This is a genomic window from Roseateles sp. P5_E4 (assembly GCF_054049255.1).
The window spans coordinates 112,972-166,686 of record NZ_JBFUMS010000009.1; the positions used below are offsets into that span (position 1 = coordinate 112,972).

The 53,715-nt window shown below is 67.6% G+C and carries 58 protein-coding genes and 1 tRNA gene (2 of these 59 cut by a window edge); 33 read left to right on the top strand and 26 right to left on the bottom strand.

The genetic code is table 11. From position 1 onward, the window contains the following. Positions 1 to 239, bottom strand: the start of a protein-coding gene (locus ACXJLH_RS18260) for a PEP-CTERM sorting domain-containing protein (protein WP_457445659.1). It extends 394 nt beyond the left edge of the window; 239 of the gene's 633 nt are visible here — the first part of the coding sequence; it begins with the start codon at positions 237 to 239; its stop codon lies off the left edge, out of view. 275 nt (positions 240 to 514) lie between these two features. Then, positions 515 to 1,897: a patatin-like phospholipase family protein gene (locus ACXJLH_RS18265; RefSeq protein ID WP_457445660.1), complete on the bottom strand. Its 1,383-nt coding sequence runs from the start codon at positions 1,895 to 1,897 to the stop codon at positions 515 to 517. A gap of 79 nt (positions 1,898 to 1,976) precedes the next feature. On the opposite strand from ACXJLH_RS18265, the gene ACXJLH_RS18270 reads away from it, so the two are divergent. From ACXJLH_RS18270 to ACXJLH_RS18285, 4 genes are all read left to right on the top strand, one after another. Continuing rightward, entirely contained in the window at positions 1,977 to 3,182 is a 1,206-nt protein-coding gene (locus ACXJLH_RS18270) for a DNA polymerase Y family protein (RefSeq protein ID WP_457356403.1), read from the top strand. Continuing rightward, on the top strand, positions 3,179 to 5,509 hold the full coding sequence (locus ACXJLH_RS18275; protein WP_457445661.1) for an ATP-dependent DNA helicase: 2,331 nt from the start codon (positions 3,179 to 3,181) through the stop codon (positions 5,507 to 5,509). The genes ACXJLH_RS18270 and ACXJLH_RS18275 overlap by 4 nt, the downstream gene beginning before the upstream one ends. A gap of 38 nt (positions 5,510 to 5,547) precedes the next feature. Then, a complete protein-coding gene (locus ACXJLH_RS18280) occupies positions 5,548 to 5,925 on the top strand; it encodes a VOC family protein (RefSeq protein WP_457394463.1) in 378 nt (125 codons plus the stop codon). A 163-nt stretch (positions 5,926 to 6,088) separates the two neighbouring features. Next, positions 6,089 to 6,673 (top strand): CAP domain-containing protein, encoded by a 585-nt coding sequence (locus ACXJLH_RS18285; protein WP_457445662.1) that lies wholly within the window; start codon positions 6,089 to 6,091, stop codon positions 6,671 to 6,673. Between the two features lie 110 nt (positions 6,674 to 6,783). Here the strand turns inward: ACXJLH_RS18285 and ACXJLH_RS18290 are convergent, their stop codons facing one another. Next, positions 6,784 to 7,428 carry a hypothetical protein gene (locus tag ACXJLH_RS18290; protein ID WP_457445663.1) on the bottom strand — a complete coding sequence of 215 codons (645 nt, stop codon included), beginning with the start codon at positions 7,426 to 7,428 and terminating at the stop codon, positions 6,784 to 6,786. Between the two features lie 252 nt (positions 7,429 to 7,680). On the opposite strand from ACXJLH_RS18290, the gene ACXJLH_RS18295 reads away from it, so the two are divergent. The 4 genes from ACXJLH_RS18295 to ACXJLH_RS18310 all read left to right on the top strand — a co-directional run bounded on the left by ACXJLH_RS18295 (position 7,681) and on the right by ACXJLH_RS18310 (position 9,613). After that, positions 7,681 to 8,091: a DUF6249 domain-containing protein gene (locus ACXJLH_RS18295; RefSeq protein WP_457394472.1), complete on the top strand. Its 411-nt coding sequence runs from the start codon at positions 7,681 to 7,683 to the stop codon at positions 8,089 to 8,091. Then, positions 8,088 to 8,651, top strand: coding sequence for an RNA polymerase sigma factor (locus tag ACXJLH_RS18300; RefSeq protein ID WP_457324890.1), 564 nt, complete (start codon positions 8,088 to 8,090; stop codon positions 8,649 to 8,651). Before ACXJLH_RS18295 ends, ACXJLH_RS18300 begins: the two co-directional genes overlap by 4 nt. Continuing rightward, complete coding sequence (locus ACXJLH_RS18305; protein ID WP_056195565.1) at positions 8,648 to 8,977, top strand: hypothetical protein; 330 nt, start codon at positions 8,648 to 8,650, stop codon at positions 8,975 to 8,977. Before ACXJLH_RS18300 ends, ACXJLH_RS18305 begins: the two co-directional genes overlap by 4 nt. A 267-nt stretch (positions 8,978 to 9,244) precedes the next feature. Next, a complete protein-coding gene (locus tag ACXJLH_RS18310) occupies positions 9,245 to 9,613 on the top strand; it encodes a VOC family protein (protein WP_457356399.1) in 369 nt (122 codons plus the stop codon). Between the two features lie 39 nt (positions 9,614 to 9,652). On the opposite strand, the gene ACXJLH_RS18315 is transcribed toward ACXJLH_RS18310, so the two are convergent. After that, entirely contained in the window at positions 9,653 to 10,030 is a 378-nt protein-coding gene (locus ACXJLH_RS18315) for a hypothetical protein (protein WP_457356398.1), read from the bottom strand. Then, complete coding sequence (locus ACXJLH_RS18320) at positions 10,027 to 10,323, bottom strand: autorepressor SdpR family transcription factor (protein WP_056195558.1); 297 nt, start codon at positions 10,321 to 10,323, stop codon at positions 10,027 to 10,029. Before ACXJLH_RS18320 ends, ACXJLH_RS18315 begins: the two co-directional genes overlap by 4 nt. 240 nt (positions 10,324 to 10,563) lie before the next feature. Between ACXJLH_RS18320 and ACXJLH_RS18325 the strand changes: the two genes are divergently transcribed. From ACXJLH_RS18325 to ACXJLH_RS18350, 6 genes are all read left to right on the top strand, one after another. Then, positions 10,564 to 10,731 (top strand): hypothetical protein, encoded by a 168-nt coding sequence (locus ACXJLH_RS18325; protein WP_457324894.1) that lies wholly within the window; start codon positions 10,564 to 10,566, stop codon positions 10,729 to 10,731. A gap of 49 nt (positions 10,732 to 10,780) precedes the next feature. Continuing rightward, positions 10,781 to 11,767, top strand: a complete 987-nt coding sequence (locus ACXJLH_RS18330) for an ABC transporter substrate-binding protein (protein WP_457324895.1) — start codon at positions 10,781 to 10,783, stop codon at positions 11,765 to 11,767. A gap of 4 nt (positions 11,768 to 11,771) precedes the next feature. Further along, the gene (locus tag ACXJLH_RS18335) at positions 11,772 to 12,596 is read left to right on the top strand and encodes an ABC transporter permease (RefSeq protein WP_457324896.1); all 825 of its coding nucleotides are present in this window, start codon (positions 11,772 to 11,774) and stop codon (positions 12,594 to 12,596) included. 2 nt (positions 12,597 to 12,598) lie between these two features. Continuing rightward, on the top strand, positions 12,599 to 13,420 hold the full coding sequence (locus ACXJLH_RS18340; RefSeq protein WP_457445664.1) for an ABC transporter ATP-binding protein: 822 nt from the start codon (positions 12,599 to 12,601) through the stop codon (positions 13,418 to 13,420). A gap of 57 nt (positions 13,421 to 13,477) precedes the next feature. Then, positions 13,478 to 14,197 (top strand): GntR family transcriptional regulator, encoded by a 720-nt coding sequence (locus tag ACXJLH_RS18345; RefSeq protein ID WP_457326532.1) that lies wholly within the window; start codon positions 13,478 to 13,480, stop codon positions 14,195 to 14,197. Positions 14,198 to 14,392: 195 nt separating this feature from the next. Next, complete coding sequence (locus tag ACXJLH_RS18350) at positions 14,393 to 14,842, top strand: universal stress protein (RefSeq protein ID WP_056195544.1); 450 nt, start codon at positions 14,393 to 14,395, stop codon at positions 14,840 to 14,842. Between the two features lie 55 nt (positions 14,843 to 14,897). On the opposite strand, the gene ACXJLH_RS18355 is transcribed toward ACXJLH_RS18350, so the two are convergent. Continuing rightward, the gene (locus ACXJLH_RS18355) at positions 14,898 to 15,254 is read right to left on the bottom strand and encodes an MmcQ/YjbR family DNA-binding protein (protein ID WP_457445665.1); all 357 of its coding nucleotides are present in this window, start codon (positions 15,252 to 15,254) and stop codon (positions 14,898 to 14,900) included. A gap of 244 nt (positions 15,255 to 15,498) precedes the next feature. On the opposite strand from ACXJLH_RS18355, the gene ACXJLH_RS18360 reads away from it, so the two are divergent. From ACXJLH_RS18360 to ACXJLH_RS18370, 3 genes are all read left to right on the top strand, one after another. After that, positions 15,499 to 16,275 carry a tetratricopeptide repeat protein gene (locus tag ACXJLH_RS18360; protein ID WP_457325409.1) on the top strand — a complete coding sequence of 259 codons (777 nt, stop codon included), beginning with the start codon at positions 15,499 to 15,501 and terminating at the stop codon, positions 16,273 to 16,275. Between the two features lie 50 nt (positions 16,276 to 16,325). Continuing rightward, positions 16,326 to 17,243 carry a LysR substrate-binding domain-containing protein gene (locus ACXJLH_RS18365; RefSeq protein WP_457445666.1) on the top strand — a complete coding sequence of 306 codons (918 nt, stop codon included), beginning with the start codon at positions 16,326 to 16,328 and terminating at the stop codon, positions 17,241 to 17,243. Positions 17,244 to 17,309: 66 nt separating this feature from the next. Beyond that, positions 17,310 to 18,464, top strand: a complete 1,155-nt coding sequence (locus tag ACXJLH_RS18370) for an alpha-hydroxy acid oxidase (RefSeq protein WP_457445667.1) — start codon at positions 17,310 to 17,312, stop codon at positions 18,462 to 18,464. Between the two features lie 3 nt (positions 18,465 to 18,467). Here the strand turns inward: ACXJLH_RS18370 and ACXJLH_RS18375 are convergent, their stop codons facing one another. Beyond that, positions 18,468 to 18,857, bottom strand: coding sequence for a nuclear transport factor 2 family protein (locus ACXJLH_RS18375; RefSeq protein WP_235531916.1), 390 nt, complete (start codon positions 18,855 to 18,857; stop codon positions 18,468 to 18,470). Positions 18,858 to 18,924: 67 nt separating this feature from the next. On the opposite strand from ACXJLH_RS18375, the gene ACXJLH_RS18380 reads away from it, so the two are divergent. Continuing rightward, positions 18,925 to 19,785 (top strand): DUF2785 domain-containing protein, encoded by an 861-nt coding sequence (locus ACXJLH_RS18380; protein ID WP_457445668.1) that lies wholly within the window; start codon positions 18,925 to 18,927, stop codon positions 19,783 to 19,785. Here the strand turns inward: ACXJLH_RS18380 and ACXJLH_RS18385 are convergent. Further along, positions 19,782 to 20,303, bottom strand: a complete 522-nt coding sequence (locus tag ACXJLH_RS18385; protein WP_457445669.1) for a GNAT family N-acetyltransferase — start codon at positions 20,301 to 20,303, stop codon at positions 19,782 to 19,784. The genes ACXJLH_RS18380 and ACXJLH_RS18385 overlap by 4 nt on opposite strands. Positions 20,304 to 20,396: 93 nt before the next feature. On the opposite strand from ACXJLH_RS18385, the gene ACXJLH_RS18390 reads away from it, so the two are divergent. From ACXJLH_RS18390 to ACXJLH_RS18410, 5 genes are all read left to right on the top strand, one after another. Beyond that, positions 20,397 to 21,554: a serine hydrolase domain-containing protein gene (locus ACXJLH_RS18390; protein WP_457445670.1), complete on the top strand. Its 1,158-nt coding sequence runs from the start codon at positions 20,397 to 20,399 to the stop codon at positions 21,552 to 21,554. 130 nt (positions 21,555 to 21,684) lie between these two features. Then, a complete protein-coding gene (locus ACXJLH_RS18395; protein WP_056195517.1) occupies positions 21,685 to 21,882 on the top strand; it encodes a YgaP-like transmembrane domain in 198 nt (65 codons plus the stop codon). Positions 21,883 to 21,900: 18 nt separating this feature from the next. Then, positions 21,901 to 22,437 carry an RNA polymerase sigma factor gene (locus ACXJLH_RS18400; protein ID WP_457445671.1) on the top strand — a complete coding sequence of 179 codons (537 nt, stop codon included), beginning with the start codon at positions 21,901 to 21,903 and terminating at the stop codon, positions 22,435 to 22,437. A 96-nt stretch (positions 22,438 to 22,533) separates the two neighbouring features. Then, positions 22,534 to 23,211, top strand: coding sequence for a hypothetical protein (locus tag ACXJLH_RS18405; RefSeq protein ID WP_457356387.1), 678 nt, complete (start codon positions 22,534 to 22,536; stop codon positions 23,209 to 23,211). Between the two features lie 121 nt (positions 23,212 to 23,332). Further along, the gene (locus tag ACXJLH_RS18410; RefSeq protein WP_457445672.1) at positions 23,333 to 24,298 is read left to right on the top strand and encodes a hypothetical protein; all 966 of its coding nucleotides are present in this window, start codon (positions 23,333 to 23,335) and stop codon (positions 24,296 to 24,298) included. 21 nt (positions 24,299 to 24,319) lie between these two features. Here ACXJLH_RS18410 and ACXJLH_RS18415 read toward each other — a convergent pair whose 3' ends face one another. Further along, entirely contained in the window at positions 24,320 to 24,724 is a 405-nt protein-coding gene (locus ACXJLH_RS18415) for a DUF1761 domain-containing protein (RefSeq protein ID WP_056195506.1), read from the bottom strand. An 84-nt stretch (positions 24,725 to 24,808) separates the two neighbouring features. Between ACXJLH_RS18415 and ACXJLH_RS18420 the strand changes: the two genes are divergently transcribed. The 4 genes from ACXJLH_RS18420 to ACXJLH_RS18435 are packed head-to-tail and all read left to right on the top strand — an operon-like array spanning position 24,809 to position 28,113. Further along, entirely contained in the window at positions 24,809 to 25,885 is a 1,077-nt protein-coding gene (locus tag ACXJLH_RS18420) for a sensor histidine kinase (RefSeq protein ID WP_457445673.1), read from the top strand. Further along, positions 25,882 to 26,655, top strand: a complete 774-nt coding sequence (locus ACXJLH_RS18425; protein ID WP_457445674.1) for a LytR/AlgR family response regulator transcription factor — start codon at positions 25,882 to 25,884, stop codon at positions 26,653 to 26,655. The genes ACXJLH_RS18420 and ACXJLH_RS18425 overlap by 4 nt, the downstream gene beginning before the upstream one ends. 23 nt (positions 26,656 to 26,678) lie before the next feature. Next, a complete protein-coding gene (gene nadA, locus ACXJLH_RS18430) occupies positions 26,679 to 27,779 on the top strand; it encodes a quinolinate synthase NadA (protein WP_457445675.1) in 1,101 nt (366 codons plus the stop codon). Between the two features lie 43 nt (positions 27,780 to 27,822). Next, complete coding sequence (locus ACXJLH_RS18435; protein ID WP_056195496.1) at positions 27,823 to 28,113, top strand: late competence development ComFB family protein; 291 nt, start codon at positions 27,823 to 27,825, stop codon at positions 28,111 to 28,113. An 84-nt stretch (positions 28,114 to 28,197) separates the two neighbouring features. On the opposite strand, the gene ACXJLH_RS18440 is transcribed toward ACXJLH_RS18435, so the two are convergent. The 3 genes from ACXJLH_RS18440 to ACXJLH_RS18450 all read right to left on the bottom strand — a co-directional run bounded on the left by ACXJLH_RS18440 (position 28,198) and on the right by ACXJLH_RS18450 (position 34,063). Beyond that, positions 28,198 to 28,274, bottom strand: a tRNA-Pro gene (locus ACXJLH_RS18440). A 15-nt stretch (positions 28,275 to 28,289) separates the two neighbouring features. Further along, positions 28,290 to 31,502 carry a UvrD-helicase domain-containing protein gene (locus ACXJLH_RS18445; protein ID WP_457445676.1) on the bottom strand — a complete coding sequence of 1,071 codons (3,213 nt, stop codon included), beginning with the start codon at positions 31,500 to 31,502 and terminating at the stop codon, positions 28,290 to 28,292. Further along, on the bottom strand, positions 31,499 to 34,063 hold the full coding sequence (locus ACXJLH_RS18450; RefSeq protein ID WP_457445677.1) for a PD-(D/E)XK nuclease family protein: 2,565 nt from the start codon (positions 34,061 to 34,063) through the stop codon (positions 31,499 to 31,501). The genes ACXJLH_RS18445 and ACXJLH_RS18450 overlap by 4 nt, the downstream gene beginning before the upstream one ends. A 164-nt stretch (positions 34,064 to 34,227) precedes the next feature. Between ACXJLH_RS18450 and trxA the strand changes: the two genes are divergently transcribed. The 4 genes from trxA to ACXJLH_RS18470 all read left to right on the top strand — a co-directional run bounded on the left by trxA (position 34,228) and on the right by ACXJLH_RS18470 (position 38,359). Then, a complete protein-coding gene (trxA, locus tag ACXJLH_RS18455) occupies positions 34,228 to 34,557 on the top strand; it encodes a thioredoxin TrxA (RefSeq protein ID WP_056195487.1) in 330 nt (109 codons plus the stop codon). Between the two features lie 257 nt (positions 34,558 to 34,814). Beyond that, positions 34,815 to 36,080, top strand: coding sequence for a transcription termination factor Rho (gene rho / locus ACXJLH_RS18460; protein WP_056195484.1), 1,266 nt, complete (start codon positions 34,815 to 34,817; stop codon positions 36,078 to 36,080). A gap of 212 nt (positions 36,081 to 36,292) precedes the next feature. Further along, entirely contained in the window at positions 36,293 to 36,544 is a 252-nt protein-coding gene (locus ACXJLH_RS18465) for a type B 50S ribosomal protein L31 (protein ID WP_056195481.1), read from the top strand. Between the two features lie 174 nt (positions 36,545 to 36,718). Next, positions 36,719 to 38,359 (top strand): hypothetical protein, encoded by a 1,641-nt coding sequence (locus ACXJLH_RS18470; RefSeq protein WP_457445678.1) that lies wholly within the window; start codon positions 36,719 to 36,721, stop codon positions 38,357 to 38,359. Here the strand turns inward: ACXJLH_RS18470 and phoR are convergent. The 7 genes from phoR to pstS all read right to left on the bottom strand — a co-directional run bounded on the left by phoR (position 38,353) and on the right by pstS (position 44,972). Further along, positions 38,353 to 39,720, bottom strand: coding sequence for a phosphate regulon sensor histidine kinase PhoR (phoR, locus tag ACXJLH_RS18475; protein ID WP_082532552.1), 1,368 nt, complete (start codon positions 39,718 to 39,720; stop codon positions 38,353 to 38,355). The two genes, ACXJLH_RS18470 and phoR, sit on opposite strands and share 7 nt — an antisense overlap. Before the next feature lie 16 nt (positions 39,721 to 39,736). Further along, positions 39,737 to 40,438: a phosphate regulon transcriptional regulator PhoB gene (gene phoB / locus ACXJLH_RS18480; protein WP_056195477.1), complete on the bottom strand. Its 702-nt coding sequence runs from the start codon at positions 40,436 to 40,438 to the stop codon at positions 39,737 to 39,739. Positions 40,439 to 40,440: 2 nt separating this feature from the next. Further along, positions 40,441 to 41,148 (bottom strand): phosphate signaling complex protein PhoU, encoded by a 708-nt coding sequence (gene phoU, locus ACXJLH_RS18485; protein WP_056195475.1) that lies wholly within the window; start codon positions 41,146 to 41,148, stop codon positions 40,441 to 40,443. Between the two features lie 14 nt (positions 41,149 to 41,162). Further along, on the bottom strand, positions 41,163 to 41,948 hold the full coding sequence (pstB, locus tag ACXJLH_RS18490) for a phosphate ABC transporter ATP-binding protein PstB (RefSeq protein WP_056195472.1): 786 nt from the start codon (positions 41,946 to 41,948) through the stop codon (positions 41,163 to 41,165). Positions 41,949 to 41,960: 12 nt separating this feature from the next. Then, the gene (gene pstA / locus ACXJLH_RS18495) at positions 41,961 to 42,827 is read right to left on the bottom strand and encodes a phosphate ABC transporter permease PstA (RefSeq protein WP_457325194.1); all 867 of its coding nucleotides are present in this window, start codon (positions 42,825 to 42,827) and stop codon (positions 41,961 to 41,963) included. After that, on the bottom strand, positions 42,824 to 43,783 hold the full coding sequence (gene pstC, locus ACXJLH_RS18500; protein ID WP_457445679.1) for a phosphate ABC transporter permease subunit PstC: 960 nt from the start codon (positions 43,781 to 43,783) through the stop codon (positions 42,824 to 42,826). Before pstC ends, pstA begins: the two co-directional genes overlap by 4 nt. Positions 43,784 to 43,934: 151 nt before the next feature. After that, complete coding sequence (pstS, locus tag ACXJLH_RS18505) at positions 43,935 to 44,972, bottom strand: phosphate ABC transporter substrate-binding protein PstS (protein ID WP_056197163.1); 1,038 nt, start codon at positions 44,970 to 44,972, stop codon at positions 43,935 to 43,937. 229 nt (positions 44,973 to 45,201) lie between these two features. On the opposite strand from pstS, the gene ACXJLH_RS18510 reads away from it, so the two are divergent. Further along, on the top strand, positions 45,202 to 45,681 hold the full coding sequence (locus ACXJLH_RS18510; protein ID WP_457325954.1) for a fasciclin domain-containing protein: 480 nt from the start codon (positions 45,202 to 45,204) through the stop codon (positions 45,679 to 45,681). A 189-nt stretch (positions 45,682 to 45,870) separates the two neighbouring features. On the opposite strand, the gene glmM is transcribed toward ACXJLH_RS18510, so the two are convergent. The 4 genes from glmM to ACXJLH_RS18530 form a co-directional block, all read right to left on the bottom strand. Further along, positions 45,871 to 47,202 (bottom strand): phosphoglucosamine mutase, encoded by a 1,332-nt coding sequence (glmM, locus tag ACXJLH_RS18515; protein ID WP_457445680.1) that lies wholly within the window; start codon positions 47,200 to 47,202, stop codon positions 45,871 to 45,873. A 14-nt stretch (positions 47,203 to 47,216) separates the two neighbouring features. Further along, the gene (gene folP / locus ACXJLH_RS18520; RefSeq protein WP_457445681.1) at positions 47,217 to 48,059 is read right to left on the bottom strand and encodes a dihydropteroate synthase; all 843 of its coding nucleotides are present in this window, start codon (positions 48,057 to 48,059) and stop codon (positions 47,217 to 47,219) included. A gap of 59 nt (positions 48,060 to 48,118) precedes the next feature. Further along, the gene (ftsH, locus tag ACXJLH_RS18525; protein WP_056195454.1) at positions 48,119 to 50,017 is read right to left on the bottom strand and encodes an ATP-dependent zinc metalloprotease FtsH; all 1,899 of its coding nucleotides are present in this window, start codon (positions 50,015 to 50,017) and stop codon (positions 48,119 to 48,121) included. 85 nt (positions 50,018 to 50,102) lie between these two features. Then, positions 50,103 to 50,777, bottom strand: coding sequence for an RlmE family RNA methyltransferase (locus ACXJLH_RS18530; protein ID WP_056195451.1), 675 nt, complete (start codon positions 50,775 to 50,777; stop codon positions 50,103 to 50,105). Between the two features lie 20 nt (positions 50,778 to 50,797). Between ACXJLH_RS18530 and ACXJLH_RS18535 the strand changes: the two genes are divergently transcribed. Then, positions 50,798 to 51,271, top strand: coding sequence for a YhbY family RNA-binding protein (locus tag ACXJLH_RS18535; RefSeq protein WP_056195448.1), 474 nt, complete (start codon positions 50,798 to 50,800; stop codon positions 51,269 to 51,271). Here the strand turns inward: ACXJLH_RS18535 and ACXJLH_RS18540 are convergent. The 3 genes from ACXJLH_RS18540 to carB form a co-directional block, all read right to left on the bottom strand. After that, positions 51,249 to 51,692 (bottom strand): DUF4149 domain-containing protein, encoded by a 444-nt coding sequence (locus tag ACXJLH_RS18540; RefSeq protein ID WP_457356215.1) that lies wholly within the window; start codon positions 51,690 to 51,692, stop codon positions 51,249 to 51,251. The genes ACXJLH_RS18535 and ACXJLH_RS18540 overlap by 23 nt on opposite strands. Further along, positions 51,692 to 52,168, bottom strand: a complete 477-nt coding sequence (gene greA / locus ACXJLH_RS18545; RefSeq protein WP_056195443.1) for a transcription elongation factor GreA — start codon at positions 52,166 to 52,168, stop codon at positions 51,692 to 51,694. Before greA ends, ACXJLH_RS18540 begins: the two co-directional genes overlap by 1 nt. Positions 52,169 to 52,247: 79 nt before the next feature. Beyond that, positions 52,248 to 53,715: the 3' end of a carbamoyl-phosphate synthase large subunit gene (carB, locus tag ACXJLH_RS18550; protein ID WP_457445682.1), read on the bottom strand. Its footprint extends 1,811 nt past the window's final position; the window shows 1,468 of its 3,279 coding nt (coding positions 1,812–3,279); its start codon lies beyond the right edge, outside the window; its stop codon occupies positions 52,248 to 52,250.

The window sequence follows — 53,715 nt, forward strand, 5'->3', positions numbered from 1 at the left end:
CCTTGCGCCTGGAAGTTACGCACGCCGTCATTGGCCAGGAAGGCGCTGTTCTTGTACGCATGGGCGCCGATGGCGACCTTCACACCGCTGGCCTCCACAGCGGCGAACTGCACGGTCTCCAGGCCGCTGCTGCCCGCAGGCGGCCAACCATCCGCCGCCGTCAACATCGTCAAGGCGGCATGCGCCGAGAGCGGGGCCAGGCCGGCGAAAGCCGCCGTGGCAAGCATCTTCTTGATCATCTGTTTGTCTCCAGTGTGGGCAATGTTTTGCAGGCCCTGTTGACGCAACGACACGCTTTGGGGCGACGCACAATCCCTAGCGCATCAACCATGCCAACGCCTCACCGCTTGTAGGACGGTCCAGTAGGACGAGTACCGCAGGCAACCTTGAAATGCCCCCACGGTTGAAGGTGGAAATTCCCTCGACATGCGGCAAACCCTAGGGTTAGGCCATTGCGCTGAAATGACCCGTCAGGAGATTGCCACCCAATGCCGATCAGATATCCGGTTAACGATCAGTCGCCGCGCTGAACGGCTTTCGAGAATCGTTTCACGCCGGCATCCTGGGCCGTCGCCTGGCGTCCAGCATTGATCAGCCTGTCGATCTGCTCCGCGGGCAGCTTGAGCCGCGTCGGAATCGCGTTCAGTGCCTGCTCCTCGGTCTCGGGCAAATCAGCAAAGCTGATCTGGGTGACGCTGAACTTGATGTCCTCGCAATGCCATTCCGGGTTCAGCGCCCGCAGCGCGGCCTTGCGTTCGTCGCTGAGACTGCAGCGATAGGTCACCAGGTCGCGCTCCCAGTTGCGCACCATGGGCACAAAGCTCGCATAGCTCATGCGCATGGTGCTCTCGATGGCCGTGTCGACGGCGCCGGATGCGATCTCCATGCCCGAGGGGCCGGCCACCTCGCGGGCCCAGTCCGCGCTCGGGCCCTGGCCAGCATCGACGACGATGAAAAGCAGGCGGCGCATCGTCGCCGCGTCCTGCTCGGGGATGGGGCCATAGGGCGTGTTCAGCAGCACGCGGCTTTGCAGGATGGCCACCAGGCCGAGGTTGTCGGTCAGTCCACCGTCGACGAGCTTCAGATAGCGGCCCGCCTTGGGGTCGGCGTTGTCGCGGAACAACCGCGCTAGCGCCAGCCGCAGCCGGTACTGGTCGTCGCGCTCGTCCCGGCGCACCGCCAGGCCCGGCGGCATTTGCACCTGGCAGGCATCGGGAAAGCGCTCCAGCACCACAGGCGCGAAGAGCAGCGGCACCGCCATCGACGCCGCCACCGCCTCGGAGACCGGATAACTCGCCAGGTCACTGCACAGCGCATCGAAGGCACGCTCATGGAAGGGAAAGGCCAGCCGGTACTGCACATTGCTGGCGCTGATCCACACCACGGGCCGCGAGCGCTTGAACATGTCGGCGAATGTCGCGCCCTTGAAGACATCGTTCTCCAGCCAGTCGTTGAAGTCGCTGCGATCGTTCAGGCCACCGGCAAACAGACGCCGCAGGTTGTTGGGGTTGAGCAGGCTGAAGCGCAGGTTGGCTTCGCCGTCGCGCAGCAGCACCTTGTCGCGGAACTCACGCAGGCCCTCGGCGCCGTGCAGGCCGAAGTAGGCCGACGTCAGCGAGCCACCCGACACGCTGGTGATGAAGCTGACCTCATCCAGCAGCGTGCGCCCTGGCGTCGACGCCTGCTCGCGCAGTCCCTCCAGCACGCCGTAGGAAAACGCCGCCGCACGCAGGCCACCACCCGAGAAACTCAGCGCGACGACGGTATCGGCATCCAGCGGCATGGGTGCGCGCTGCACGGTCTGCACGGCCACCGGCTTGTTGCGCGGCGGGTTCATCGGGGCACTGGCGCAGGCGGCCAGCAGCAGGCAGGTGCAAAGCAGCAGCAGGGCGCGCATGGAGCGTCTTTCCATCAAGGTCGGGGCATTCTGCCGATGCTGCCAGACCCTGTCTTTATTCCCAGTGACAATCCAGGCCATGCAACAGCCCGACCGCTGGATCGCCCACCTCGACATGGACGCCTTCTATGCGTCCGTCGAGCTGCTGCGCTATCCGCAGCTCAAGGGCCAGGCGGTCGTCATCGGTGGCCGGCGGGCGGATGCGCCGCAGCAGCTGGAAGACGGCAGCTGGCGCTACTCCAAACTGCGCGACTACACCGGCCGCGGCGTCGTCACGACGTCCACCTACGCCGCGCGGGACCTCGGCGTGTTCTCGGCCATGGGCCTGATGAAAGCCGCCCTGCGCGCGCCCGACGCCATCCTGCTGCCGGCCGACTTCGACAGCTACCGCAAGTACTCGCGCCTCTTCAAGGCCGCCGTCGCCGAAGTCGCACCGGTCATCGAGGACCGTGGCATCGACGAGATCTACATCGACCTGAGCGACGTGCCTGGCGTGCGCGACGCCGTCGGCCACGACCCGCTGGGCGGCGTGAAGGCGGTGGCCCGCGAGATCAAAAACTCGGTGGGCCGCGCCACCGGCCTGACCTGCTCCATCGGCGTCACACCCAACAAGCTGCTCTCAAAAATAGCCAGTGAGCTGGACAAGCCCGACGGCATCAGCGTGCTGACGCTGGACGACATCCCCACACGCGTCTGGCCCCTGGGCGTGCGCAAGATCAACGGCATCGGCCCCAAGGCGGGCGAGAAGCTCGTCAAGCTCGGCCTGGAAACTGTCGGCGACATCGCCGCCGCCGACCCGGCCTGGCTGGTCGAGCAGTTCGGCGAAAGCTACGGCCAGTGGCTGCACGCCGCCTCGCATGGTCGCGATTCGCGGCCCGTCGTCACGCACAGTGAGCCCGTGTCCATCAGCCGCGAGACCACCTTCGAGCGCGACCTGAGCGCCGTGCACGACCGTGCCCTGCTCGGCGGCATCATGGACGAGCTGTGCGAGAGCCTGTCGCGCGATCTGGCCCGCAAGCACTACGCTGGCAAGACGGTGGGCATCAAGCTGCGCTTCGAGGGCTTCGTCACTGTCACGCGCGACCAGACGTTGAAGGCCGCCATCACCAGCGCCGCCGACATCCGCCATGCCGTGGGCTTGTGCCTCAAGCGCGTCACGTTCGACAAGCGCCTGCGGCTGATGGGCGTGCGCATCGGCAACCTCGTGCATGCAAGCGAGGTGCCGCCCCCGGCGCCAGCGCGAGCAGAGCCTCTGCCCACGCTCGACAACCTGAGCTTGTTTTGAGCGACTGGAGCTACAGCGTCTCGGTACGCAGCCTGTGCGAGTTCACTGCCAAGCGCGGCAGCCTGGACCGCCGCTTCACGCCCTCGGCCACGGCGCTGGAGGGCCAGGCCGGCCAGATGGCCGTGCTGGCGCGCCGTTCGCCGGGCTACGAGACCGAGCTGCCGCTGGAGGCCGTCCACGGCAACCTGCGCGTACGCGGCCGGGCCGACGGCTACGAGGCCGACGTGAACCGGCTGGAGGAGATCAAGACCATCCGCGGCCCCGTCGAGGCCATTCCCGACAACCGCCGCGCCCTGCACTGGGCCCAGCTGCAAACCTATGGCGCGCTGATTGCCGCCGACCGCGGCCTGACCGAGCTGGAGCTGGCCCTCGTCTACGTCGATGCCGACACGCAAAACGAGACCGTGCTGCGCGAGAAGGTGACGGCCAGCGAGCTGCAAGCCGCCTTCGAGTTGCGCTGCCGGCAGTTCGAGGCCTGGGCACGACAGGAGGCGGAGCACCGCAAAGCACGCGACGCCGACCTGAGCGCCCTGCCCTTCCCCAAGGGCGAACTGCGCCCCGGTCAGCGCCTGCTCGCCGAGGCCGTCTACCGCGTGGCCGCCAACGGCCGCTGCCTCCTGGCCCAGGCACCCACCGGCATCGGCAAGACCCTGGGCACGCTGTACCCGCTGCTGCGCGCCATGCCGCTTCAGCAGCTCGACAAGATCGGCTACATGACCTGCAAGGGCACCGGCCGCATCACCGCGCTGGAGGCCCTGCATGCGCTGCGAGAACACACGCCGACGAAATCGCTGCGCGTGCTGACGCTGGTGGCCAAGGAGCAGGCCTGCGAGCACCCCACCAAGGCCTGCCATGGCGACGCCTGCCCGCTGGCCAACGGCTTCTACGACAAGCTGCCCGCCGCCCGCGCCGAGGCCGTGCAGACGGCCTGGCTGGACCCCGCCGCCCAGCGCCGCATCGCACTGCAGCATGACGTCTGCCCCTACTACCTCGGCCAGGAGCTGCTGCGCTGGGCCGACGTCGTCGTCGGCGACGTACACCACGCCTTCGACCCCTATGGCCAGCTCTACGGCCTCTCCCAGGCTCAGGGCTGGAAGCTCGCCCTGCTGGTGGACGAGGCCCACAACCTCGTCGACCGCACGCGCGACATGTACAGCGTCAGCCTCAGCCTGGCGCGCGTGCGCGAGGTCATTGCCGAAGCGCCGGCCAGCCTGCGCCCGCCGCTGCGCCGGCTGGCCAAGGAACTGGCCACGCTGAGCCGCCGCCAGCAAGGCGACTACCAGGCGCTGGACACGGTGCCCGACGCCCTCGCCGAGGCCCTGCAACGCGTCAACGTCGCCCTGGGCGACCACGTACAGAACCACCCGCTCGACGTCGGGGCCATGCTGCAGTTCTATTTCGAGGTGCTGGGCCTGCAGCGCCTGCTGGACCGTTTCGATGCCCATTCGATTTGCGACCTGCAGCGCAGCGCCGCTCCGGGGGACCCCAAGCCGGCGCTGGACGCGCCACGGAACCTCTCGCTGCTGGAAGACGACGACGAGGACGATCCCAACGACGGTCGCGACGTGCTGCTGTCGGTGCGCAACGTCGTGCCAGGGCACTTCCTGAAGGAGCGCTTCGAGGGGCTCAGCAGCGTCACGCTGTTCTCGGCCACGCTCGGGCCGCCCAACTACCAACGCCAGCTGCTTGGCATGCCCGAGGACACCGCCTGGATCGACGTGCCCGCGCCCTTCCCGCCCGAGCACCTGACCGTGCAGGTCGCCCATCGCCTATCCACGCGCTACGAGCATCGCAATGCATCGCTGGACGCGCTGGTGGACCTGCTCGCCCAGCAGTTCACCGACCACCCCGGCAACTATCTCGCCTTCTTCAGCAGCTTCGACTACCTCGACAAGGCCTCGGCGCGGCTGGCACAGCGGCACCCACGGGTCACGCAGTGGAACCAGTCGCGCGCCATGGGCGACGCGGCACGGCGCGCCTTTCTGGACCGCTTCGTGGAGGGCGGCCGCGGCATCGGCTTCGCCGTGCTGGGCGGCGCCTTCGCCGAGGGCGTGGACCTGCCCGGCACGCGGCTGATCGGCGCCTTCATCGCCACCCTCGGCCTGCCGCCGGTGTCACCGCTGCAGGACCAGGTGCGCGAGCGCCTGGACACCCTGTTCGGCGCCGACCACGGCTATGCCGACCTTGTGCCCGGCATGCAGAAAGTCGTGCAGGCCGCCGGCCGCGTGCTGCGCTCCGTGGACGACCGCGGCTGGGTGTGGCTGCTGGACAAGCGCTATGCCCGACCCGAAGTGCGGGCCTTGTTGCCGGGCTGGTGGCAGCTGTAGCGGCAGCCTGGTCAGATTGCGCGATCAAAGGAGAACTCATGTTTGACCACGTCAAGTTCGGCGTCAGCGACTTCGCCGCGAGCAAGGCCTTCTATCTCAAGGCGCTGGCGCCGCTCGGCGTCACGGCGGGTGCGGAAGGCGAGCCGAGCTACGGCATCGAGCTCGTCATCGAGGGCCAGGTGACCAGCCTGTGCCTGTTCGAGACCCACGAGAAGCCGGCCCATCTGCACCTCGCCTTCATGGCGCAGACACGCCAGCAGGTCGATGCGTTCTACCGCGCGGCGCTGGACGCCGGCGCCGCCGACAACGGCGCGCCGGGCCTGCGTCCGAAGTACCACGCGAACTACTACGCCGCCTTCGTCATCGACCCGGACGGCCACAACATCGAAGCGGTCTGCCACGCTCCCAAGGCCTGATATCGCCGTCTTTGTGTAGGGATGTTGCGAGCCGGCTCTCGCGGGCTGCACCCGGTAACCGGCGCCAGGCCAGGGCGTGCCACGCTGCGGGCCTATGAGCCACTTCCTTGCGCCGCCACCCTCACCCACCCGCGCGAGAGCGTCCCGCCTGGCGCCTCTCGCCGTGGCGACCCTGGTTTCGCTGGCCGGCTGCGGCGGTGGCGGCTCCGACTCAGCCACCACCACGCCGACAACGCCCCCTGCTCCTGCTCCTGCTCCTGCGCCGGCGCCGGCCCCGGCGCCAGCACCACCGATCGCCGGAACGCGCATCACCTGCGATCTCGCCAACTTCCAGGACGACATGCTGGCGGCCGTCAACGCCCGGCGCCGCAGCGGCGCCACCTGTGGCGCGCAGGGCGCCTTCGGCCCGGCACCTGATCTGACCTGGAACGCCGCGCTGACCCAGGCCGCCGTGGCGCACAGCGACGACATGGTCACGCACAACTTCTTCAGCCACACCGGCAGCGACGGCAGCACCCTCGGCACCCGCGCGACCGCCGCCGGCTATGTTTGGAGCAGCCTGGGCGAGAACATCGCCGCCGGCCAGTCCAGCGTGGCCGAGGTGGTGGACGGCTGGATGAAGAGCGATGGTCATTGCGCCAACCTGATGAACGCGACCTTCCGCGACATCGGCGTGGCCTGCGTGGCGGGCAACGCCAGCACCACCTACCGCAGCTACTGGACGCAGGACTTCGGCACGCCGCGATAGGTTCCGGACTCGCGGGGCCGGATCGTTGAGTCGGTCAACCAACAACGAAAAAAGCCACGAAGGCGAGTCATTGCGACTCGCCTTCGTGGCTCGTTGACCGAACCGAGGGGTCAGGCCTTCTTTGCCTTGGCGCGACGGGCAGCGTATGCGCCCAGCAGGGCGAGGCCGACCAGGGCCGCCGCGTCGGGCTCGGGCAACTGATTGCCGGCGGCGCCGATCTGGAAGGTGATGAACTCACCGGTCTGCGCGTCGGTCACGGTGTAGGTGCCGGCAAACATCTGCAGGGAGGCGAACGAGGCGTTGTGGAAAGTCCAGGCTTGATCGGGCGACCAGAACGTGCCTTCCAGGTCTTCGCGCTCGATACCGATGCCCGGAAGCTGGGTGCTGACGGGGCGAACGTAGGTGGTGAAGCCCTTGTGACCAGCGTCGACCGTCGTGTTGAAGCTGGATTGGGCCCAGGGACCGCTCGCAGCGGACCAGGCCGAGAAAGCGGTGCCGGCGTGGAAACCGAAGGACATGTTCACGCCGCCGACGGCCGTGCCGCCAATGATGTCGTGGTTGCCGTTCTCCTCGATACCGGTGCCGCCCCAGCCAGACACGCCCTGCTGAAGCACCAGCTTGCTGGTGTCAATGGTGCCGGAGGAGTTCATCACCACGTTGGCGCCGGATTCGGTGAACGTGAAGACGATGCCCGCGTTGGCCAGGCTGCAAAGGGAAGCCGTCAGGATTGCAGCTGCGAAAGAAGCCAACTTCATGGCGGATCTCCTCAAGAAATTTCAATGATCCCCACAATGCAACGGCCGTGCCAGGCCGCAGTATTTCTTAAAAATCAATAGCTTAGCGAGCTCATATCCCTAGTTTGATCTAGGGGTGTAAATTTCTTTGACATTCAAAAACCCTCAACTTGAGGGGGTGCGACAGTGCTTTTTCTTTCGCTCGCTGAATCCAAACGCCACGGCCGGGCGCTCCAAGGAAGCACCATCCACCCGTTTCCCTGGAGCCCGCCCATGTTCTTCGACCGCTTTCAGGAAATCAGCCCGCTGATGATCCCGATCCTGTCGCTGCTGATTCCCATCGTCGCCATCGTGGCCCACTACCTGGGCAAGGCTCACACCGAGCGCCAGCGCCACGAGACCATCCGCGAGTTGGCCCGCGCCGGCCAGCCCATCCCGCCCGAGCTGCTGGGCGACGTGCAGGACAGCGACTGGCACCGCGCCAAGCGCGACCAGGCCAACCCCAACCGCATCCTCGTGCCTGCGGTCATCAACATCGGCGTCGGCCTGGGCCTGATGGGCATGTTCAACGCCATGATGCCGGGCGCCTGGCTCTGGAGCATCGGCCTGATTCCGCTGTTCCTGGGGCTGGGCCTGGCGGTGTACTGGGCCGTTGAACGCAAGCAGCAACCGCCCCAGCCGTGACCTCCGGCGTTCCCGCCGCGCCGACCGAAGCGGTCCTGCAAGAGGATCGCCTGGTTGCCCGTGCCGCCGCCGGTGACCGCGCGGCCTTCGCCGCCCTCGTGCAGGCCCACCAGGGCTATCTGCGCAAGCTGCTCGGCCGCGTCTGCCGCGGCGACCAAGGCCGTGCCGACGACCTGGCCCAGGAAGCCTTCGTGCGTGCCTGGCGCGCCCTGCCCAAGTTCCGCGGCGAGGCGCGCTTTCGCACCTGGCTCACGCGGCTGGCCTATTCCGCGCTGTCGGCCGAACGGCCGGCTTTGCCTTTGGTGGACGACGCACCGCCGGAGCTGGGCGCACACAGCGACTTCGCCCCCGGCGCCGACTGGCGCATCGACCTCGACCGCGCCATGGCCGATCTCAGCGAGCCCCAGCGCCACGCGCTCCTGCTCTGCTACGGCGCCGACCTCAGCCACGCCGAAGCGGCGCTGGTGCTGGGCTGGCCGCTCGGCACGGTCAAGACACAAGTGCTGCGCGCAAAGGCCAAGCTGCGCGCGCAACTGCAAGCATGGGAGCCCACGCCATGACGATTTCCACGAACCACGACAACGACGCTTCTTTTGATGACGTGCTGCGGGAGCAGATGCAGAACGGCACCGAGCCCGATGACGCTGGCTTCAGCCTGCGGGTGATGGCGGCGCTGGCGCCCAAAGGAGTTTCATCGCAGCAGCGCCGCTGGGCGCGTTGGGTCAGGCGGGCGCAATGGGTGGCGATCAGCATCGCGGCCTGCGGTGCCGCTGCGTTGCTTGCTGATGGGAACCGGCCGCTCGATACGCCGCATGTGCTGGCGGCCGTATCGCTGATAGGGCTGCTGATCTTCTGGGCGATCCCCAGCCGTTGGAGCCGGGGCTGACGCACTACGGCCACTGAGGGTGGCTGACGAAACCGTCGCGCCATGCCAAGAGCCTATGGCTACACTGGCGACGTCGAAAAAGGCAGGGTCGGTTTTTCGGTAAGCCCGACCCCTCTCTGACGAGAGCTCTGCTCCATGCATTGCATGAGAACCCACGACGAACCTCAGCGCCTTTCGCGCTGCGGGCTCGTCTGTGTGGCAAAGCGGGTGCCGACGGTGCTTCGCGTTGTGATCCGGTCGAGTCCATTTGACTCAAAGGACAAATCAATGCAACTCAACCACCTCGATCTCTCAGTGCCTGATGTGACCGCAGCCACCGCCTTTTTCGAGGCCGCCTTCGGCTTCACGTTGCGCCAGATCAAAGGCAACGACGGCATGGCGATCCTCGATGGTGAAGGCGGCTTCGTGCTCGTCCTCACCCGGGCGAAAGATGCCACCGAGCCGATGTATCCGAAGACCTTTCACATCGGTTTTCTGCTCGCTTCCGAGCAGGCCGTCATGAGCGCGCACGCACGGATGCTGGATGCAGGCATCGAACTCGCGCAGCCTCCGCGCGTGATGCGCGGCAGCCTGATGTTCTATTGCCACGCGCCCGGCGGGATCCTGGTGGAGGTGAGCCATCGGACGGTGGGCTGAGGCGTGGGTTCGAGTGCGCTTGCAGGCAGATCACCCCGCTCACGTCGCGCTCTTGAACTTGTCCCGCTGCGACAGGCAATAGACCAGCGGCACAGCCACCCCCGCCAGGACTGAGGCGGAACCCGCGGCGACTGCCACGGGGATCGGAGCGAAGGCCCACAGCGCCACATAGACAAGCCCGCTGATCGTGATGGACCAGCCCCCAAGCCGGTTGACCTTGCGGGCCAGTTCGCTCGGGAAGAAGCGCTTGGGCATGCGGTTGCCATACCAGGCAATCATGAGCCCGTTCATGGCGATGACCACCCGGGTGACGTTTTCGCCGTCCGCATAGCCCAGCTTGCGCGCCCAGGTCATGCCCAACGCCACGGCGACGATGCCGCCGCCCCAAGCAAGGCCTGCAATCAGATCAGCTTTCATCGCGCAATCTCCTTCTTGGGTTCCGGCGCGTCGGCGCTCGGGCTGAACGAATGGACGAAGCCCAGCAACGCTTCTTCGAGCACGGACAGCTTCAGGTGATACAGGACGGACTTGCCCGCCTTCTCGGCGTGTACGAGGTCGGCCTCCTTCAGCACGGTGAAGTGCGCCGACATCGTGGGCTTGGAGACATGGAACTGGTCACTCAGCTCACCGGCGCTCAAGGGGCCCTGCCTCAGGAGCTGCAGCACCTGGCGACGGGTGGGGTCGGAAAGGGCTTTGAAGACCTTGTTCATGGCTTGATGATTAGCTAATCATCGAAACGTGTCAAGGGCGCCCCGCACCGCCGACTGGTGCATCAACGCCCCACGGCGAGGCACGCGATCTCAGCCGCGAAGGCTTGAAGGAGGACTGCCAGAAAGCGGCAGACCGAGCGACGCCCGGTACACCACATGCAGAACCTGCGCAGAGGCAGGCGCGCCGCAAACTGGCACGCTTGATGCTGGCGTACCGATTGGTATACCAGCATGTGCACCATGAACAAGCGAAGCCTTCTGACCCTTGGAGACTGGCACCAGGCCTATCTGTACGGCGCGCCGCCCCGTGAGTTGCCGGGCGCGCTTGCCGGCCTCATCGGCCCGCACGACCTGGCCATGCTCGGCGAAGGCTGGCGGGCCTGCATGGCCGAACCGCATCCCGCCTGAAGCCTCACCCCTTCTTGCCTCCCCCTCTCAATCACCCAAGGAGCCGACCATGACCGATTCGTTCAAACCCCAGCGCCGCACCTTGCTGGGCGCGGCCGCCGCCGTGGCCACGCTGGGAGCGCCCGCGCTGGTGCGCGCGCAAACGCCCAAGATCCGCATCGGCTACTGGCCGGTGGCGGCCGGGCTGCCGTTCTATGCAGCGGTGGAGAAGGGTTACTTCAAGGAAGCGGGGCTGGACGTCGAGGCGCTCAAGTTCGCCGGCGCCCAGCAGGTGATGGAGGCCATGCTGGCAGGCCGCTGCGACGGCAGCTCCAACGGCACCGGCTCGGGCAACCTGGGCGTGGGCGAGATTGCTTCGCCCGGCCTCTTCAAGATCATCGCCACCAACCCGAGCAACCAGAAGTACGTGCTCGACCAGTTCCTCGTGCCCAAGGACAGCCCCGTCAAGACGCTGGCCGAGCTGAAGGGCAAGCGCGTGGCCAGCGGCCCCGGCATCCAGAACAAGACGCTGGCAATGGCCGTGCTGGAACGCGCCGGCGCGCCGGGCACGACGGTGACGGAGCTGCCCATCGGCCAGCATGTGGCCGCGCTAGCGGCCGGCCAGGTGGATGCCGTCTACACGCTGGAGCCCACGGGCACAGTGGGCCGGCTCAATGGCACGACGCGCGTGCTGGAGGCCGGCGTCATCGCCAAGTACATCCTCGGCGACCCGCTGGCGCCCTGGCACGGCGGCTCGGCCACGCTGACGACCGAGTTCATCAAGAAGCACCCGGCCGAGACGAAGAAATACATCGCCGCCTATGCCCGCGGCATCGACCTCGTGCGCAAGGACCCAGCCCAGGCGCGCAACTTCCTGAAGGGCTACACGGCCATCGAAGGCCCGCTCACCGGCGAGGTGCCGCTGGCCTCCTACATGCTCTACAACGAGTTCACACCGAGCGACGTGGCGGCCTTCCAGAAGTTCTTCGACCTGTTCACCGAGAAGGGCGTGTTCGAGAAGAAGCTCGACGTCACGACCCTTATCTACAAGGCCTGAAGCCATGGAACAAGCTCCTGCCGCCACGCCGCCCTGGCAGAAAGCCGACGGCCAACCCGCCGTGCGCCTGCCGCGTTTCAACGTCGCCAAGCTGCTGCCCTTCATCGGCCCACTGCTGCTGTTCATCATCTGGGATCTGGTCGTGCGCCTCGGCCTGATCCGGCCCATCCTGCTGCCGCCGCCGCTGGCCACACTGCAGACGCTCGTCGTCGGCCTGGCCGGCGGGCCGCTGCTGCTGGACTTCGCCACCACGGTGTGGCGCACGGTGCAGGCCTTTTTGATCGCCGCCGTCATCGGCGTGCCGCTGGGCGTGCTGCTGGGCAGCAACGAGCGCGCCTACCGCAGCGTCGAGTTCCTGATCGACTTCTTCCGCTCGACGCCGTCGTCGGCGCTGATCCCGCTGTTCCTGCTGATCTTCGGCGTGTCGGACATCAACAAGATCGCCATCGCCGCCTTCGGCGCGCTGCTGATCGTGGTGTTCAACAGCGCCTACGGTGTCATCAACGCGCGCAAGCAGCGCGTCATGGCGGCCAAGGTGATGGGCGCGTCGCGCTGGCAGATCTTCAAGGACGTGCTGGTGTGGGAAAGCCTGCAGCCCAGCTTCGTGGGCCTGCGCTCTGCCGTGTCGATGGCGCTGGTGATCGTCGTCGTGGCCGAGATGTTCATCGGCTCGGACAACGGCCTGGGCCACCGCATCATCGACGCGCAGCAAGTGCTGAACGTGAAGACCATGTACGCCGCCATCCTGGCCGCGGGCATCCTGGGCTATGTGCTCAACATTCTGTTCCTGGTGCTGGAACGCAAGATCGTCCATTGGAGTGGGAGGTAAGCATGAACGCAGTCCTGAACGCGCCCGTCGTCGCCGACATCCCGGTGCGCGCCTTCCAGCCCGGTCCCGCCGGCACCCACATCACCATCCGCGGGCTGACGAAATACTTCGCCGGCTGGCCGCTGTACGAGGACTTCAACCTCGACATCCCCAAGCACAAGATCGTCTCCGTATTCGGCCCCAACGGCTGCGGCAAGAGCACGCTGATCAACATGATCGCGGGGCTCATCCCCATCGACTCGGGCCAGATCCTGTTCGACGGCAAGAGCCTCAAGGACACCAAGATCGGCTACGTGTTCCAGAACTACCGCGAGGCGATGTTCCCGTGGATGCGCACCATCGACAACATCGCCTACCCGCTGAAGATGGAAGGCCGCAGCAAGGCCGCGGTGGACCGCCGCATGGCCGAGCTGGTGGAGAGCTTCGACGTCAAGTTCGACCTGAACCGCTACCCGTATGAGCTATCGGGCGGCCAGCAGCAGACGGCGTCCATCATGCGGGCGCTGGCGCCCGGCCCCGAGGTGCTGTTCCTCGACGAGCCCTTCTCGGCGCTGGACTTCGAGATGACGCTGTTCATCCGCGAGAAGCTGCAGGAAGTCTTTATGCAGACGGGCACGACCATGATGCTGGTCTCGCACGACCTGGAGGAGGCTGTGTACCTTGCCGACGAGGTGCTGCTGCTGACCAAGCGGCCCACCCGGGTGGCCGAGATCCTGAAGTACGAGGACCCGCGGCCGCGCACGGTGGCCACTTTGTCGGAGCCGAGCTTCATCACGGCCAAGAAGCAGAGCCTGGAGATCTTCCAGCGCGAGGTGCGGCGTTGAACATGCTCGCTGAGCAGAAGAGCTTGCTCACCGCGCCCGCTGGCTAAGATCGCCGGCATGCGGGCCATCGTCGACTCTTCTGCCAGCGCCCCGCGTGCCGGCCGTCCCAATCTGGCCGAGCAGGTCTACGCCCGGCTCAAGGCCGAGCTGAACGACTTCCAGCTCGTACCGGGCGACCGCTTCTCGGAGGCGGAACTGGGCCAGCGCCTGGGCGTCAGCCGCACGCCGGTGCGGGAAGCGCTTTTCAAGTTGCGTAACGAGGGCTTTCTCGACGTCGAGGCCAAGTCGGGATGGTCCGTGCGGCCGATCGATTTCGGCAGGTTGGAGCAGCTCTACGACCTGCGCGTCGTCCTGGAGCTGGCCGCCGTGGCGCGGCTGTGCACGCACACCGGCACGCCGCCGCCGGAGCTGGAATCGTTGAAGGACATCTGGCTGGTCCCCGCCGCCGAGCGGCTGAGTGATGCCCGCGAGGTGGGCATGCTGGACGAGGCCTTCCACGCCACGCTGGTACGCGCCGCCGGCAATGCCGAGATGGCCCGTGTGCACTGGGACGTGACGGAGCAGATCCGCATCATTCGCCACCTGGATTTCACGCGCGGCCACCGCATCGAGGCGACCTACGCTGAGCACGCCAAGATCCTGCGCGCAGTCATGCAGCGCAAGGTCGAGCAGGCCCAGTTGCTGCTGCGCAGCCATGTCGAACAGAGCAAGGCCGAGGTGCGCAAGATCACGCTGGCGACGCTGCACGAGGCGCGGGAGCGGTCCAAGAGCGCGTAGTGCGGGACAGCACGTGATCAAGACCCACCGCAAAGGGTCAGCCAAGATACCGAAGAGCCCACCCAAGTTGCCCGCCGCGGCGTACTATCGTCGCAGACGACCTGCCCGCAAGCCGGGTCCGGTCGGGTCACCTGGGCAGGTGATGCTAGGCCTGCTCTGACGTGCGAGTGCCCGGCTTCTAGCCAGAGGTGCATCATGTTCAAGCACATCCTGCTTCCGACCGATGGGTCTCGGTTCTCCGAGCAAGCGGTCTTTCATGGCGTCGAGTTGGCAAGGCTTTCCGGCGCGCGGGTGACGGCGTTCTACGCCACGCCTGCCTTCCATGTGCTGACCTATCGAGCGTCTGAGTTGGAGGGTTCGCGCGATCAGTTCGCGACAGACGTGCGGGCCCACGCGGACCTTTACCTCAAGTTTGTCAGCGGCGTGGCGAACGAAGCGAAGGTGCCCTGCGAGACCTTGATGGAACAGAACGACCATCCCCATGACGCCATCTGCAGTGTCGCCAAGCGCCTGCAGTGCGACCTGATCGTGATGGCTTCGCATGGCCGCAAGGGCTTGACCGGGCTGCTGCTCGGTAGCGAGACCCAGCGCGTGCTTGCACACACCGAAGTGCCCGTTCTGGTGTGGCGCGCCCAATCCAGCTGAGCGTTTCGCTGGCGCCCAATGCGCGAGTCACGCGGTGCACGCTCTCGGCCCGGACCTACTCGGCCAGGCCGAGGCTCAGCCGCAGCTTCTTCGGCAGCTTGGCAGCCACCAGCTCATGCGAGCGCTTCACCAGTGCCTTGAGTTCCGACAAGGGCAGCGCCTTCGCATCCTCCACCGCCACCCAGTGATACCGCGCCGCGTAAGGTGCGGGCGCGATGCCGGGCACACCGGTCAGCTCCAGGAAGCGGTGCTCGTCGACCTTGAAGCTGCAATGCGTCCACTTGCCGGGGTGTGGCCCGCCGACGAAGAACATCTTGCCGCCGACGCTGGCCACCCAGTCGGCGCCCCATTTGATGTCCTGCGTGGCGCCAGGCAGTTCCATGGCGTATTTGGCGAGGGCTGAAAAGCTCATGGTGTCGGGCGGAGTTCGCGTTGTGGTGGCGGCCGGCGCAGGGTGGCCGGCCCGCCGCTGAAGCCTTGAAATTCTCGCCGAGCGCCTCGGTTTGCGGCAATTTGCAGCATTACTGCACGCCGCGCAGCCCTGCCCTGCTGCCCGGCCCACCAACAATTCAGGGATACGCCTTGCCGGGCGCCTGAGCACCGCTCGGGCCGCCCAAACCAGGTCGCAATATCGACCTCCAACGCCCGCCTGCTGCATGAATATCCTCAACCTGGGGCCGACCCCGCCCATGGCCCTCAACGCGCAGCCCGTAGACCCACTCCAGCACGGCATGGCCCTGTTCCATGCCAACCCGCCGGACTATGAGCGCGCGGTGGGCTGGTTCCGTGCCGCGGCAGACAGCGGCGACAAGGACGGGCTCGCCATGCTGGGGCTGTGCCAGCTGGAAGGGCTGGGCATGGCCGCGGACCCGGCGCAGGCGCGGCGGGTGCTGGAGCAGGCCGCGTCCCGGCGCAGCGCCATCGGGCGCTTCCAGCTCGGGCGGGCGCTGATGACCGGCCGGGGCGGGCCGGTCGACGAGGCGGCGGGCCTGTCGGCCTACGTGACGGCGGCGGCCATGGGCCACGCCGAGGCCACCTTCAACCTCGCCAACTGCCTGTACGCCGGCGTGGGCTGCCTGCCCGACCGGCTGGCGGCCAAGTCGCTCTACCTGCGCAGCCGTGCGCTGGGCTGCACCTTGAGCCCGCAAGGTGTGCGGGTACGCAGCCACGAGCTGAAGGCGGTTCGCGCGTTGGCGCAGCGCTTTGCCGACCCGAACCGCATGTTCTTCCTCGTGCAGGAGCGCCAGCAGGAGTTGGCGCTGGTGCACGCCATCGCGCAGCCCGGCGACACACCCAGGCTTGGTCACGCAAATGCTGCGAGGCCCCAAGCCCTGCGGCTGGCCGCGGGTGTCGTGGCGGCGATGGCCGGCACCTTGGGCCAATACCTGCGCCGGCCGTCGCGCGACGCCGGGCCGACGACGATCAACTTCTGACGCACCGCATCCCCTCGCCTGCTCCGGGGGTGGCTGGGTAGGATGACCCCATGTCCTCGCGCGCCATCCGCCTGCCCTCGCTCGACGCTCTGCTCGCCTTCGAGGCCGTGGCTCGCACGGGCAGCTTCGAGGCCGCCGCCGCCGAACTCGCGCTGACGGCCAGCGCCGTCGCCAAGCGCGTGGCCGGGCTGGAGGAGCGGCTGGGCCAGCCCCTGTTCCTGCGTCAACCCGCCAAGGGCCTGACCCTGACCTCCGCCGGCCACGAGTACCTGCCCCAGGTACGCCAGGCCCTGGCCCTGCTGCAGGCCATGCCGCTGCACCAGCGCGCCAGCCAGCAGCGCGAGCGTCTGCGCGTGACGTCCACGCCCACCTTCGCCCGCCAGTTGCTGGTGCCGGGCCTGCCCGGCTTCACGGCAGCCCACCCCGAAGTGGAGTTGGAGCTGACGCTGTCAGTCCCGCTGCTGGCCGAGGGCGACGCGGGGGCGGACCTGGAGATCCGCCACGGCGCCGTGCCGGACGACATCGCGCCCGCCCAGGTGCTGCTGCGCGACCGCCTCACGCCGCTGGCCGCGCCCGCCCTGCTGGCCCGCCACGAACCGCTGCGCGAGCCGGCCGACCTGCTCGCCCTGCCGCTGCTGCGCACGCCGCTGCAGCCCTGGGCGCCCTGGCTGCGCGCCGCCGGCCTGGGCGATGTGCCCGAGCCGGACGAAGGCCCGCGCTTCGTCGACCTGGGCCTGACGCTGGCCGCGGCCCTGGCCGGCCAGGGCGTGGCACTGGCCCGGCTCAGCCTCGCCCGCCACGAGCTGGCCGAAGGCCGCCTCGTCCAGCCGTTTGCGCTGACCGTGCCGGCCGAGCGCCACTACGGCCTCATTCGCCACCGCGCCAGCCCGGCATCCGAGGCCTTCGCCGAGTGGCTGCATGCGCATTGCCGCGCGCTCGAAGCGGAAAACTCCTCTCGACCCGGCTGAGTTTTTTTCCGGGGCGACCGGTGCGGTGCGGGCCTAGCATCGCGGCCTCACTCCGACCAGTCCGCCATGCCCGTCATCACCTGCATCGAAGACCTGCGCCAACTCGCCGAGAAGCGGGTGCCGCGCATGTTCTACGACTACGCCGATTCCGGCTCCTGGACGGAGACGACCTACCGCGCTAACGAGAGCGACTTCCAGGCCATCAAGCTGCGCCAGCGCGTGGCCGTCAACATGGAAGGCCGCAGCACGGCCGTGAAGATGGTGGGCCAGYAGGCCAAGATGCCCGTGGCCATCGCCCCCGTGGGGCTGACGGGCATGCAGCACGCCGACGGCGAGATCCACGCGGCGCGCGCGGCCGAGAAGTTCGGCATCCCGTTCACGCTCAGCACGATGAGCATCTGCTCCATCGAGGACATCGCCGAGAACACCTCGGCGCCGTTCTGGTTCCAGCTCTACATGATGCGCGACCGCGAGGCCATGGCCCGCATGATCGACCGCTGCAAGGCCGCCAAGTGCTCGGCCCTGGTGCTGACGCTGGACCTGCAGGTCATCGGCCAGCGCCACAAGGACCTGAAGAACGGCCTCACCGCGCCGCCGCGGCCGACGCTGGCCAACATCATCAACCTGATGACCAAGCCACGCTGGTGCCTGGGCATGGCCGGCACGAAGCGCCACACCTTCCGCAACCTCGTGGGTCATGTGAAGGGCGTCAGCGACATGCGGTCCCTCTCGGCCTGGACCAACGAGCAGTTCGACCCGCGCCTGTCCTGGGCCGACATCGCCTGGGTCAAGGCGCAATGGGGCGGCAAGCTCATCCTCAAGGGCATCATGGACGTGGAAGACGCCAAGCTCGCCGTGCAGGCGGGCGCCGACGCCATCGTGGTGAGCAACCACGGCGGGCGGCAGCTCGATGGGGCGCCGAGCAGCATCCACGCGCTGCCCGCCATCGCGGCCGAGGTGGGTTCGCAGACGGAAGTGTGGATGGACGGCGGTATCCGCTCCGGCCAGGACGTGCTCAAGGCCTGGGCCCTGGGCGCCCGCGGCACCATGATCGGCCGCGCCATGGCTTATGGCCTGGGTGCGATGGGCGAGGAAGGCGTGGCCAAGGCGCTGGCCATCCTGCACAAGGAGCTGGACGTGACCATGGCCTTCTGCGGCCACACGCAGCTGACGAACGTGACGCGCGACATCCTGGTGCCGGGCACCTACCCGACGGCCTGAGTCTTACCAGGAAGTCTCGGCCGCGGTGCCCTGGTGGTAGAGCATCTGCCAGGCCTCGCCCTCGCGCACCCAGACCGAGGAGCGCAGCGTGTGCCGCGTGAGCGATCCGTCCGGCTGGCGGTGCGCAGCACGATAGGTCAGCAGCGCCGCCGAAGGGCCGAGGGGCCGCACGGCGAATTGATCGGGCTCGACACTCGGCGGACCCTCGTCTCTGCGGCCCTGCTCGGCCAGGAAACGCAGGATGGTGGGTCGGTCATAGGCCCGACCGGAACGGCCAACCTCGTGAAAATCCGCGTGCAGCAGGGCTTGCAACCGCGCTTCGTCCAGGCGCACGCCGGGGTGATGCAGTTCGACTTCCAGACGCCGCAGCGTATCCACCAAGTCATCTTCCATGCGGGGCATTGTCGTCAGCAGCGGTGACTTTTCGCCCGCGGGCCACATCGTGCGCTACTGTGCCTCCATGAAGACCGCGTCCGTCCGCATCTGCCTGTTGCTGTCCACGCTGAGCGTGGGCGTCGCCGCCCAGACCTGCGCGCCGCCCGTCGACTTGAAGACCGAAACCGACCCAGCGCGCATCCAGCAGCAGGCCATCGCTCTGCTACCCTGCCTGGGACATCCCGACTTCCAGCTGCGCGACGACATTGCCTTCGAGCAGATCTCTGCATGGGCGCGCGGCGGCAAGCTGGAGGCCGCCACGCTGCAACGCCTGCGCACCGACCTCGTCGCCGTGCTGGACGCCAAGCCCGACACCGCCGGCGTGCACCAGCCCTTTGCGGTCCTCACGCTGGCCGAAGTGGCAAGGGCCGACCGCCTCAAGCCCTTCATGACCACCGAGCAGCGCGGCGAGCTCGTCGAGCATGCCGCACGCTTCCTCAGCAGCGTGCGCGACTACCGCGGCTTCACCCCCGGCGAGGGCTGGCGCCACGGCGTGGCCCACGGTGCCGATTTGGCCCTGCAGCTCGGCATGAACGAGGCGCTGAGCGCGGCGCAGCGCCAACAACTTCTGGACGCCGTCAGCAGCCAGGTGCTGGCCGACCACGGGCATGCCTACCGCTTCGGCGAGGGCCAGCGCCTGGCGCGCGCCGCGTTGCAATTGCAGCTCAGGCTCCAACCCGACGAAGCCGCCGTGCAGGCCTGGCTGGACCGGCTGCTGCAGCCGTTGAAGGCAGCCAAGGGCTGGGACGAGACCGCGCTGATCGATCTGCACAATCTGCGGGAGTTCCTGTGGCCGCTGCTGGCCGGCGTGCTGGACGTCACCGACGCCGCCCAGCGCGAACGGCTTTTGGTGCCGCTGCAGAAGACGCTACGCCGCCTGCCTTAGTCGGCGTGCCGCTCGAAGTGAAGCCGGTCGTGCCAGACGCCGCCGAGCTCGAAGCTGCGCAGCGAATGGCCGAACTGGCGAAAGCCATTGCGCAGCAGCACCTTCACCGAGCCGCCGTTGCCGACGCGTGCGTTGGCCTCCACGCGCATCAAGCCCAGCTCGCCAAAGGCCATGGCCAGCACCAGCCGGACGGCCTCGCTGGCATAGCCCCGGCCGCAGGCCGACTCGGCCATGCGATAGCCCAGCTCAGCCATCTGAAAATGAGCACGCTTCACGCCGATCAGGTTCACGCGGCCCACCAGCTCGCCGGCCACGGTACGCACGAGGAACTGGTAGCCCTTGTCCTCGGCAGCCTCGCGCTCGGCCAGCGCAATGGCGGCACCAACGCCCTCGTGTGAGTAGAAGTCGGGCGGCCGTGAGTTGATGCGGGTCTCGAAGAAGGCGCGGTTGTCCGTTTCGAAGCGCAGCAGCTCGTCGGCGACGTCGGGGGTGGGGGCAATCAGTTCGAGCAGGTTCATGGGCGGCAGCAAAGACGGCGCACCGATTACAACAGCAGCGGAGGCCTCGCCACGCGCCCGCGGGTGCCGTTAGGCTGGCGCCCAGGAGGAACCATGCGCCCTGCCCGCCTTGCCGCTTTGCTGATCGCCCTGCCCCTGCTGGCCGCGGCCGCCGCGCCCGGGATACCGCGCAGCGACGCCATCGATGCCGAGGCCGCGCGGCTGATGGCCACCAGCCAGGCCCAGGGCCTGGCCGTGGCCGTCATCGACGACGGCCAGGTCGTGCATGTCGGCGCCTACGGCAAGCGCAATGCGGCGGGCGAGCCGCTGCTGACCGATACCGTCATGTACGGCGCCTCGTTGACCAAGGCGGTGTTCGCCTACTGGGCCATGCAGCTGGTCGAGGAGGGAAAACTCGATTTGGACCGGCCACTGGCAGGCTACCTGGACCGGCCGCTGCCGGAGTACGCCGGCTTCTTGACGCCCTATTCGTGGCAGCACTTGGCGGGCGACAACCGCTGGCGCCAGCTGACCGCTCGCATGCTGCTGACGCACAGCAGCGGCTTCGCCAACTTCGCCTTCCTGGAGCCCGACCGCCGGCTGCGCATTCACTTCGACCCCGGCTCACGCTACGCGTACTCCGGCGAAGGGCTCATCCTGCTGCAGTTCGTGCTGGAGCGCGGCCTGGGTCTGGACGTGGGCGCCGAGGTGCAGCGCCGCGTGTTCACGCCGTTTAGCATGACACGCACCAGCCTGAAGTGGCGCGCCGACTTCAGGCCCAACCTGGCCGACGGCTGGACGGCCGACGGCCGCGTGGTGCCGCACGCCGAACGCAGCAAGGTGCGCGTGGCCGGTTCCATGGACACGACCATTGCCGACATGGCCCGCATGGCGTCCGGCTACGTCCGCGGCGTCGGCCTGTCGGCCGAGAGCGCCGCCGCGCTGACGGCGCCCCAGTTGCCCATCACGACGGCCACCCAGTTCCCGACATTGCAACCCGAACTGCCACCGGCCAGGCGCCGAGCCGACCTCACCGCAGGTCTGGGCGTCATCGTCTTTGAAGGCCCGCAGGGGCCGGGCTTCTACAAGGGCGGCCATGACGACAGCACCGGCAACACCTGGGTCTGCGTGAAACCGAGCAGGCGCTGCGTCGTCATCCTGGCCAACGACGTGCGCGCCGAGCGGGCCTTTCCGCAACTCGTGCGCTTCATCCTCGGCGAGACCGGCGTGCCATGGGGCTGGGAGTACGGTGCCATGGACTTCCTGCGCTAGCGGCCAGCGCTGCGCGAGCATCTGTCAGGGTCCGCCAGGACAAAATATTTTTGACCGGCCGCGAATCCGATCGCGACCTGGCTCCCTCTTAGTGACCGAGGGCTGTCCTCGAACACTTGAGAGTCGAACCATGATCTATGTGAAAAACGTTCCGAACGGCGAGCGCGCCGTGCGCGTGGCGGCGGGCCTGGTGGCCGCGGCCCTGGGGCTGCTGCTGTTGGGCGGCATGGGCGGCTGGCTGGTGGCTGGCGGGGCGGCCGGGTTGGTGGCATCCGGGCTGTTCGGTTTCTGCCCGGCTTGCGCCATGATTGGCCGCAAGTTGAAGTAGCAGCCGGGCAGCACTGACATGGCCCTGGCCCCACAACACCAGCCCCTGCTCGCGGCCGCGCACGGCGGCGATCCGCGGGCACTGGAGCAATTGCTGAAGATCTCCCGGCCCGACATCCGCCGTTATGCCCAGCAGCACTGCCTGCTCAGCGACGTCGATGACGCGGTGCAGGAGGCCCTGCTCATCGTCAACCGCAAGCTGCCGTCGCTGCGCGTGCTGGCGGCTTTCTCGGGCTGGTTGATCCGCCTGGTGCAGCGCGAATGCCGGCGCCTGGGCCGGCTCACGCTGCGCTATGACCCGTATGACGAGGAAAAGCTGGAGCAGTGGCTGGTCGTGCGCGACGAATTGGGCCTGCGGCGGGAGCTGGCGGCGGCGCTGGAGTCGCTGCCGTCCCACTACCTCGAGGTCATGCTGCTGCGCGACCTTGAGGAGCTGACCATCGAGGAGATCGCCGCCCGCACCGGCCTCACGCGGCCGAACGTGAAGAGCCGGTTGCATCGCGCCCGGGCACTGGCGCGGGAGTACCTGTTGGGCGGGAAGCCGGCTGGCGTCTGACGGTGGCCGCCCGCAGCGGGACTTCCTCCTCTCCGACTTGAGTGCCGCCGTGGCAGTGCAAGCATGGTTGCCTCCATAACTTCGGAGACAGACACCATGAATCGACGCCACTACGTTCTCGGCGCGGCCACCTTGCTGGCCGGGCTCTCGTTGCCCGCTCTGGCACAGCGCGGCGATGACGACGGCGAGTTCGTCATCCTGCAAGCGCGCTACGGCACGGACCGCAACCATGTCGATGTGACCGACCAGCTGCGCCAGCTGGCCCGCCGTGACCGCCGCGTGCGGCTGACCAACGACCTGTTCGGCGTGGACCCCGACCCCGGCCGCGACAAATACCTGCGCATCTACGCCCGCGACAGCCAAGGCCGCGAACGCCGCTTTGACTACCCCGAGCGCGCATGGATTGACGGCGGGCAATTCACCGCCTGGGGCGCGGGCCGCTGGGGCGAACCGAACTACAACGGTGGCTGGGCCGGCAACCCCTATCGCGACCGCCACGATGACGGCAGCTACACCATCCTGCACGCCAACTACGGCACCCCCGGCCGCGAGGTGGACGTGACCGGGCGGCTGCGCGAACTGGCACGCCGCGACGAGCGCTTCCGCATGGGCAACGACACCTTCGGCGTCGACCCCGACCCGGGCCGCGACAAGCGGCTGATCATCATTGCGCGCGACCCCAACGGCCAGCAGCGCAGCTTCGCGTACGCCGAGGGCAGCTGGGTGGATGGCAGCCAGTTCACTGGTTGGCGCCGCGGCGACTGGGGCCGCTGATCGCGCGGTTTACCCGCCCTTACAACCGGCGAAGCCCGGCGTCCTCGCGCCGGGCCGTCCTCGCGTTGAACCCTTGGCCGTGCGACCATGCCCGGCCAAGACCAACAACGAGGAGATCGCGATGAAACGCCGCCAATTGGGCCAATGGACACTGGGCCTGGGTGCAGCCCTGGCCACTGCCATCACCGGGCCCGCCTGGGCCGACGATGACGGCGAGTTCGTCATCCTGCATGCCCGCTACGGCACCGAGCACAACCACGTGGACGTGACCGGCCGCCTGCGCGAGCTGGCCCGCCAGGACCGGCGTTTTCGCTTGAGCAACGACCTCTTCGGCGTCGACCCCGAGCCTGGGCGCACCAAGACGCTGCGCATCTTTGCCCGCGACCGCCAGGGGCGTGAACGCACCTTCGAATTCCGTGAGCGCGACTGGGTCGACGGCAACAAGTTCATCGGCTGGGGCCGCGGCAACTGGGGCGAGTCCGGCGGGTCGGGCGGTTGGCAAGGAGGCGGCAACAGCCCGGGCGGCGACCGCCACGACGACGGTGAGTTCACCATCCTCTACGCCACCTATGGCGCCGACGGCCGCGACGTGGACGTCACCGACCGCCTGCGCGAACTGGCGCGCCGCGACCAACGCGTGCGGCTGACCAATGAACTCTTCGGTGTTGACCCATTTCCCGGAAAGACCAAGATCCTGCGCATCTTTGCCCGCGACCGTGGCGGCCAGGAGCGCGTCTTCGAGTACCGCGAGTACGGCACCATCGACGGCAACCAGTTCGTCGGCTGGGGTCGCGGCGACTGGGGCCGCGGCCACCGCGGCAACGACCAGGGCCCGGTGCGGCCCGGCAGCGGCCGGCTCATCATCGACAGCGCCAGCTACGGCGCCGACGGCCGCTGGACCGACGTGACCCAGGCCCTGCGCGGCCAGATCCGCGGCGAACGCTTCGAGACCGAGGTGCGCAACGAGCTTTTCGGCTTCGACCCCGCGCCCGGCCGCCGCAAGCTGCTCAGCGTGACCTATCGCTTCGGCAGCGAGCCGCCGAACACGGTGCGGGTTGGTGAAGGCGACCGGCTGCGGCTGCCCTAGGAAGGCGCAAGCGATCCGGCTTCAATGCCAGGCGCCAAGGATGGCGCCCATCACCGTGTAGGCCACCACCTGGTAGCCGCTGTTGATGAGCCAGAGCTTGAGCGAGCGCTGCTCGAACAGGTAGATCACGCCCAGGCTCATGGCCACCCAGCCCAGGCCGGTGGCCAAGCCGGCGAACAGGCCGAAGCTCAGGCTCGCCTTGGCGCCGAGGAAGGCCGCCAGGTTGAAGGCCATCACCAGCGAGGCCAGCGCCGACAGGCCGAAGACCTTGGCCGGGCTGGCCTGCTTGGCCTGGGCCTCGCTCAGGCCCGCCTCGGCCATCCAGGCCTTGGCGAAAAGGATGGGCGAGTACCAGAGCCCGCCGATCAGGAAGCTGGACAAGGCCGCCACAATGACCGCCGGGAAGTTGAATTGCACTGCGTCCATCGCAGACCCCTCTTGAAGTTGTTGGTGCGGCGATGCTGAGGCGCTCCCGTCCCCGGCAACAGCGGTCGCGCGCCGAAGTCGAAGATGAGCACGCCCAAAGCCGACAAACTGCCGCTCAAATCGCCGCCGAACCCGCCGATGCAGGCGCGCCTGGATGACCGGCTGCTGATGGCCGGCGGTTCGCTCGCCTTCGGCCTGGCCATCCCCTGGCTGACTGGGCTCTATGGGCCACTGGGCCCCGGCGACGCGCGCTTCTGGGTCGGCTTTGCCGGCTTCATCGCGCTGGCCTTTGCCATCTGGGCAGGCAACCGCTGGCTGCTGTTCAAGCAGCGCGAGCACCTGAACTGGTTCGCCCACCCGCTGCGCAAGCTGCTGATGCTGGTCAGCGCCAATGTGCTCTACACCGCGCCGCTGACGCTGGCCGCCATCTGGGCCTGGTTCCATGTCGCTGGGCAGCCGGTCGACGTCAATGCGCTGAAGCTGGTGGTGGCCACCAATGTCATCTGCGTGCTGTTCGTGACGCATGCCTACGAGACCATGTTCCTGATCCGCGAGCGCGAGTCGGACATGCTGCGTGTGGAGCGCCTGGAGCGCGCCCGCACGCAGGCCGAGCTTGGCGCGCTGAAGGCTCAGGTCGACCCGCATTTCCTGTTCAACAGCCTCAACACCCTGGGCCATCTGATCGAGAGCGACGCGAAGAGCGCCCGCGAGTTCAGCGACACCCTGGCCGAGATCTACCGCTATGTGCTGGACAGCCGCCAGCGCGACCTCGTGCCACTGGACGAAGAGCTCGCCTTCCTGCGCCACTACCACCGCCTGCTGGCCCTGCGCTTTGGCGCCGCCATGCCACTGGAGCTGGACCCAGCCTTGCAAACCGGCTCGTGGCTGATCCCGCCGCTGGCGCTGCAGACGCTGCTGGAGAACGCCATCAAGCACAACGAGGCCAGCGCCGCGCAGTCGCTGACCGTCAGCTTCACGCTGGACGGGGACCGCGTGCACGCCCGCAACGCGCTGCAGCCGCGCCGCAGCGCCCTGCCCTCCTCAGGCCTGGGCCTGGCCAACCTCGACGAGCGCTGCCGCCTGCTGGCCGGCCGCGCGCTGGAACGCCGCGCCGAGGCTGGCGTGTTCGAAGTCTCCATTCCGCTGCTGGCCCGCCCATGAAGATCTTCATTGCCGAAGACGAGATCCCGGCGCGCGAGCGCCTGACCGCCACGCTGGCCCGCGTCGCGCCTGAGGCCCGCGTGCTCGGCCACAGCGACACGGTGCAAGGCACGCTGGCCTGGCTCGCTGACCACCCCGCACCCGACCTGCTGCTGCTCGACATTCAGCTCGCCGACGGCCTGTCGCTGGAGCTGTTCCGCGACCGCCGCCTGGCCCTGCCCACGGTCTTCACGACCGCCTATGACCAGTTCGCACTGCAGGCCTTCCAGGCGCTGGCGGTGGACTATCTGCTCAAGCCGGTGTCCGACACCGCGCTGGCCCAAGCCCTGGCCAAGGCCGAACAATGGCGCAGTCATTTCGACCTCCAGGCCAAGGAGCGCTGGAACCATCAGCTCGACGGCCTGCTGCAGCGCCTGAGCCCGCCAGCCGGGCGTCAGCGCATCGTCGGCCGCAAGGGCGGACAGCAGTTCCATGCACTGGAACTGACCGACATCGCCTATTTCGTCTCGGTGGACAAACTCTGCTTTGCCGTCACTCAAGCCGGTGAGCGCTTTCTAGTCGAGCCCACCTTGGGCGAACTGGAGGAGGAGCTCGGGCCTCAGCGCTTCTTCCGCGCCAACCGCCAGCTGCTGGTGGCCGCGGGCGCAGTGCAACGCTTTGCGCCCGCCGGCAAGGGAAGGCTGAAGCTCGACCTCCGCCCGGCCCTGGACGGCGAGCTGCTGATCAGCCAGGAGCGCGCCGCGGCTTTTCGCCAGTGGCTGGAGGGGTAAACCCGGGCGGGCTACGATTCGGCATGGATCAAGTCTTGTTCGATTTCACCAAGCAGGATGCCACCGGCAGCTGCTCGACGGCCCACGCTTGGGCCAAGGTGCCCACACCGCTGACAGCGACCGAGCGCAGCGCGCTGACCGAGCGCGCCAAGGCCCTGCTTCAAAAACACAACGCCGTCCTCGTCGCCCACTACTACGTCGACGGCGCACTGCAGGACCTGGCGCTGGAGACCGGCGGCATCGTGTCCGACTCGCTGGAGATGGCCCGCTTCGGCCGCGACCACGCCGCCCAGACCCTGGTCGTCGCCGGCGTGCGCTTCATGGGCGAGACGGCCAAGATCCTCAGCCCCGAGAAGCGTGTGCTGATGCCCGACCTGGACGCCACCTGCTCGCTGGACCTGGGCTGCCCCGAGGACGAATTCGCCGCCTTCTGCGACGCCCACCCGGACCGCCAGGTCGTCGTCTACGCCAACACCAGCGCCGCTGTGAAGGCCCGTGCCGACTGGATGGTGACCAGTTCCTGCGCGCTGGAGATCGTGGCTGACCTGCATGCCAAGGGCCAGAAGATCCTCTGGGCGCCGGACCGCCATCTGGGCCGCTACATCCAGGAAGAGACCGGTGCCGACATGCTGATGTGGAACGGCGCCTGCATCGTCCACGACGAGTTCAAGGGGCTGGAGCTGGAACTGCTGCGCGAGCAGCACCCGGGTGCACTGATCCTGGTCCACCCCGAATCACCCAAGAGCGTCGTCGAGCAGGCCGACGTCGTCGGCTCCACCTCGGCGCTGATCAAGGCGGTTGTCGAAGGCACGGCGCCTGCGTACATCGTGGCGACCGACAACGGCATCCTGCACCGCATGCGCCAGTTGGCGCCGGGCAAGACGCTGATCGAAGCGCCCACGGCCGGCAACAGCGCCACATGCAAGAGCTGCGCCCACTGCCCCTGGATGGCGATGAACGGCCTGGCCAACCTGGTCGACTGCCTGGAGAGCGGCCAGCCTCAAATCCATGTCGACGAGGCTGTCCGCGTGAAGGCTCAACGCTGCATCACACGCATGCTGGATTTCGTCTCGGCGAGAAAGACTGCCGCTGCCGGTATGACCCCGGGTATCGGCGCCGCCTGATGGGGCTATAAATCGGCACTCACCGTCCTTGACGAGGCCCGCCATGAATGCCGACTTCAGCTCCCTCTACAACCACCATGAGCGCGAGGTCTTCGGCGCGGTCATGGACTCGTCCACCGACTACCCCGACATCGCGGCCAGCAACGATCTGCTCTGCGACGTCTGCTGCGTGGCCCTGAACCGCCTGCCCCCGCGCTACATACGCCACGAGGTGGACTTCAGCTTCTACCTGACCGAGCACGAACGCCTGGAGATCGACAACGCGATCGTCGAAGCGGTGAGCTATGCGTTCAACTTTGTGCAGGCGCGTACGGCGCTGAGGTCGCGCAAGTAAGCCGCGCTTCGGCAATAAAAACGGCCCGCATCTCACGAGGCGGGCCGTTGTCCAGATTCCTTGAGGGAATCACTCCGTTATAGATGGTCGGGGCGGCGGGATTCGAACTCGCGACCCTCTGCTCCCAAAGCAGATGCGCTACCAGGCTGCGCTACGCCCCGAACAAGCCTGCCATTCTAGCTCACAGGAACGAAGCGCCCCGTTCCGCTGATCAAAGCGGCTCTAACGGGCTCGCCCGGCTGCAGCATTTGCACTGCCGCGACATAGCCGCGCATCTGCTCCAGATAGGCCGGCTCGCGCTCCGGCGTGGCGCCGAGCTTGTAGTCCAGCACCCACCAGCAGCCATCGCGGCGCTGCACGAGGCGGTCGATGCGCTGGTCGTCGTTGCCCTGTCCCACCGCGACTTCGTTGCCGGCCCAGATCAGCTCGGCCGGGTCGAAGAAGGGCCGGCAGTCGGGGCTGGCCAGGATGGCCTGGGCCGCCTGGGCGAGTTGCTCGCGTGACTTGGCGTCCAGGCCGAAGGCCTGCGAGGCAGATGCCATCAGCGCCACCAGCGCCTGCGTCTGGCCGCTTGCCGAGGCCCACTCCAGCACGCGGTGCAAGGCCTCGCCCACGCGGGCCAGGCGGTCGTCACGGGCCGTGCCATCACGTGCAGCCACTGCCGCTGGAGGCTGCCAGCTTGGCAGCGGCGCAATGGCTGGCGGCGCGGTGTTGGCTCGGCCGCCCGGTGTCATCGCAAGGGGCCAGCGGCGGGCCAGCGGTTGCAGCCGGTCCCACCAGCTGGTGGCCTGGCTGCGGCTCGGCGTGTGGCTGAGCACCACCGCACGCCGCGCCCGCGTCAGGGCAACGTACAGGCCGTTCAGCTCTTCGCGCTCGCGCTCGGCACGCTCCTCGTCGACCAATGCCTGCAATGACGGCGGCGGCCTGGCTTCGGAGGCGAGGAAGGCCGCGCGCCGCGGCGCCGGCTGGCCCACCGGCCAGTCCAGCAGCAGGCCCAGCGTCTCCGCCTTGGGTGGCGCGGCGTCGGCATCGAGCAAAAAGACGACCTCGGCCTCCAGGCCCTTGGCACCATGGATGGTCAGCAGTTGCACCGCGTCCGGCGCAGCAGCCGGCACGAACTTGATGGGCCGGCTCTTCAGCGCGCGCACGAAGCCGTAGAGCTGGGCATAGCGGCCGCCATCCAGGTCGAGCGCGGCACGCAGCAGCGCCTGCACGCTTTGCAGGCGCACGGCTGCATCTGCTGCGGGCACGGCCGCCGCGATGCGCATGAGCAGCTCGCCCTCGTGGACGATGCGGTCCAGCAGCTCGTGCGGCGTGCGCTGGCGCGCCTGCTCGGCCCAGCAGCGCAGCAGCCCTTGAGCGCGCGCCAGCGCCGGGCTGGGTGCGGCCAGGCCTTGCAACGCGGCCCACCAGGAGCGTCGCTCGGCGGGCGCATGGCCCAGCCACTGCGCTGTACCAGCGGCTTCGGCCAGCGTCAGCAGGTCGGCCTCATCGACGCCGAACAGCGGGCTGCGCAGCGCGCGGGCCAGCGACAGGTCGTGCCCTGGCGAGGCCAGCACGTCCAGCAACGCCAGCAGGTCGGCCACGTCGGGCAGCCCCGCCAACGGCTGCTCCTCGGGCGCCGCATGCGGCACGCCGGCGGCGGTCAGCGCCTCGCTGAGCTGGCGCAGCGGGTCGCGCTTGCGGGCCAGCACGAAGAGGTCGCCCGGCTTGAGTTCAGGCCGGGCCTGCAGCAGCCCGACGATGGCCCCGCAAACACGCTCGCACTCGGGCGCACGGCGGCTGATCTCGGCCTCGCGGCGGGGCTCGGTCAGGCTGGGGCGCCAGCGCAGCGGGTCAACGTCCGCCTGGGCGGGCGACGCCATGACCTCGGCGTCGAGGGCCCACAAGCCGGCCAGGTCGTCCACTTCGGCCACCTCGGTCGTGTGCACGCGAAAGCCCTGGTAGGTGCCGGCGCGCTGGGCGCTGTCGAAAGTGGCGTTCACGGCGGCCAGCACCTCGGGCGCGTTGCGCCGCGTGTGGTCGCAGGCCAGGCGCACGCCGGCGAGGCCGTCGCAGACGAAGGCCTGCGCCGCTGCGAACACGCGCGGGTCGGCACGTCGGAAGCGGTAGATGCTCTGCTTGGGGTCGCCGACGATGAAGACGGACAGCGGCGAGCCCGCGCCCGCGCCGGCATAGGCCGACAGCCAGCCATGCAGCGCCTGCCATTGCAGCGGGCTGGTGTCCTGGAACTCGTCGATGAGCAGGTGGCGCACCTGGGCGTCCAGGCGCTGCTGCACCCAGCCGGCCGTCTGCGCATCAGCCAGCAGGGCCAGCGCGCCGCGCTCCAGGTCGTTCATGTCGACCAGGCCGCGCTCGCGCTTGATGGCCTCGAAGGCATCCACCAGCACCAGGGCCAGGCGGCGCATCGCGGCGTGTTCGTCGGCGGCGCGCTGCTGGGCTATTGCCGCGCGCAAATGCAGCAACTCATCGCACAGCTCGTCCAGGTCAGGGTGGTCGACGCCCAGCTTGCGCGGTTCGCCCTTCAAGGTGAACAGCGCCGCGAAGCAGCCGTCGAAATCGGCGGCCTGTTCAATTGACGCGGCCGCTTCCTGCGCCTTCTTGCCCTTGGCTGCGCCGAGCAGCCGGGCCAGTGCCTTCAGCGGTTCACGCAGATGCTCGAAGAACTGCTCCGGCGTGGTGCCCAGCACATCCACTGCACCGGGCAGGCTGGCCTCCAGCACGCCAGCCATCTCGGCCAGCCGCAACTCCACACGCTTGGCGAACGCGCCCAGCAACCACTCGCGCAAGTTGAAGCGGCCGCGCGACTGGGTCAGCGCCTGGAAGTCGGCGCGCAACGCCTCGTCTGCCAGCACCGCGACGTGGAAGCGCCGCCACAGCGTCGGCATCAGCTCCTCTTCGTCCTCGATGAGCTGCAGTTCGGGCGCGATGCCCTGAGTCTGCAGGAAGGCCAGCGGCGCGGCGCGCAGCAGCTGCGAGAACCAGCCGTGGAAGGTGCGCACCTCGACAGCCCGGCCGCCGCGCAGCAGCTCGGCCTGCAGGGCCGCCAGACGCGGGCGCAGCATCGGCGCGTCGGCCTCGGCCACGCCGCGTTGGCGAAGCGCAGCCAGTTGCTCGGCATCGGGCGCCTGCGCGAACTCGGCCAACCACTCAGCCAGGCGCTGGCGCATTTCGCCGGCGGCCTTGCGGGTGAAGGTGATGGCGACGATCTGCTGCGGCTCGGCGCCGGCCAGCAGCGCACGCAGGATGCGCGACACCAGCATCCAGGTCTTGCCGGCGCCGGCACAGGCCTCCACGACGATGCTGCGCGAAGGGTCGCAGGCCAGCGCGTAGAAGTGCTCGCGCGGCACGCGCAGGCCGTCGGCCCAGTAGGCGAGTTCTGCGCTCATACCCAATCATCCTTTCGGCACAGGCCGCGCGCTTCACAGTAGTCGCAGACCTTGCCCTCGCCCAGCGCCGGCAGCGGCGCGCCATCGCGCACGGCCATCAGGTCGGCCTGCAGCCCGCCGCGCAGTGCCAGCGCGGTGTCGCTGACGTCGGCGTGCGGCAGCAGCGCGATGCCCTTGCCATCGTCGAGCACCAGGTAGGCCGCCTGCAGCCCCGGCTCGGCGCCCATCAGCAACGCGTAGGCGGCAAGCTGGGTGTCCTCCAGCGGCGCAGCCAGCTTTTCCTTCAACCCCTTGGCATCGCCGGTCTTGTAGTCAAGCAGCCAAGTCTTGCCTGCAGCGTCGTCGATGCGGTCGATGCGGCCGCGCAGCGTCAGCGCGTCCAGTGGCGCATCGAATGGTTGGCAGTCGCGGTCCACCTCGCCGGCGGCGAAGCGCTGGCCACCCGCCTCGGCCTCGACCAGCCAGGCGAGATACAGCGGGCGCAGCCGCTCGAAGGCGGCCGAGAAAGGCAGGAAGTCCGCCGCGTCCAGCCACGCCAGCTCGGCCTCGGCCGCGGCGCGCAATGCGGCGTCGTCATCGCCCCCCCCGCGCGCCTCGTGGAAGCGCTTCAGCACCGCGTGCAGCCAGGTGCCGTAGTCGCGCTTGTCGGGCTCTTGCTCCAACTCGTCGGCTTCGCGCAGGCCCAGCAGTACGCGGCTGAAGAACTGGTAGGGGCAGTTGCGCAGCGCGTCGATGGCGCTGGCGCTCAGGGCCGCCGGCAAGCGGCCATCGGCATCAGCGGCAGCTCGGTGTTGGGGCTGGCCCGGCGGCGTCAGAAGCTCACGCCCGTCGCGCCATTCATGCAGGCCCTGACCGCTGCGCGCTGCCGCGCCGGCCAGCCGCTCCAGCAGCGGGCTGGCCGGCAGCGGCTCGGCGCCTGCGAAGGCGCAGCGCAGCAGCGTCAGCACCGGCGCGCGCAGCAGCTGCGCGAAACTGAAGCCCTCGGCCTCGCGGCGTTCGGCCAGGCTGGGCAAGCCCAGGGCCGCCGCGTCGGCATCGGCCAGCAGACCCGCTTGCGGGTTCACCGGCCCCAGTGTGGCGGCGTCCGCGCCAGGCAGCACGACGGCGCCGAAGGGCCGAAGCATGGCCCGCGCCAACGGCGTGATGACAACCTCGACCGCACCCGCTTCTTCGGTCGGCTCGAACTGCGCCGCCTCCAGGGTGTCGTCCACCCAGGCCAGGAACTCGTCGGGCCGCAGCCGCGTCTGCGCCAGAGCCGCCTCGTGGGCGCTGCCGGCCCAGGGGTTGCGCGAAATCCACAGCGTTTCCAGCAGGGCCTCGCCGCCCTCGACCTCGGCCAGCGGCGTCAGCCCGCTCAGCGCCTGGCTCATTGCAGCGAGCCAGCCACCCAGCGTGCGCGCGCCGCCGGCCAGCGGCTCCAGTTGGCGCCGAGCCCGCTGCCAGGCCGCACCGCCGGCCGGCGGCAGCGTCGCTGCATCGAGCTGGGCTGCCTGGCGCCAGCCGAAGCGGCGGCAGCGCGACTCCAGGCCGGACAGGCCTTCGGCATCCCAACCCGTGGCCAGCGCGGACTTCAGCCAGGCCAGCCAGTCGTCCACTGCGCCACCAGCCAGGGCGGCGCGCAGCAGGGCCATCAATGCGGCGGCGGCGGGCGTGGTCGCGAGCGTCCAACCGGTCTCGTCATGCATCGGCACGCCCTGGCGCGCCAGCAGCGCCCGTACGCGGCGGATGACGACGCGGTCTTGCGCAAGCAAGGCCACCGGCCGCCGGCCCGCGTTGAGGTGCTGGACGACGGCCGTGGCGGTCTGCTGGGCGAGCGTCTCGAAGTCCGGCGCGACGGCTTCCTCCACTCGCGCGGCGGGCGTGAAACCGGCCCAGGCCTGATCGAGGTCCAGGTCGGCGTTCAGGCACAGCGCTGGCACGTCGCCCGCCAGCAGCGCCTGGGCCAGCGGGTCGGGCCCGCCGGCGCGCAGCCAGATCCAGGCGCTGGGGCGCAGCGCGAACAGCGTGTCGGTGGGCGGGCGGCGCTCGTCAGAGGCCACCCAGGCCAGCGCGACCTGAGCCAGTGCGCGCTCCAGCAGGCCGGGGCCGGCGTCCAGGGCTGCAAGCCGTTGCCGGGCGGTGTCCATGAACGCAAGGCGCTCAATCGGCGGCACCTGGGCGGCCGCGCGGGCCAGCGCGTGGGCGGTGTCGACGAGCCGGGCGAGCGCCACACGGTAGTCGCGCGGGCTGCTGCGCTTGAGGGGCTGGACCCAGCTCTGCTCGGCCAGCAGCCGGTCGGCGGTGAAGGCGTCGATGGCGGCGTCGCCGGAGAGCTGGTCAGGCGCGGCCAATGACGTGGGGCCCAGCGCCGAAGCCAGGCTGCGGCTGGTCGTGATGCGAGGCTGCCAGCCGCCGTGGGCGAGCCAGGCGCGGCGCGCCGGCGCGATCTGCTGGGCGAAAGGCAGCAACAGCACGGCATCGCGCACGGCCGCGCCTCGCCCTTCTAGCCAGTCGGTACTGACGGCCGCGACGCGGCGCCAGAAGGCTTCGTTGTCCTCGCCAGGCGCCAGGCCCAGATTCAAAGCTTGCTGCACTTGTAAAGCAGGCCTCCCGCCCGCATGTTTGCCACCGTTTCGGTCACCCTCGCGACCGTCCGGACAAAAGTGGCTATGTCACAATCATTTTGCCTATTCGGACGGCGCCCACTGCGGCGACCGCCAACCCTTTGAGGCCAAGGAACCCTCCCATGAGCAGCGAATTGATCAAGCATGTTTCCGACGCGTCCTTCGACGCCGACGTCATCCAGTCGGGCAAGCCCGTGCTGGTGGACTACTGGGCCGAGTGGTGCGGCCCCTGCAAGATGATCGCGCCCATCCTGGACGAGGTCGCCACCGGCTACGGTGACAAGCTGCAGATCGCCAAGATGAACGTCGACGAGAACCGCGAAGTGCCGGCCAAGTTTGGCATCCGCGGCATTCCGACACTGATGCTTTTCAAGGACGGCCAGCTTGCCGCGACCAAGGTCGGCGCCCTCTCCAAGGCCCAGTTGACGGCCTTCCTCGACGCGAACCTATAATCGCGTCCAACTGCTGCAGTGTTGCCGGCGCTCTCCGCGCGGTCACTGCAGCAGCCAAAGCCAACACGCCCCGGGTTCCTGGATACGAATTCAGCACCCAGCCAGCGTGGACTCGGCTCCCCCTCCCACCACTGAGTCAGTTGTCGAATCTGCGTCGCTCGCCGTTTGAGCGGTAGCCATTTGATCCTTTTCTGGGGCGGCCGTGGAATCGCCGTTGCGCCTTGGCTGGCGCTGCGGCCCCTGACGGGTATTCACCCATGCATCTTTCCGAACTCAAAGCGCTCCACGTTTCCGCCCTCATCGAGATGGGCGAGGCGCTGGAGATCGACAACGTCACGCGCCTGCGCAAGCAGGAGCTGATGTTCGCCATCATGAAGAAGCGCGCCAAGGCTGGCGAGCAGGTCTTCGGCGATGGCGTGCTCGAAGTGCTCCCCGACGGCTTCGGCTTCCTGCGCTCGATCGAGGCCAGCTACATGGCCTCCACGGACGACATCTACCTGTCGCCCAGCCAGATCCGCCGCTTCAACCTGCACACCGGTGACCTGGTGGAAGGCGAAGTGCGCGTGCCCAAGGATGGCGAACGCTACTTTGCTCTGGTCAAGGTTGACCGCGTCAACAACCAGACGCCGGAGGAGAGCAAGAACAAGATCATGTTCGAGAACCTGACTCCCTTGTTCCCCAAGGAGCAGTTCAAGCTCGAGCGTGAAGCCTTCAAGGGCGAAGAGAACATCACCGGTCGCATCATCGACCTGGTGGCGCCCATCGGCAAAGGCCAGCGCGCCCTCATCGTGTCGCAGCCCAAGACGGGCAAGACCGAGATGATGAAGAGCCTGGCCCACGCGCTGGTGGCCAACCATCCGGACTGCCACCTCATCGTGCTGCTCGTCGACGAGCGCCCCGAGGAAGTGACGGAGATGATCCGCACCGTGCGCGGCGAGGTCATCAGCTCCACCTTCGACGAGCCGGCGGCCCGCCACGTGCAGGTGGCAGAGATGGTCATCGAGCGCGCCAAGCGCCTGGTGGAGCTCAAGAAGGACGTGATCATCCTGCTGGACTCGATCACCCGCCTGGCCCGTGCCTACAACAACGTGCTGCCCAGCTCCGGCAAGGTGCTGACCGGCGGCGTGGACGCCAACGCCCTGCAGCGCCCCAAGCGCTTCTTCGGCGCAGCGCGCAACATTGAGGAAGGCGGCTCGCTGACCATCATCGGCACCGCGCTGATCGACACCGGCTCCAAGATGGACGAGGTGATCTACGAAGAGTTCAAGGGCACCGGCAACTGCGAAATCCACCTGGATCGCCGCATGGCCGAAAAGCGCGTCTACCCTTCGCTGCTGATCAACAAGTCCGGCACGCGCCGCGAGGAATTGCTGCTCAAGCCCGAGATCCTGCAAAAGAGCTGGATCCTGCGCAAGCTGCTCTACAACATGGACGAGATCGAGGCGATGGAGTTCATCCTCGAGAAGATGAAGGCGTCGAAGAACAATCATGACTTCTTCGACATGATGCGGCGCGGCGGGTAGTGAGACGGGACCGAGGACAGGACCTGCGTCCTGTCCGACGCCCGTCAAATGCCCGCGCATGTCTCGCATGCGCGGGCACTTTCAGCCCAAACTAGCCAAACCGCAGGGAAGCCCGCTACAATCGCCGGTTTTCCGCCCTGACACCCCCGGAAAGTGCGCCGACCAGCGATTGACATCGTCGGCGTGGCTCCCGACCTAGCCAAGAGGTTCCCATGAAAGACGGCATTCACCCCAACTACCGCGACGTCGTGTTCGTCGACCAGTCCAACGGTTTCCAGTTCGTGACGCGTTCCACCGTCCAGACCAAGGAAATGATCGAGCTGGACGGCAAGAAGCTGCCGCTGGTGAAGCTGGAAACCACCAGCGAGTCGCACCCCTTCTACACGGGTACGCAAAAGAGCATCGACAACCTCGGTGGCCGCGTCGAGAAGTTCCGCAACAAGTTCTCGCACCTCAAGAAGTAATCGGTTTGGCGGCGTTTCGCCGCGCCAACGACCAAAGGGCAGCTCAGGCTGCCCTTTTGTTTTGCCGCGGCATTCGCGCTGCCCTTTTCTCATTTGGCAGCATGGGCTGCCATTTTTCATTTTTGACCGCCGTTTGACGGCATCATGCCGGCCGGTTTCATCGAACTTAAGCGCGTGAATCTCCCCACCCCTGCCATCGTCGCCGAGCGCGGCGTCGAGCGCCTGCCGCGCCTGGCCCTGCTGCTGCTGTGCGCGGCCTATGTGCTGCCCGGCCTGTTCGGCCGCGACCCCTGGCGCAATGCCGACCTGAGCAGCTTCGGTTTCATGGCCAGCATCGCCCAGGGCCACGCGCCCTGGTGGCAGCCGGCGATCGCCGGCATTCCGGCCGAGGGCGGCCCCTTGCCCTACTGGCTGGGCGCGCTGGCCATCAAGGCCCTGCCCTTCCTGGACGCACCGGTTGCCGCTCGCCTGCCTTATGCCTTTGTGCTGGTCGGCGTGTTGGTGGCGGTCTGGTACACCTGCTTTCATCTCGCCCGCACGGAGGCTGCCCAACCGGTGGCCTTTGCCTTCGGCGGCGAAGCACAGGCCGTCGACTACGCCCGGGCCTTGGCCGATGGTGCCCTGCTTGCGCTGATGGCGTCGCTCGGCCTGCTGCAGCTCGGCCATGAGACGACGCCCGAGCTGATGCAATTGCTGGCTGTCTCGGTCTACCTTTACGGCTTAGCCGCGGCACCATTCAAGCGAGGCCGTGCGCGGGTCGCCATCCTGCTCGCCCTGCCCGTGCTGGCCGCCAGCGGTGCCCCCGCCGTGGCTTGCGCCCTCGGCCTGCTCGGCCTGCTGCTGAACCACCGCTCCAGCCATGACGAGGCCAAGGCCCAACGGGTCTGGCTGCTGGCTTCGCTGACGCTGGCGGTCCTGGCGGCCTGGGTCTTCAATGGCTGGGCCTGGCGTGTCCTGCCCGGCATCCAGTTCGCCTCGTTGCTGAGCCTGCTGGCCTGGTTCTGCTGGCCGTCGGGGCCCCTGGCCTTGTGGACGCTGTGGCGCTGGCGCCGCCACGGCCTGCGCCGCCACATCACGGTGCCCGCCATTGCCCTGCTGGTGCCGCTGATCACTTGCATTCTGATGGACGCTTCCGAGCGAGCACTGCTGCTGGCCCTGCCGTCGCTGGCCATCCTGGCCGCCTTCGCGCTGCCCACACTGAGCCGCAGCGTCTCGGCAGCAGTGGACTGGTTCTGCGTGTTCATCTTTTCGGCGGTGGCGCTGTTCGGCTGGCTCTACTACGTCTCCATGCACACCGGCTGGCCGGCACGGCCCATGGCCAATCTGCGTCGGCTGGCCGAGGGCTTCGAGCCGCACTTCAGCCCGCTGGCCCTGCTGTTTGCCATCGCCGCGACGCTGTCCTGGCTGGCCCTGGTGCGCTGGCGCACAGCCCGCCATCGCCATGCGCTATGGAAGAGCCTGGCCCTGCCGGCCGGCGGCGTCGCGCTGGGCTGGCTGCTCGTCATGAGCCTGCTGCTGCCGCCGCTGGACTACGCGCGCAGCCTGGCGCCGCTGGTGGCTCGGCTGAAGACGCGCATGCCCGCCGATGCCAATTGCCTGGCCGCAACGGGCCAGAACCTCGCCACGCTGGCGGCACTGGAATGGCATGGCGGCTGGCAGGTGAAAGGCCGCGGGCCCCTGAATGCATCAGGATGCAGTCACGCCGTGATCAGCGCGGGCCAGCCGACGCCCAAGGGCTGGCAGGTCGTTGCGCAGGTGAAGCGACCGACGGACCGCAGCGGCAGCGCCGGCCTGGTCCTCTTGAAGCGTCAATGATCTGACAGGGCTGCTGCGTTGAAAGCCGCCTCATCGCCCAGCGCCGAATCGCTGGCCTGGCGCACACGCGCGGCCGGGAAGACGAGACGGAATCGCGAGCCCTTGCCAACGTCGCTCTGGATCATCAGCTCGCCGCCGTGGCGCTGCATGACATGCTTGACGATGGACAGGCCCAGGCCCGTGCCACCGGTCTCGCGCGAGCGGCTGCCGTCGACGCGGTAGAAGCGCTCGGTCAGGCGCGGAATGTGCTCGCGCGAAATGCCCAGGCCGGTGTCGATGACGGTCAGCTCGCCGTTGCCGCCTTCGAGCAGCCGCCAGGCCACCTCGACCTCGCCGCTGTCCGGCGTGTAGCGCACGGCGTTGGTCACGAGGTTGGCGATGGCGCTGAGCAGCTCGCTCTCGATGCCGGCCAGCTCAACGTTGGTCTCCGGCCTCAGGTGCAATTGATGCCGCCCGGCCGACAGCACCTCGGCATCCGCGGCAATGCGCAGCAGCAGGCCATCCAGGCCCACCCAGCGGTCCGGCGCGGGGCGCGGACTGCCTTCGAGCTGGGCCAGCGTCAGCAGGTCGGCCACGAGGGTCTGCATGCGCTGGGTCTGCTGGTTCATCAGCACCAGCACGCGTTCGCGCTCGACAGCCGTCAGCGGCAGCGAGTGCATGGTCTCGATGAAACCGGACAGCACGGTCAGAGGCGTGCGGATCTCGTGGGACACGTTGGCGACGAAATCGCGCCGCATGGCTTCGGAGCGCACGCGTTCGGTGACGTCCAGCGACAACACCAGGCGCATGCCCTCGCCGTATTCGCGCACGATGATGGACAGCGTGCCCGGCCCGCGGCCATTGCCCAGCACCAGGGATTCGGCAAAGTTGCCGGCCTGCAGGTAGGCGACGAAGGCCGGCGCACGCACGAGATTGGTAATGCGCTGGCGCAGGTCGCGCTGCGGGTCCAGCGAGAAATGGTCGGCCGCAACGCGGTTGCACCAGACGATCTGCTCCTGCGGGTCCAGCATCAGCACGCCATTGGGCGAAGCCTCGATGGCGGACAGGAACTGCTCCAGTTCCAGCCGGGCGCGCGCCACGCTGCGATCGCGGTCGCGCACGGCGCGCTCGATGCGGTAGCCGACCTCGCCCCACAAACCGGTGTCGCGCGGCGCGTTCTCGAGCTGGTTGCCGCGCAGCCAGCTCAGCAGGCGATGGCCCCGCACCGCGTCGACCAGCAGGGTCAGCACGACGCCGCTGACGACACCGATGCCAAGGCCCAGGCTGTCGATGCCAGTCGTCGTACGAACCACCACGCCAATGACAAACCCGATCAATGCGGCCACGAGGGCCATCAGCAGTCGGGGCAATAACCAGGTCATGTAGGGCGGGAAAAGCTCAAGCGGAGAGCGCGCTGCTCTGTTGGGTCAGTCGGTAACCGGCACCGCGGACGGTCTCGATCATGCGCGCGCATTGCACGCGCTCCAATGCTTCGCGCAGGCGCTTGACGTGGACGTCGATGGTGCGCTCCTCGATGAAGACATGGTCGCCCCAGACGCGGTCCAGCAGCTGCGAGCGGCTGTGCACACGTTCCGGATGGGTCATCAGGAAGTGCAGCAGGCGGAATTCAGTGGGGCCGAGCTTGACCTCATTGCCCTCACGGCTGACGCGGCGCGTGCCCGGGTCCAGCAGCAGCGGGCCAACCTCGACCGCGCTGTCCAGCGCCTCGGGCGCCTTGCGGCGCAGCACTGCACGGATGCGCGCCAGCAGCTCATTCGTTGAGAAGGGCTTGGTGATGTAGTCGTCGGCACCCGCGTCGAGGCCGGCGATCTTGTCGCCCTCCTCGGCGCGCGCCGTCAGCATGATGACGGGCAGCTCCTTGGTGCGGGCCACGCCGCGCCACTGGCGAGCCAGGGCCACGCCGCTCTGGCCGGGCAGCATCCAGTCCAGCACCACCAGATCGGGCAGCACGCGGTCCACTTCGTACTGAGCCTGCGTGGCACTGCCGGCGATCGTCACCTCGAAACCGGCATGGCGCAGGTTGATGGAAATCAGCTCAGCAATCGCCGATTCGTCTTCAACAACAAGGACTCGGCTCATGATCAGCGCACCATCGTTTCAACCGCCTCGGGCGAGTTGTGTCGCACGTCCTGGCCCTTGACGACGTAGATGACGACCTCGGCCAGGTTTTTGGCGTGGTCGCCGACGCGCTCGATCGCCTTGGCGACGAAGACAAGGTCGATGGACGAGGAGATGGTGCGCGGGTCTTCCATCATGTAGGTGATGAGCTTGCGCAGCAGGCCGTCGAATTCCTTGTCGATCTCGTCGTCGTGCTTGAGCACGTCCAGCGCCCGCTCCACGTCCAGGCGCGCAAAGGCGTCGAGCGACTTGCGCAACTGGGTGGTGGCGAGCTCGGCTTCGAAGCTCAGGTCGGACATCGGCAAGCGCATGCGGCTCGACACGCCGCTGGCCACCAGGCGCTGCACGGTGCGCGCGATGCGCGCGGCCTCGTCGCCGACGCGCTCGAGGTTGGCAATGCTCTTGCTGATGGCGATCAGCAGGCGCAGGTCGCGGGCCGTCGGCTGGCGGCGCGCGATGATGGTCGAGAGATCGCGGTCGATCTCGATTTCCATCGTGTTGACGCGGCTTTCCTTGGTCAGCACTTCATCGGCCGATGCGGCGCTGAAGTCCACCAGCGCCTGCACGGCCTGGGCCACCTGGGCCTCCACGAGGCCGCCCATTTCGAGCACGCGGGTCGAGATGCCGCTGAGCTCGGCATCGAACTGGGTCGAGAGATGTTTGTCCACCATACCGTCCTCCTTGATCAGCCGAAGCGGCCGGTGATGTAGTCCTCGGTGTCCTTGCGCTTGGGCTTCATGAAGAGCTCAGCGGTCGGTCCGAATTCGATCAGGTCGCCCAGGTACATATAGGCCGTGTAGTCAGAGCAGCGCGCGGCTTGCTGCATGTTGTGGGTCACGATAGCCACCGTGTAGTCGGCCTTGAGCTCGTGGATGAGCTCCTCGATCTTGCCGGTGGAGATCGGGTCCAGCGCCGAGCAGGGCTCGTCGAGCAGCAGCACCTCGGGCTTGATGGCAATGCCGCGTGCGATGCACAGGCGTTGCTGCTGGCCGCCGGACAAGCCGGAGCCGCTCTGGTTGAGCTTGTCCTTCACCTCACCCCAGAGGGCGGCCTTCTTCAGCGCCCACTCCACGCGCTCGTCCATCTCCACGCGCGGCAGCGTCTCGAACAGCTTCACGCCGAAGGCGATGTTGTCGTAGATGGACATCGGGAAGGGCGTGGGCTTCTGGAAGACCATGCCGATCTTGGCGCGGATCAGCGAGACGTCGTCCTTGCTGGACAGGATGTCGTCACCGTCGAGCAGGATCTGGCCTTCGGCACGTTGCTCGGGGTAGAGCTGGAACATGCGGTTCAGCGTGCGCAGCAGCGTGGACTTGCCGCAGCCCGACGGGCCGATGAAGGCGGTGACCTTCTTCTCGGGGATGTCGAGGTTGATGTTCTTCAGCGCGTGAAAACTGCCGTAGAAGAAATTCAGGTTGCGCACCGAGAGTTTGGCGCGTTCGCCCACGGGCGTTTCGATCTTGGCGTCCATGTGGGTCAGTCCTTAGTGTTTGTTCTTGAAGAGCACGCGGGCCAGGATGTTCAGCAGCAGCACGCCCACGGTGATCAGGAAGACGCCGGCCCAGGCCAGCTTCTGCCAGTTCTCGTAGGGGCTCATCGCGAACTTGAAGATGGTGACCGGCAGGCTGGCCATCGGCGAGCTGATGTCGCTGGTCCAGAACTGGTTGGACAGCGCCGTGAACAGCAGCGGTGCGGTCTCGCCGGACACGCGAGCCAGGGCCAGCAGGATGCCGGTGAGGACGCCAGCGCGGGCCGCCTTCAGCGTGATGGTCAGGATGACCTTCCACTTCGGCGTACCCAGGGCGTAGGCGGCTTCGCGCAACGCGTTGGGTACCAGGCTGAGCATGTTCTCGGTCGTGCGGATGACGACCGGGATGACGAGTAGCGCCAGGGCCAGCGCGCCGGCCATGCCGGAGAAGCTCTTCAGCTTGGCCACGACCATCGCGTAGACGAACAGCCCGACGACGATGGACGGCGCAGACAGCAGGATGTCGTTGATGAATCGCACCGCGCTGCCCAGCCAGGTCTTCTGTCCGTACTCCGCCAGATAGACACCGGCCAGGATGCCGACCGGTGTGCCGATCAGCGTGGCCAGGCCCACCATGACGAAGCTGCCGAAGATGGCGTTGGCCAGGCCACCACCCTCGCCCTGCGGCGGCGGCGTCATCTCGGTGAAGGTGGACAGGGTCAGGCCGCCGATGCCGAGGTAGATGGTCTCGAACAGGATCCAGACCAGCCAGAACACACCGAAGCCCATGGCGCCCAGGGACAGCGCCAGCGCGATGACATTGGTGCGCTTGCGCTTCTTGTGCATCGCCAGCCGGCGAGCGTCGAGGGTGGTTGAGCTCATGAACGGGCTCCTTCGCTCTTCTTCAGGCGCATCAGCAGCAGCTTGGAGATGGTCAGCACGACAAAGGTGATCAGGAAGAGGACGAGGCCGAGGTACATCAGCGAAGCCTGGTGCAGGCCCTCGCCGGCTTCCGCGAACTCGTTGGCCAGCGTGGACGTGATGCTGTTGGCGGCCTCGAAGACCGACAGCGAGTTCAGCTGGTTCATGTTGCCGATGACGAAGGTGACGGCCATCGTCTCACCGAGCGCGCGCCCGAGACCCAGCATGACGCCGCCGACGACCCCGGTCTTGGTGTAGGGCAGCACGACGCGGGAGACGACCTCCCAGGTCGTCGCGCCCAGGCCGTAGGCGGACTCCTTCAGCATCGGCGGCGTGACCTCGAAGACGTCGCGCATCACCGAGGCGATGAAGGGGATGATCATGATCGCCAGGATGATGCCGGCCGACAGGATGCCGATGCCCACCGGCGGGCCCGACACCAGTGAACCCAGAAAGGGCACGCCGTTGAGCATCGCCTGCAAGGGCGCCTGCACGAAGGTGGCCAGGATGGGGCCGAACACCAGCAGGCCCCACATGCCGTAGACGATGGAGGGCACGGCAGCCAGCAGCTCGATGGCGATGCCCAGCGGGCGCTTCAACCAGCTGGGCGACAGCTCGGTCAGGAAGATGGCGATGCCGAAGCTGACCGGCACGGCGATCACCAACGCGATGAAGGAGCTCGCCAGCGTGCCGTAGATCATGACCAGGCCGCCGAACTTCTCCTGCACCGGGTCCCATTCCGCGCTGGTCAGGAAGCCGAGGCCGAAGGCCTTGAGCGCCGGCGTGGCACCGATGATGAGGGAGCCGATGATGCCGACCATCAACAGCAGCGTCAGCCACGCTGCACCCTGCGACAGGGCCGCGAACAGCGCGTCAGCCCAGGGGGCGACGCGGCGGCGCTGGGGTTTGGGTTCCATCGGTGAAGTATGCGAGCGACGTTCGCTTCGATCAGCGCCTGCGTTGCCGGCTGGAAGGATGGCTGCCAAGGAACCTCCTGGGGTCTGAGAGAGAAAAGGCGCCTGATGTAACGAAGCCCGGCGAAGCCGGGCCAGGTTCAGCGCCTGGGCATCACTTGTAGGCCACCGCCTTGCCGGACGTGTCCTTGATCTCGCCCCACTGCTTGCGCACCAGATCCTTCACGGCGGCAGGCAGCGGCACGTAGTCGAGGTCGTCGGCCATCTTGTCGCCGTTGCCGTAGGCCCATTCGAAGAACTTCAGCGCGGCACCGGCCTGCGCCGCCTTGTCCTGCGACTTGAACATCAGGATGTAGGTCGGGTTGGTCAGCGGCCAGGCAGTCTTGCCCGGTTGGTCGGTCGTGATCTGATAGAAGGTCTTGTTCCAGTCGGCGCCGGCCGCGGCGGCCTTGAAGGCGTCGTCGCTCGGGTTGACCCACTGGCCGTCCTTGTTCTTCAGCTGGACGTAGGTCATCTTGTTCTGCTTCACATAGGCGTACTCGACGTAGCCGATGGAGTTGGGCAGGCGCTGCACGAAAGCGGCGACGCCCTCGTTGCCCTTGCCGGCCGTACCGGCCAGCCACTTGACCGTCGTGCCTTCGCCGACCTTGCTCTTCCAGTCCTCGCTGACCTTGGACAGGTAGTTGGTGAAGATGAAGGTCGTGCCCGAACCGTCGGCGCGCGCCACAGGGGCGATGGTGGCGTCCGGCAAGGCGACACCTGGGTTCAGCGCGGTCAGGGCCGCGTCGTTCCACTTGGTGATTTTGCCGAGGTAGATGTCAGCCAGCACGGCGCCGGTCAGCTTGATCTGGCCCGGGGCGATGCCCTTGATGTTGACGACGGGAACGACGCCACCAATGACCATGGGGAATTGCAGCAGGCCGTCCTTGGCCAGTTCCTCGTCCTTCAGCGGCATGTCGGAAGCGCCGAAGTCGACCGTCTTGGCCTTGATCTGGCGGATGCCGGCACCCGAGCCGACCGACTGGTAGTTGATGCGGGCGCCGCTGGCCTTGTTGTAGGCATCGGCCCACTTGGCATAGATGGGCGCCGGAAAGGTGGCGCCGGCGCCGGTCACGTCCTGGGCAAGGGCCGCCTGGGCACCGAACAAACTCACGACGATCGCGAGCGACTTGCTGACCTGGACAAATTTCATCTGAGACACCTTCCGCAGGGCGGGTTTGACGATGACCGGCATCCTAGGGATCGAATGTGACGATTGAGTGACTGCCCAGTCATCGATCCGGCCATTGGAGCGCGTCAAAGCGCGGCTGGGAAGCCGCCTGAACCGCTTTGTGACACTGTCATTTTCTATTCACGCGAGCGTCATATAGCGCTTCTAGAGTGCCGGCCTATCGTTTCCAGACACAAACGGAGCTTCCGAAATGACCCGTCGCACATCCCTGATCGCGTTGACCGCCAGCGCATGGCTGGTCGCCTGCGCCACCACCCCCGCGCCGGCGCCGCTGGCCGAGACGCTGGCCCGCGACCCGCAGCTCAGCACCTTCAACCGCCTGGTAGCCCAGGCCGGCCTCGCCGACGAACTGCGTGCCGCCGGTCCGCTGACCGTCTTCGCGCCCAGCGACGACGCCTTCAAGGCCGTGCCGGCCAAGACGATGGAAGCGCTGGCCGCTGACCCGGCCCAGCTCAAGGCCGTGCTGGGCTATCACGTCATCGATGGCCGTGTTGCGGCCGCCGATGTGAAGCCGGGCACCGCCAAGACCCACCAAGGCGCCACGCTGGCCCTGGCCAAGGCTGGCAGCTTCGTCACGGTGGACGATGCCGTCGTGCAGCAGGCCGACATCGTCGCGACCAATGGCGTGGCCCATGTGGTCGACCGCGTACTGATGCCGCCGAAGAAGTAAATCAGGCTCCAGCAAGCAGAAGGCCGCCACAGGGCGGCCTTTTTGTGGGCCGAGCGCTGGGCCGCTCCCGAGCCGGCCCGCATCTGGCGATGTGCTTGCCGGTCGATCCGGCAAGCATCGCCGTCCCCTTGGGGGACCGGTCAGGCACGCATGCGTTCAGCAGCGCGAGACTGGACGAGGGGCTCCGTTTCAAGACGAGACAGCATCCACCAGGCGCTGGGCACAGCGCTGGGCCACTGTGGCATCCGAGGCCTCGACCATGACGCGCAGCAGCGGCTCGGTGCCCGAGGCGCGGATCAGGATGCGACCCTTGTTGCCCAGCTCGGCCATCACCGCCGCCTGCTCCTCGGCCAGGCGCGTGCTGCTCTTCCAGTCCTGGCCGGCGGCCAGGCGCACGTTGATCAAGGTCTGCGGGAACAGGTCCACGCCTTGCAACTGCTCCGCCAGGCCGCGTCCGCTGCGGCAGACGGCCTGCAGCACCAGCAGCGCGCTGACGATGCCGTCGCCCGTGGTGTGCTTGTCCAGCGCCAGCAGGTGGCCAGAGCCCTCGCCGCCCAGCTGCCAGCCGCGCGCGGCCAACTCTTCCAGTACATAGCGGTCGCCGACCTTGGCGCGCACGAACTCGACGTCGCGCGAACGCAGCGCCAGCTCGACGGCCATATTGGTCATCAGCGTACCGACGGCGCCCGGCACGCGCAGCCCTTGGGCGAGGCGATCGGCCACCATCACGTAGAGCAGTTCGTCACCGTTGTAGAGGCGACCGTTGGCGTCCACCAGCTGCAGCCGGTCGGCGTCGCCGTCCAGCGCCACGCCGTAATGGGCGCCGTTGGCCTTGACAGCCTCGACAAGGGCCCCGGGCGCTGTCGCGCCGAAGCCGGCATTGATGTTGAAGCCGTCGGGCTTGCAGCCGATCGAGATGACCTCTGCGCCCAGCTCATGGAAGACATCGGGCGCGACGTGATAGGCCGCGCCGTGGGCCGCGTCGACGACGATCTTCAGCCCCTTGAGCGTCAGGTCCGAGCCGAAGCTGTTCTTGCAGAACTCGATGTAGCGGCCGCGCGCATCTTCCAGGCGCTTGGCACGACCCAGGCTGGCCGAATCCACCCACTGCGGCGCCTCTTCCAGCGCGGCTTCGACGGCCAGCTCCCAGGCATCGGGCAGCTTCTCGCCCTTGGCCGAGAAGAACTTGATGCCGTTGTCGGCAAACGGGTTGTGCGAGGCGCTGATGACGACGCCGAGATCCAGGCGCAGCGCGCGCGTCAGGTAGGCTACACCTGGGGTCGGCAGCGGCCCGGTCAGCAGCACATTCACGCCAGCCGAAGCGAAACCGGCCTCCAGTGCGGACTCGATCATGTAGCCCGAGATGCGCGTGTCCTTGCCGATCAGCACCGTGGGCCGCTCGTCCGTCTTGCGCAGCACGCGACCGACGGCATGGCCCAGGCGCAGCATAAAGTCCGGCGTGATCGGGTCCTGGCCCACCGTGCCCCGAATGCCGTCGGTTCCAAAATACTTGCGGGCCATCGAGCTCTTCCTTCTTATTTCGTGGCAGGGATTGTCGCCGCATCGACCGCGGCCCAGACCTTGAGCGCGTCCACGGTGGCGGCGACATCGTGCACACGAATCACGTTCGCGCCTGCGCTGACGGCCCGCAGCGCGGCAGCCAGGCTGGCGGGCAGGCGCTGGTCCATCGGCCGACCGGTGATGTCGCCCAGAGTGCGCTTGCGCGACCAGCCCACCAACAGCGGATAGCCCAGCCCCGCCAGGCGTTGCTGCCCGGCCAGCAGCTGGAGGTTGTGCTCGGCGCTCTTGGCAAAACCGTAGCCCGGATCCAGCGCGACGGCATCGGCCGGGATGCCCGAATCTCGCGCAGCTTGCGCGCGTTGGGCGAGAAAGGCACCGACCTCGGCCACCACATCGCCGTAGACCGCCAGCTCCATCATCGACGCTGGCTCGCCGCGCATGTGCATCAGGCAGACACCCGCACCGCTGCCGGCCACTGCCGCCAGCGCGCCGGGCAGTTGCAGGGCCTGCACGTCGTTGACGATGTCCGCACCGGCATCCAGCGCGCGGCGCATCACGTCTGGCTTGCAGGTGTCGACCGAAACGGGTACGCCTAACGTGACCGCCGCGGCCAGCACCTTGTCGATACGCGCCCATTCGCTGCCGGCATCAACGCGCGGCGCGCCAGGGCGGGTGGACTCGCCACCGATGTCCAGGATGTCGGCGCCTTCTGCCACCAGGCGCTCGCAGTGCGCGATGGCGGTCCGGGTGTCGTCATGCCGGCCACCGTCGGAAAAGGAATCCGGCGTCACGTTGACGATGCCCATCACGCGCGGGTGGCTCAAATCAAGGCGGAAACGGCGGGTCTGCCAATGCATGGGCGGCTCGGAATGGAAAACGGGCCCGGTGGAAGCCGGGCCCGTCGTTGGGGTAGGGATCAGGCCGCGGCGGGGGCGCCGTCGGTGCTGACCGGCGGCGTGCCACCACCGGTCGGGCCGCTCGGGGTCGGCTTGTCGTCAGGCGCGCGTGGGGGGCGGCCGGCCATGATGTCCAGGATCTGGTCGCGGTCGATGGTTTCCCACTTCATCAGCGCCTCGGTCATCGTCTCGACCTTGTCGCGGTTGTCCTCGAGGATCTTCTGCGCGACGGCGTACTGCTGGTCGAGGATGCGGCGGATCTCGCCGTCGACCTTCTGCTGCGTGCTCTCGCTGATGTTGGCCGTCTTGGTCATGCTGCGGCCGAGGAAGACTTCGCCCTCGTTCTCGGCATAGACCATCGGGCCGAGCACCTCGCTCATGCCGTAGCGCGTCACCATGTCGCGGGCCATGCGGGTGGCGCGTTCGTAGTCGTTGGATGCACCGGTCGAGATGTCGTGGACGAACAGGTCCTCGGCAATGCGGCCGCCGAACATGATGCTGATGCTGTTGAGCATCTGCTTGAAGTACAGGCTGTGCTGGTCACGCTCAGGCAGCTGCCAGGTCACGCCCAGGGCGCGCCCGCGCGGCATGATGGTGACCTTGTGAACCGGGTCTGTGCCGGGCAGCAGCTCGGCGACGACGGCATGACCAGACTCGTGGTACGCCGTGGCGCGCTTCTCGTCCTCGGTCATGACCATGCTCTTGCGCTCGGGGCCCATGTAGAGCTTGTCCTTGGCGCGCTCGAAGTCGATCATTTCCACCAGGCGACCATTGCGGCGCGCGGCGAACAGGGCAGCCTCGTTGACGAGGTTGGCCAGGTCGGCACCGCTCATGCCAGGCGTGCCGCGGGCGAGGATGGACGCGTTGACGTCCTGGCCGATAGGCACCTTGCGCATGTGCACGTTCAGGATCTGCTCGCGGCCGCGGATGTCCGGCAGCGTGACATAGACCTGGCGGTCGAAGCGGCCGGGGCGCAGCAGCGCGGGGTCGAGGATGTCGGGTCGGTTGGTGGCGGCGATGACGATGACGCCGAGATTGGTCTCGAAGCCATCCATCTCGACCAGCATCTGGTTCAGCGTCTGCTCGCGCTCATCATTGCCACCGCCCAGGCCTGCGCCGCGATGGCGGCCGACGGCGTCGATTTCGTCGATGAAGATGATGCAGGGCGCGCTCTTCTTGGCCTGCTCGAACATGTCTCGCACGCGGGCCGCGCCAACGCCGACGAACATCTCGACGAAGTCGGAGCCCGAGATCGTGAAGAAGGGCACCTTGGCTTCACCGGCGATGGACTTGGCCAGCAGCGTCTTGCCGGTACCCGGAGGGCCGACAAGCAACACACCACGCGGGATACGGCCGCCGAGCTTCTGGAATTTCTGCGGATCCTTCAGGAAGTCGACCAGTTCCTTGACCTCTTCCTTGGCTTCATCGCAACCAGCGACGTCGGCGAAGGTGACGGTGTTGTTGGCCTCGTCCAGCATGCGGGCCTTGGATTTGCCGAAGCTGAATGCCCCGCCCTTGCCGCCACCCTGCATCTGGCGCATGAAGTAGACCCAGACACCGATCAGCAGCAGCATCGGCGTCCAGTTGATCAGCATGCTGACCAGGAAGCTCTGCTCTTCACGCGGCTTGATGTCGAACTTGACGCCGTTATTGCGCAGGTCGCCGACCAGGCCACGATCCTGGTAGGTGGCCAGCGTGCGCAGCTTGTTGCCTTCGGTGTCTTCGGCGTAGATGTCACCGGTGATGCCGTCGGGCAGCGTCGCGGATTTGATCCGGCGCGCCTGGACGAGATCCAGGAACTCGGAATAGGTCACCTGCTTACCGGGTGCCGTGGTGCCGCCGAACTGCTTGACGACCGTGAACAGCACCAGCGCGATCACGATCCAGACGGCGAACTTCGAAAACCATTGATTGTTCACTGCGACTCCTTGGCCCTGATGGCCCAGCGCGGGTTTCAGGACAGTGGGGGCGATTTTAGGGGCGGCAAGGGGCCTACCCCTGTAATCAGCGGTTTTTCAGTCCCATGCCCACCAAGAATGTCTCGGAAGAGCGGATGCGGGAGGCTTTGGGCTTCACGACCTTGAAGACCTTGAAATGTGTTTTGAAGAGGTTCACGAGCTCGTCGTAGCCGCTGCCATGGAAGACCTTGGCCACCAGCGCGCCCTCGGGCTTGAGGTGGCTGCTGGCGAAATCGACGGCCAGCTCGACCAGGCCGGAGATGCGGGCGGCATCGGTGGACGCAATACCCGACATATTGGGCGCCATGTCCGACACGACGACGTCCACCGGACGGCCGGCCAGCGCCGCCTCCAGCTCTGCCAGCACCGCGTCCTCCTGAAAATCGCCCTGGATGAACTGCACGCCTTCGATGGGCTCGAACTCCAGCACGTCCAGCGCAATGATGCTGCCGTTGAGCTGCCCCACCGCCGCCCCGCCCCGCCCCGCCTCCGTGGGCGCGAACCGGCGGCGCAGATATTGGCTCCAGGCACCGGGCGTGGCACCCAGGTCGACGACGATCTGGCCCGGGCGGATCAGCTTCAGTTCCTCGTCGATTTCCTTGAGCTTGTAGGCCGCGCGCGAGCGGTAGCCGTCCTTCTGGGCCTGCTGCACATAGGGATCCGAGACATGGTTGTTCAACCACGCCTTGTTGAGCTTCTTGCTTTTGGTTTGAGTTTTCATGCCTACGGGATAATACGGGGATGCCTCAAATCATCCTGACCCCTGCCCAGCGCAAGGACAAACGCTCCGACGCCCACCATCTCGACCCGGTCGTGATGATCGGCGGCGATGGCCTGACCCCCGCCGTCGTCAAGGAAGTGGACCTGGCGCTGAAGGCTCATGGCCTGATCAAGGTGCGGGTGCTGGGCGACGACCGCGCTGCGCGCGAAGCCATGTTCGCCCAGCTCTGCGACGAGCTGAACGCCGCTCCCATCCAGCACATCGGCAAGCTGCTGGTGCTGTGGCGGCCGATTCCGGAGAAGGCAGCCGCCGAGCGCACCGACGCCCGGCCCGGCCCGCGCGTGGTCAAGATCGTCAAATTCTCCAAGAGCGGCAATGGTCGGCCCCAGGTCACCAAACTCAAGGTGTTGGGCAACCAGCGCGTCGCCCAGGGTGGCGAACTCAAGCGCGCCAAGCGCCGCATGACCAGCGTCAAGAAGAACGTCGCGGACTGATCCACGCCAGGGCCAGCACCGCCAGGCCCTTCACGCCGAAGAACGCGAGCGAAGCACCATGCAGCGCCGCGAAGGATGCGACCCCGGCGCCGGCCTTCGCGTCTGCCATCAGCGGTTGCAGGCCGTAGTAGCCGGCAATCGTGCAGAACAGGGCCACGACCGGCAGCAAGAGCCGGGCTGAAAACTGTTGGCTGACGCCCCCGCCCTCCAAGGTGTCACGGGCGATGCGTCGCTCGATCATCATCAGCACCAGCCCCAACGCCAGGCTGACCTGCGCCTCGATCGCAAACACGCGTGCGACGAAAGCACCGGCCTGGGCGCGCTCCAACACCGCGAAGGCACTGGGCGTCGCCGCGAAGGCCACACACAGCAAAAAGCCGCCCCAGAGGGCGGCCAGCAGGGCTTGGAGCCGAGCGAACATCACTCGTAGCGCACTTCGACGATTTCGTAGCGCTTGATGCCGCCGGGGGCCTGCACTTCGGCGACGTCACCGGCCTCCTTGCCGATCAGGGCGCGGGCGATCGGCGAGCCGACCGAGATGCGGCCATGCTTGATGTCGGCCTCGTCGTCACCCGTGATCTGGTAGGTCACTTCGGTGCCGCTGGCTTCTTCTTCCAGGTCCACCGTTGCGCCGAACACCACGCGACCGCCAGCGTCCAGCGTCGAGGGATCGATGATCTGCGCCGCCGCGAGTTTGCCTTCGATCTCGAGGATGCGGCCTTCGATGAAGCCCTGCTTGTCCTTGGCTGCGTCGTACTCGGCGTTCTCGCTCAGGTCACCCTGGGCGCGCGCTTCGGCAATTGCCTGGACGACGGCATGACGTTCGACGGTCTTGAGTCGGTGCAGCTCGGCTTTGAGCGACTCGGCGCCGCGCTTGGTCAGGGGAATGGTCGTCATGGCAAAAACTCAATGGGCAAAAAGAGTTCCGCCGCTGCGGCCCGGTCGGGCTGCTGCGGCGGAATCGATGGGCTGTAGTTTAAGCCAGCTCGGCGTGCAGTTCCTGCAGGGATTGCACGGTCAGGCCGTCACGGTGTTTCATGCCTTCGACCGCGGCTTCACAACCGGCCATGGTCGTGTAATAGGTCACGCGGTTGGCCAGAGCCGCCTGGCGGATGTAGCGGCTGTCGGCGATGGCCGTGCGGGTCTCGTCCACCGTCGTGAAGACGAGCTGGATGTCGCCGCCCTTGAGCGCATCGACGATGTGCGGGCGGCCGTCCTTGATCTTATTGATCAGCTTGACCGGCACGCCGGCCTCGGTGATCGCAGCCGCCGTGCCGCGCGTCGCGACGATGCCGAAGCCCAGCGCATGCAAATCTTTGGCGATGGCGATGGCACGCGCCTTGTCGCTGTTCTTCACCGTGATCAACACGTTGCCCTGGCGCGGCAGGCGCGAGCCGGCGCCGATCTGGCTCTTCAGCATCGCCTCGCCGAAAGTCCTGGCTGCGCCCATCACTTCGCCGGTCGAACGCATCTCGGGGCTGAGGATGGGGTCCACGCCGGGGAACTTGTTGAACGGGAAGACGGCTTCCTTGACGCTGAAGTAAGGCGGGATCACTTCGGCCGGCACGCGGCCCTTGCGGTCGCGCTGGTCGACCAGCTTCTGGCCCGCCATGCAGCGCGCGGCGATCTTGGCGAGCTGCTGACCGGTGGCCTTGGACACATAGGGCACGGTACGCGAGGCACGCGGATTCACTTCCAGCACGTAGACCGTGCAGGCCGCGAGACCGGCAGTCACGTCGCCCTGAATGGCGAACTGCACATTCATCAGGCCGATGACCTTGAGCGCCTTGGCCATCGCGGCCGTCTGGCGGCGCAGCTCGTCCTGCAGGTCGGCCGCCAGTGTGTAGGGCGGCAACGAGCAGGCCGAGTCGCCGCTGTGGATGCCGGCCGCCTCGATGTGCTCCATGATGCCGCCGATCATCACGTCGCCCGCAGCGTCGGCGATGCAATCGACGTCGACCTCGACGGCGTCTTCCAGGAAGCGGTCCAGCAGCACGGGCGACTTCTCGGACACGCGCACGGCTTCGCGCATATAGCGCTCCAGGTCCTTGTCGCCGTGCACGATCTCCATCGCACGGCCGCCCAGCACATAGCTCGGGCGCACGACCAGCGGGTAGCCGATCTCGTTGGCCAGCGCCACGGCCTGATCTTCATTGCGTGCAGTGCGGTTGGGTGGCTGGCGCAGGCCCAGCTCGTGCAGCAGCTTCTGGAAGCGCTCGCGATCCTCGGCGATGTCGATGGAATCGGGCGTCGTGCCAATGATGGGCACGCCGGCACGCTCCAGATCAAGTGCGAGCTTCAGCGGCGTCTGGCCGCCGTACTGCACGATGACGCCGACCGGCTTTTCCTTGTCGACGATCTCCAGCACGTCTTCCAGCGTGACCGACTCGAAATAGAGGCGATCCGACGTGTCGTAGTCGGTCGAGACGGTCTCGGGATTGCAG

What these genes read in the sequence shown, in the direction of transcription:
- ACXJLH_RS18390 (WP_457445670.1), top strand. Translation starts at nt 20,397, where the DNA reads ATGCGCCCTGCCCGCCTTGCCGCTTTGCTGATCGCCCTGCCCCTGCTG.
- ACXJLH_RS18415 (WP_056195506.1), bottom strand. Translation starts at nt 24,724, where the DNA reads ATGGACGCAGTGCAATTCAACTTCCCGGCGGTCATTGTGGCGGCCTTG.
- ACXJLH_RS18540 (WP_457356215.1), bottom strand. Translation starts at nt 51,692, where the DNA reads ATGTTCGCTCGGCTCCAAGCCCTGCTGGCCGCCCTCTGGGGCGGCTTT.
- ACXJLH_RS18375 (WP_235531916.1), bottom strand. Translation starts at nt 18,857, where the DNA reads ATGGAAGATGACTTGGTGGATACGCTGCGGCGTCTGGAAGTCGAACTG.
- ACXJLH_RS18345 (WP_457326532.1), top strand. Translation starts at nt 13,478, where the DNA reads ATGCGGGCCATCGTCGACTCTTCTGCCAGCGCCCCGCGTGCCGGCCGT.
- ACXJLH_RS18350 (WP_056195544.1), top strand. Translation starts at nt 14,393, where the DNA reads ATGTTCAAGCACATCCTGCTTCCGACCGATGGGTCTCGGTTCTCCGAG.
- ACXJLH_RS18330 (WP_457324895.1), top strand. Translation starts at nt 10,781, where the DNA reads ATGACCGATTCGTTCAAACCCCAGCGCCGCACCTTGCTGGGCGCGGCC.
- ACXJLH_RS18530 (WP_056195451.1), bottom strand. Translation starts at nt 50,777, where the DNA reads ATGAAAACTCAAACCAAAAGCAAGAAGCTCAACAAGGCGTGGTTGAAC.
- ACXJLH_RS18445 (WP_457445676.1), bottom strand. Translation starts at nt 31,502, where the DNA reads ATGAGCGCAGAACTCGCCTACTGGGCCGACGGCCTGCGCGTGCCGCGC.
- ACXJLH_RS18395 (WP_056195517.1), top strand. Translation starts at nt 21,685, where the DNA reads ATGATCTATGTGAAAAACGTTCCGAACGGCGAGCGCGCCGTGCGCGTG.
- pstA (WP_457325194.1), bottom strand. Translation starts at nt 42,827, where the DNA reads ATGAGCTCAACCACCCTCGACGCTCGCCGGCTGGCGATGCACAAGAAG.
- ACXJLH_RS18535 (WP_056195448.1), top strand. Translation starts at nt 50,798, where the DNA reads ATGCCTCAAATCATCCTGACCCCTGCCCAGCGCAAGGACAAACGCTCC.
- ACXJLH_RS18365 (WP_457445666.1), top strand. Translation starts at nt 16,326, where the DNA reads ATGTCCTCGCGCGCCATCCGCCTGCCCTCGCTCGACGCTCTGCTCGCC.
- ACXJLH_RS18420 (WP_457445673.1), top strand. Translation starts at nt 24,809, where the DNA reads ATGAGCACGCCCAAAGCCGACAAACTGCCGCTCAAATCGCCGCCGAAC.
- ACXJLH_RS18325 (WP_457324894.1), top strand. Translation starts at nt 10,564, where the DNA reads ATGAACAAGCGAAGCCTTCTGACCCTTGGAGACTGGCACCAGGCCTAT.
- ACXJLH_RS18435 (WP_056195496.1), top strand. Translation starts at nt 27,823, where the DNA reads ATGAATGCCGACTTCAGCTCCCTCTACAACCACCATGAGCGCGAGGTC.
- phoR (WP_082532552.1), bottom strand. Translation starts at nt 39,720, where the DNA reads ATGACCTGGTTATTGCCCCGACTGCTGATGGCCCTCGTGGCCGCATTG.
- ACXJLH_RS18360 (WP_457325409.1), top strand. Translation starts at nt 15,499, where the DNA reads ATGAATATCCTCAACCTGGGGCCGACCCCGCCCATGGCCCTCAACGCG.
- ACXJLH_RS18400 (WP_457445671.1), top strand. Translation starts at nt 21,901, where the DNA reads ATGGCCCTGGCCCCACAACACCAGCCCCTGCTCGCGGCCGCGCACGGC.
- ACXJLH_RS18510 (WP_457325954.1), top strand. Translation starts at nt 45,202, where the DNA reads ATGACCCGTCGCACATCCCTGATCGCGTTGACCGCCAGCGCATGGCTG.
- pstC (WP_457445679.1), bottom strand. Translation starts at nt 43,783, where the DNA reads ATGGAACCCAAACCCCAGCGCCGCCGCGTCGCCCCCTGGGCTGACGCG.
- ACXJLH_RS18385 (WP_457445669.1), bottom strand. Translation starts at nt 20,303, where the DNA reads ATGAACCTGCTCGAACTGATTGCCCCCACCCCCGACGTCGCCGACGAG.
- ACXJLH_RS18265 (WP_457445660.1), bottom strand. Translation starts at nt 1,897, where the DNA reads ATGCGCGCCCTGCTGCTGCTTTGCACCTGCCTGCTGCTGGCCGCCTGC.
- ACXJLH_RS18290 (WP_457445663.1), bottom strand. Translation starts at nt 7,428, where the DNA reads ATGAAGTTGGCTTCTTTCGCAGCTGCAATCCTGACGGCTTCCCTTTGC.
- pstB (WP_056195472.1), bottom strand. Translation starts at nt 41,948, where the DNA reads ATGGACGCCAAGATCGAAACGCCCGTGGGCGAACGCGCCAAACTCTCG.
- ACXJLH_RS18410 (WP_457445672.1), top strand. Translation starts at nt 23,333, where the DNA reads ATGAAACGCCGCCAATTGGGCCAATGGACACTGGGCCTGGGTGCAGCC.
- phoB (WP_056195477.1), bottom strand. Translation starts at nt 40,438, where the DNA reads ATGAGCCGAGTCCTTGTTGTTGAAGACGAATCGGCGATTGCTGAGCTG.
- ACXJLH_RS18405 (WP_457356387.1), top strand. Translation starts at nt 22,534, where the DNA reads ATGAATCGACGCCACTACGTTCTCGGCGCGGCCACCTTGCTGGCCGGG.
- trxA (WP_056195487.1), top strand. Translation starts at nt 34,228, where the DNA reads ATGAGCAGCGAATTGATCAAGCATGTTTCCGACGCGTCCTTCGACGCC.
- ACXJLH_RS18425 (WP_457445674.1), top strand. Translation starts at nt 25,882, where the DNA reads ATGAAGATCTTCATTGCCGAAGACGAGATCCCGGCGCGCGAGCGCCTG.
- pstS (WP_056197163.1), bottom strand. Translation starts at nt 44,972, where the DNA reads ATGAAATTTGTCCAGGTCAGCAAGTCGCTCGCGATCGTCGTGAGTTTG.
- ACXJLH_RS18270 (WP_457356403.1), top strand. Translation starts at nt 1,977, where the DNA reads ATGCAACAGCCCGACCGCTGGATCGCCCACCTCGACATGGACGCCTTC.
- rho (WP_056195484.1), top strand. Translation starts at nt 34,815, where the DNA reads ATGCATCTTTCCGAACTCAAAGCGCTCCACGTTTCCGCCCTCATCGAG.
- greA (WP_056195443.1), bottom strand. Translation starts at nt 52,168, where the DNA reads ATGACGACCATTCCCCTGACCAAGCGCGGCGCCGAGTCGCTCAAAGCC.
- ACXJLH_RS18280 (WP_457394463.1), top strand. Translation starts at nt 5,548, where the DNA reads ATGTTTGACCACGTCAAGTTCGGCGTCAGCGACTTCGCCGCGAGCAAG.
- ACXJLH_RS18320 (WP_056195558.1), bottom strand. Translation starts at nt 10,323, where the DNA reads ATGAACAAGGTCTTCAAAGCCCTTTCCGACCCCACCCGTCGCCAGGTG.
- nadA (WP_457445675.1), top strand. Translation starts at nt 26,679, where the DNA reads ATGGATCAAGTCTTGTTCGATTTCACCAAGCAGGATGCCACCGGCAGC.
- ACXJLH_RS18380 (WP_457445668.1), top strand. Translation starts at nt 18,925, where the DNA reads ATGAAGACCGCGTCCGTCCGCATCTGCCTGTTGCTGTCCACGCTGAGC.
- ACXJLH_RS18310 (WP_457356399.1), top strand. Translation starts at nt 9,245, where the DNA reads ATGCAACTCAACCACCTCGATCTCTCAGTGCCTGATGTGACCGCAGCC.
- folP (WP_457445681.1), bottom strand. Translation starts at nt 48,059, where the DNA reads ATGCATTGGCAGACCCGCCGTTTCCGCCTTGATTTGAGCCACCCGCGC.
- glmM (WP_457445680.1), bottom strand. Translation starts at nt 47,202, where the DNA reads ATGGCCCGCAAGTATTTTGGAACCGACGGCATTCGGGGCACGGTGGGC.
- phoU (WP_056195475.1), bottom strand. Translation starts at nt 41,148, where the DNA reads ATGGTGGACAAACATCTCTCGACCCAGTTCGATGCCGAGCTCAGCGGC.
- ACXJLH_RS18340 (WP_457445664.1), top strand. Translation starts at nt 12,599, where the DNA reads ATGAACGCAGTCCTGAACGCGCCCGTCGTCGCCGACATCCCGGTGCGC.
- ACXJLH_RS18355 (WP_457445665.1), bottom strand. Translation starts at nt 15,254, where the DNA reads ATGAGCTTTTCAGCCCTCGCCAAATACGCCATGGAACTGCCTGGCGCC.
- ACXJLH_RS18295 (WP_457394472.1), top strand. Translation starts at nt 7,681, where the DNA reads ATGTTCTTCGACCGCTTTCAGGAAATCAGCCCGCTGATGATCCCGATC.
- ACXJLH_RS18305 (WP_056195565.1), top strand. Translation starts at nt 8,648, where the DNA reads ATGACGATTTCCACGAACCACGACAACGACGCTTCTTTTGATGACGTG.
- ACXJLH_RS18315 (WP_457356398.1), bottom strand. Translation starts at nt 10,030, where the DNA reads ATGAAAGCTGATCTGATTGCAGGCCTTGCTTGGGGCGGCGGCATCGTC.
- ACXJLH_RS18465 (WP_056195481.1), top strand. Translation starts at nt 36,293, where the DNA reads ATGAAAGACGGCATTCACCCCAACTACCGCGACGTCGTGTTCGTCGAC.
- ACXJLH_RS18335 (WP_457324896.1), top strand. Translation starts at nt 11,772, where the DNA reads ATGGAACAAGCTCCTGCCGCCACGCCGCCCTGGCAGAAAGCCGACGGC.